Source organism: Amycolatopsis sp. CA-128772, from assembly GCF_002904295.1.
Classification (GTDB): Bacteria; Actinomycetota; Actinomycetes; order Mycobacteriales; family Pseudonocardiaceae; genus Amycolatopsis.
The window spans coordinates 111,330-167,461 of record NZ_PPHG01000097.1; the positions used below are offsets into that span (position 1 = coordinate 111,330).

Sequence of the window (56,132 nt, forward strand, 5' to 3'; positions counted from 1 at the left end):
CTGTACAAGGCGGTGACGAACACGGTCTCGGTCCCGAAGCCGACGGAGGGCCCGGCGGGCGGCCGCATCGGCGCGCCGACGCTGCGGGACGAGAAGCTGCTGGACTGGTGCACGAAACTGCTGCTGCAGCTGACGAAGAGGCCGGCCGCGGTGTAAGGGCGCCACCGCTGAGGGGCTTCCGTGGTGGCGCCCGGGTTGGCGGTGGGTCAGCCGACTTCGCTGAACATCGGGGGCAACGCCTCCGCCAGCCCCATCCGCACCGGCTCCACCGGCACCGGAACCGCTCCGGCGCCCGCCATCGGCAACGGCCGGGGTTTTCGCGGCATCCGCGATCCCGAGCCGCCGCCCCGTCCCGGGTACACCAGCAACCCCCGCGCCGGGTCCGGGACCGCGTCGAGCGCCGCTGTCACCACCGGCAGCCCGCGGAACGCGTCCCGGCGCTCCTCGGTCGCGAACTCGATCTCCAGCACCACACCCCAGCGGTGTTCGTGCCAGACCCACTGCTCGGCGCCGTTCGTCAGCGCCGCTTCGGTGAGGGCGTCCCCGTATGCCAGGCGCCACTGCGAAGCCGAATGCTCCCCGTCAAACACTTCGATGGTCAGCCAATGGTCCATATGTCGACATTACCGCCGCCGCGACCCCATGGGTGTTGCGTTTCGGGGGCGATGGTGTGAGAGGGTATGCGCTGTGATGCGGATCATCGGGCGCCCTCGCGCGCTGGTCGGGGTCGTTGCCGGTGCTCTTCTGCTCGCCGGGTGCGGGTCCGGTCCCAGCCAGGTCGGTGCCGCCGCCGTCATCGGCGACCACTCGATCTCCATCGACCGGGTGCAGGAGCTGATCGACAAGGCCGTCCGCGAGCAGCCGTACGCGCAGAAGCTCGCCGCCGAGCACAAGCTCGACCTCGTCGGGCGGGCCGTCGTCAGCCAGCTCGTGCTGCACGAACTGCTCACCAAGGCCGCCGAAAAGCAGGGCATCACGCCCAGCTACGCGCAGATCGACGCCCAGCTGGCGAAGGACCCCTTGAACGGTCCGGTGCCCGCGGACGCGAGCAACGAGACCCAGGCCGTCAGCCAGGTCGTCGCCCGTGCGCGTGACCACCGCGAGGAGCTGACCGACACCTTCCTGGCCCAGGCGCTGGCCGACAAGGCCGTGCCGAACGCCTCGGTCACGTTCGACTACACCTCCGTCGGCCTGGCGCCGGACCCCGCCACCGGCTCCGCGCTCGAAGGGAACGCCGCGAAGGCGGCCGCCTTCGACCTCGCCCGGCAGTTCGCCGCCGACCCCGCCGCCGCGACCAAGCGGATCGGCGCCGACGTCCAGTACCTGGCCGCGCTGCGGCAGCGGGCGACCCAGATGGGGCAGAGCGCCGAATCGGTCCCGCCGTTCGCCGGCGTCGGCGAAGCGCTGCCGGCCGCCCAGGCGGGCGCGCTGGCCGCCGGGCCGCTGTTCGGTTCGCCGGCCGGTTCGGCCGTGGTCTTCCCGTTCCCGGGCAACCAGGGCGGCTGGTTCGTCGGGATGGTCCGGCAGCGCACGGACAAGCCCGTCGCCACCGAACAGGCGCCCGACCTCGACGCCGCCACGAAGACCGCGGCCGGCATGCGGCAGGTGCAGCCGCTGTTCGACGAACTCGGCGTGCGCGTCAACAAGCGGTACGGCGTCTGGGACGTCGTCGCGATGAACGTCGTGCCGAACGAAGAGGCCGCCCAGGGCATCGTGCTGTCCCCGGGTGGTTCCGGTCGTACCCAGCAGTGAGCACGGGGGTCGTCGTAGTCGTCCGCGGGACGACGCTGCCCGGCGCGGCGCTCAAGGTCCTGCGTGATTCCCGGGCCGTCTACGCGGCCACGGACGTCGATCCGGCCGCGTTCGGCGTCCCGGCCGTCACCGAGGCGCCTTCGCTGGTCGACGTCGTGCTGCTCGCCGGGTCCCGGGACGAGCCCGCGGCCTCGCTGCTCATCGCGACCGGCGCGGAGGTCATCGAGACGCCGGCGCCGCCGCTGGTCGAGGCCGCCGAAGTGATGGACCGGCTGCGCTCGCCGGGCGGCTGCCCGTGGGACGCGGCGCAGACCCACGATTCGCTGCGGCAGTACCTGGTCGAGGAAACTTACGAGCTGCTCGACGCCATCGAGGAAGGCGACCGCGAGGCGCTGCGCGAAGAACTCGGCGACGTCCTGCTCCAGGTGCTCTTCCACGCGCGGGTCGCGGCCGAGGACACCGACGACCCGTTCGGCATCGACGACGTCGCCGCGGGGCTGGTCGCGAAGCTGGTCGGCCGGCACCCGAACGTCTTCGCCGGCGACGGCCAGGTGCACACGGTCGAGCACCAGAACGTCCGGTGGGAAGAGCTGAAGCAGCACGAGAAGCAGCGTCGGTCCATTGTGGACGGGGTGGCGCTCGGCCAGCCGGCCGTCGCGCTGGCGGGCAAGCTCGGGCAACGGTCCGGGCGGGCGGGCATCCCGCTCGACCTCTTCCCGGAGGGTTCCGCGGCCGCCGCGCAGCTGTTCCGCATCGCGGCCACGGCGCGCCGCGCGGGTGTCGACCTCGAAGTCGAGCTGCGGGCGCTGGCGAAGCAGTTCGCGAAGGACATCCGGGCCGCCGAACAGGCCGCCCGCGACGCCGGGCTCGAGCCGGCGACGCTGGAGGCCGACGGCTGGCGGAAGTTCTGGCCTCCGCGTCAGGTGTGATGCAGCACACAGACGGGTGAGAACCGTTCCCGGTCACCCGGCGTCTTGCCTGGTGTGAAGCAGCTGTCACCGGAGGACGCCGACGAGGAGCACCTCGTCCGGCGCACGGCCCAGGGCGACCGCGCGGCGTTCGAGGAGCTCTACCGCCGCACGTCACCCTGGCTGGCCGTGCGCCTGCGCCGCCGCTGCGCGGACGAGCAGATCGTCGCGGAAGTCATGCAGGAGACGTTCCTGGCCGTCTGGCGGGCCGCGGCGTCGTTCGCCGGGGCGGCCACGGGCGGCAGCGCGGTCGGCTGGCTGTGGACGATCGCGGCGCGCCGCCTGGTCGACGCGTTCCGCCGCCGGGCGCACCACGCCCAGCCGCCCCCGGAGGTGGTCCTCGACGTGGCGCCGGCGGCGGCGGCCGAGGACGAGCTGCTGTCGGCCACGATCGGCGACGAGGTCGGGACCGCGCTGCGCGACCTGGCCCCGGAGCTGCGGGCGGTGCTGCAGGCGATGGTGCTCGACGGGCTGACGGTCCGCGAGACCGCGCTGCTGCTGGGCCTGCCGGAAGGCACGGTGAAGACCCGCGCCCGCCGGGCGAGGATCGCGATGCGGGAGGCACTGTCATGAACCACGCGCCGGACCGGCTCATCGCCGCGTACGTGGCCGGCGGCGACCTCCCGGGCGACGAACTGTGGGGCCTCGAAGCCCACCTGGAGAACTGCGCCCGGTGCCGGGCGCGGCTCGCCGAGGTGGCGCCCGTCCAGCCGGTCGTCGACCTCGTCTGGTCGCGGCTGTCGGCCGAGCTGCCGCCGCGCCCGCTCGACGCGCCCCGGCCGCGCCGGCGGCGGTGGCTCGGCAGCTGGGTGACGTCGGCGATGGCGCCGTGGCTGGCGATGATCGTGGCCGTCACGGTCATCGCGGTCCTGCTCGACCGGGTCTGGCGCCAGTCGCTCGACGTCACGACGGTGCAGCTGTTCGCCCCGGCGCTGCCGGTGCTCGGGGTCGCGGCGTCGTGGGCGCGGGGGCTCGACCCGGCCTACGAGGTCGTCACCGCGACCCCGCGGGCCGGGCTCTACCTGGTCGTCCGGCGGACGGTGGCGGTGCTCGCCGTCGTGCTGCCGGTGCTGGCGGTCGCCGGGTGGCTGACCGGCACCGCGCCGGCGCTCTGGCTGCTGCCGAGCCTGGCCTGCACCACCGGCACGCTCGCGCTCGGCGGGCTCATCGGGGTCAGCCGGGCGGCGTACGTGCTGATCGCGGTGTGGCTGGCGATCGTCGTGCTGCCGTCGTTCGCCCGGCAGGCGGTTGCGCTCCACACCGGCGCCCTGCCGGTGTGGGCGGGGATCTTCGCGGTGACCACGGTGGTCGTCGCCCTGCGTGGGCCGGCCTACACCCGGCTCGGCGCACGTCACTAGGAGGCAAGCATGCGGGCAGTGGGGGCCGCCGAGGTCGCGCCGGCGACGTACGCCTGGGAAATCCAGGCGGCGGGGCTCAAGGTGCGGGTGGGGCGGCGGAAGATGGCCGTGGACGGGCTCGACCTGTCCCTCGGCAAGGGGGTCCACGGGCTGCTCGGCCCGAACGGCGCGGGCAAGACGACGCTGATCCGGGCCCTGGCCACGGTTCTGCGGCCGGTTTCGGGCCACCTGACGCTCCTCGGCACGCCGGCCACCGGCCAGGCCGGCCGGCGTGAGCTGCGCCGCCGGATCGGGTACCTGCCGCAGAACTTCGGGTACTACAAGAGGTTCACCGTCCGGGAGTTCGTCGAGTACCTGGCCTGGCTGAAGGAGATGTCCGGAGAGGACATCCCGGCGGCGGTCCAGCGGGCGATCGAGCGGGTGGGCCTGGCCGACCGCGCCGACGACCGCATGAAGACGCTGTCCGGCGGCATGGTCCGCCGGGTCGGCATCGCCCAGGCCATCGTGAACGACCCGGACATCCTCCTGCTCGACGAGCCGACGGCCGGGCTCGACCCGGCCCAGCGGGTGCGGTTCCGCGAGCTGGTCCAGGAACTGGGCCGCGACTCGTGCGTGCTGATCTCGACGCACCTGGTCGAGGACGTGGCCACGGCGTGCCTGGACGTGGTCCTGTTCGCCGAGGGCAAGCTGGTGTTCAAGGGCACCCCGGGCGAGCTGGCCGAGGCCGGCCGTCCGGACGACGTGGGCGACAGCCCGATCGAGCGGGGCTATTCGGCGCTGCTGAACCACGAGCCGGGCCGGGGGACGTGGTGATGGTCTTCCGCACCGAACTCCGGCGCTCGATCGCGCCCTGGGCCGGGCTGGCGCTGCTCGCCTTCGCGCTCGGCTTCCTCTTCCTCCTCTCCGGCCCCTGGTGGAAGGTCCCGGCCCCGTGGACCGTGCACACCACCACGACCGCCCTCTGGGTGCGCTTCCTGCTCCAGTTCCTCTGGCCCGTCGTGGTCGGGGCCGGGGCGATCCAGGGCATGCGCGACAGCCGCTCCGGGATGACCGAACTGCTCGCCACCACCCCGCGGCCCGCGTGGCACCGCGCCCTGCGCCTCGCCGGCGCCCTCGGGACCCTCACCGGCCTGGCTTACCTGCTCGTCTTCGTGGCCGGCGCCGGCGAAGTCCTCGCCCACGGCGGGTTCTTCTCGCCCGCCTTCGTGCCCGTGCTGCTGATCGGCGTGCTCGGCGTCGTCGCCGGGGCCTGGGCCGGGCTGGCCGTCGGCCGGCTGGTCCCGCACCCGCTGACCGCGCCCGCTCTCGCCGTGCTGGCCCTCGTCGGGACCACCCTCTGCTGGCTGGCGCTCGAACCCGGCCAGGAGAGCGTCCTGCCGCGGCGGCTCGGTCCGCTCGCGCCCGCGCTCGCCCAGCCGCGGGGGTCCATGGTGACCACGGCCGCGTCGCTCGACGCCGGGCAGGTCGTCTGGTTCGGCGGCCTCGCCCTCACCGGCTTCCTGCTGCTGTCGGCCGGCTCCACCAGGGCACGCCTGCTGAGCCTGCTGCCGCTCGTCGCCGGGGCCGCCGTCGCCCTGCCGCTGTTCCCCGAGACGCCACTGGCCGCCGACGGCTACGCCGCCCGGAAAGTGTGCGACGGGCCGGTTTGCGTCGCGGAACTGCACCGGGACCGGCTGGCCGCGTTGGCCGGCCCGGGCCGCGAAGCGCTCGCGATGCTGGCGAAGCTGCCCGGAGCGCCGACGCGGGTCGAGGAACAGGTCGCGCCCGACTCCGGCCCCGAGGCGCCCCGGCGTGACCCGGGCGTCGTCTACCTCGACTTCCAGCGCAACGACGAGCTCCTCGCGGCCGACGCCGCCGACCTGCGGCTCGCGGTGCTCTCCGGCGCCGGGGTGCCGTCCTGCGAGCGGCCGAGCGCCCCGAGCGTGTCCGACACGGGGGCCCGGATGATCGCGGCGGCGTACTTCACCGGTGAGCTGAAACTGCTGCCCGAAGACACCGGTCGATGGTTCAGAGCTCAGCTCGGCCCGGTCGAGCAGGCGTGGGAGAAGTTCCGCGCGTTGCCGGAAGACGTCCGGGCCGCCCGGGTCGCCGCCCTGCGGCAGGCGTTGCTGACCTGCCAGGGCGATCCGCTCGGCACGCTGGTGCCGGGAGCCATCCGATGAGATGGGTGACGCTGTACGCGCGGTCGCGGCAGGTGCCGGCCGCCTTCGCGGCCCTCCTCGCCGTGACGGCCGCGGTGTGGTTCCCGGGGCGGGACTCCTGGAACGCGGTCCTGGCCTCCCTGGCGCTGACCGCCGGGGTCGCGGTGACGGCGACCGGGCTCAGCGGCCAGGACATCGACCTCGACCGGGCCGCCGCCCTGCCGTGGCCGGTCCGGCGGTTCGCGCACCTGGCGCTGGCCGGCGTCGCGGCCGGTGCGCTGGTGCTGGGCCTGCAGCAGCTCGGCCCGGCGGCGGTCGCCTCGGCGGTGATCGTGCGTGACGCCGCCGGGCTGGCGGGCCTGGCCGGCCTCGCCGCCACGGCCGCCGGCGGGCACTTCGGCTGGACGCTCCCGCTGGCCTGGTGCGCGATCAGCCCGTTCGTCCCGGACGACACCTCGACGCCGAGCCGCGTCGCGGCCTGGCTGCTGCAGCCCCCGGGAACGGCGGCCGCCACCTGGACCGCGGTGGTCCTGGCGGTGACGGGCGCGGTGGCCTACGCCGGCTGGGGCGGCCGCCGCTGACCCGGGTGCGTCAGACGTTGCGGATGTTCAGCACCAGCTCGTACGGCTCCTGGTCCCAGCCCTCGACCCCGAAGGCGAGGATGCGCTCGGGGCGGATGCGGATCAGCGAGTCGTCGAAGTGGTCCTTCGGGACGTGCTCGTAGTGCTTCTCCGGGAAGTCGACGTCCACCAGGGCTTCGGCGTGCCCCCGGATCTCCAGGCACCGCACCCGCCACGGGTTCGTCGAGGGGACGTCGTCGACGACGAAGGCGACCTGGGCGTTCGCCTCGACGTTGCGGTACTTCCGGCTGTCGCGCAGCTTGCGCCCGGTCACGTCGATGCTGTTCTCGTCCGGGTTGTACCGGAAGCCGACCGGGTTCACCTGGAGGGTCCCGTTCGGCTGCTGGGTCGCGAGGCGGCCGATCTGCTGGGCGGCGAGGTAGGCGATCTCTGTTTCGGTGAACATGTCACGAAGCTTTCAACTTCAAGTTCCCTTGAAGTCAAGGGCGAGTTCGGCGAACCGCGCGCCGATCCGGCGGTGGGCCGCCGGGGACGGGTGGAGGTCGTCCGGGAGCGGGAGGTCGGCGAAGTCCCGTTCCCCGTACAGGGAGAGGCCGTCGAGGTAGCGCAAGTGCGGGTCCGACGCCCGCCGCTCGGCCACGATCCGCGCCAGCTCCGCCCGGATCACCTCCAGCGTCAGCTTGCCCGCGGCCCGCTCGGCCGGGTCGCCGGTCGCGCGGAACCGGACCTCGCCGCGGGCTAGTGCCTCGTGGTCGAAGTCGCCCGGCCCCGGCGTGCGCTCGTGGATCGGGCAGTACAGCGGCGAGACGACCACGAGCGGGGTGTCCGGGTGGCCGTCGCGGATCGTGTCGAGGAACCCGTGCACCGCGGGCCCGAACGCGCGCAGCCGCATCAGGTCCGCGTTGACCACGTTGATGCCGAGCTTGACGCTGACCAGGTCGGCGGGGGTGTCGCGCAACGCCCGCGCGGTGAACGGGTCCAGCAGCGCGTTGCCGCTGAACCCGAGGTTGACCAGGTCGACGCCGGCCGCGGTGGCGGCGAGCGCGGGCCACGTCGTCGCGGGGCTCGCCGCGTTCGAGCCGTGGCTGATCGAGCTGCCGTGGTGCAGCCACACCCGGCGGCCGGGCCGTGCCTGCACCGGCGCGTCGGCGCGCAGCGCGATCAGCTCGGTGATTTCGTTGTGCGGCAACCAGATCTCGACGTCCTTGTCGTGCCCGGGGAGGTCCGCGAACCGGACGCCGGCGGGTGCGGTCGCCTGGGCGGCCAGCTTGCCGTCGACCAGCAGGTCATAGACGCCGTCGGGCCGTGGCGGCGCGCCCGGGTACTCGACCTTCGTCGGCAGCGTGTCGAGTTCGATCACGCGAGCCCGGGTCCGGAACCGCAGCCGGACGCCCGCGGGCTGCGCTTCGACCATGGCGAGCCGGGGGTCGCTGTTCTGCGCCCGCGCGCGAGCCGGGAGCCGGTGCGGCACCAGGCCGCGCCCGGTGCGTTCGAGTTCGAGGGCACCGCGGACGAGGTCCGCGGTCAGGGGAATGTCGATCACGACCGTGGCCAATCACGCAGGAGGGAATCGAGGACGGCGAGGATGCGGACCCAGCTTTCGGGCGCGGCGGGCGAGCTGTGGTCGAACCCGCCCTGGGTTTCGAGGCTGATGAACCCTTGGAAGACGCTGCCCAGCAACCGCACGGCGTGCGTCTCGTCCGGTCCCGTCAGGTCGTAGCCGCGGAGGATTGCGCGCATCATCTCGGCGTGCCGGGGGCCGGCGCTCGCCGCGGCGGTCTCCGGACCGAGCCGCAGCTGGGCGGCCGCGTACCGGCCGGGGTGCTCGCGGGCGTAGTCGCGGTAGACGTCGGCGAAGGCGACGAGCGCGTCTCGCCCGGCCCGGCCCGCGAGGGCGGCCGCGGCCCCCTCGGCGAGCTCGTCCAGCGCCAGCAGCGCGACCTTCGTCCGCAGGTCGTGCGCGTTCTTGACGTGCGAATACAGGCTGGCGACCTGGACGCCGAGCCGCCGGGCCAGCTCCGACGGCGTCACGCGGTCGAAGCCCGCCTCGTCGGCCAGCTCCGCGCCGGCGCGCACCACGCGGTCCGTGGTCAACCCTGCTCGAACCATCAGCCTTCTCCCGTTTGCCTAAAGCCAGTGTACATAAACCTAAAGGCTTTAGGTGGCACTTTCACGGGAAAGTGCCGTGGCGGGGTCAGGAGAAGAGGGCGTCCGCCCAGCTCGACTCGCGGGTCACGCCCGGCGGGACCGCGAAGTGCGCCGAGCCGGTGTGCTGGACGTACTCCATCATCGCGTCCTTCGACGACAGCGCCTGCTGCATCGGCACGTACTGCTTGCGGGTGTCGCGGTTGAACGCCAGGAAGAACAGCCCGGCTTCGAGGTGTCCGACGCCGTCCGAACCGTCGACGAAGTTGTAGCCGCGGCGCAGGATCCGGACGCCGTTGAGCGCCTGGTGCGAAGCCAGCCGGACGTGCGCGTCCGCCGGGATCAGCTTCTCGCCGCCCGCGCCGCCGACCTCGAGGTCGAGCTCGTCGAACTCCGCGGTCTGGCCCAGCGGGGCGCCGGTGCCCTTCGTGCGGCCGATGATCTTTTCCTGGCCGTCGAGGGTTTCGCGGTCCCACGTCTCGATGTGCATCCGGATGCGGCGCGCCACCAGGTACGAGCCACCCGCCATCCACGCCGGGCCGTCGCCGGGCTCGACCCAGACCTGGTCGCGCAGCACGTCGGGTTCCTCGGACTTGATGTTGTTCGTGCCGTCCTTGAACCCGAACAGGTTCCGTGGCGTCGCCTGCGCCCGCGACGTCGACGAGCTGCGGCCGAAGCCGAGCTGCGACCAGCGGACCTCGGTCACGCCGAAGCCGAGCCGGACCAGGTTGCGGACCGCGTGCACCGCCACCTGCGGGTCGTCCGCGCAGGCCTGGATGCACAGGTCGCCGCCGCTGCGGGCCGGGTCGAGCTTGTCCTTCGGGAACAGCGGCAGGTCGATCAGCTGCGGCGGCCGCTTGCCCGCGAGGCCGAACCGGCCGTCGAACAGCGACGGCCCGAACCCGATGGTCAGCGTCAGGTTCGACGGCGGCAGGTCGAGCGCCTCGCCGGTGTCGCCCGGCGGGGCGTACGCGCCGCTGCCGACCGCGCCGTTCGCCACGACCTCCTGGCCCGCCGTCATCCGGCGGGCCGCGTCGGTCCACGTCTTGAGCAGGGCCCGCAGCTTTTCGCGGTCCTTCGTCGTGACGTCGAGGGCCGCGAAGTGCAGGTTCGCCTGCGCCGGGGTGACGATGCCGGCCTGGTGCTCGCCGTGGAAGTCGACGACGTTCGTCGACGCCTCGGCGTTGCCACTCGTGGCCTTGTCGATCCCGATGCCGGCGGCGGCGCCCGCCCCGGCGAGCGCGACGCCCGCGCCCGCCAGGCCGAAGAGCTTCCGCCGCGAGACGCGCGTGCTCTCTGTCTGCGTGCCCTCGGCCGGTGTCACTTGGAGACGACCTCCGCAACCTTGCTCAGCGGTTCGCTCAGCGCGTCGACGGCCGAGGCGAACTCCTTGACCTGGTCCTGGGACAGGTCGGTGTACAGCTTGAAGCCGTCACCGGACCGCTGCTTGTCGAGCAGGCCCTGCACGTTCGCGAACTCCTTGTCCAAAGTGGACACCAGGGCGGGGTCCTTCGCCTGCAGCACCGGGCGCAGCGAGGTGATCGCGCCCTTCGAACCGTCCAGGTTGGCCTGGAAGTCCCAGAGGTCGGTGTGCGAGAAGGCTTCTTCCTCGCCGGTGATCTTGCCGGTGGCGACCTCGTCGAGCAGGCCCTTGGCGCCGTTCGCGAGGTCCAGCGCGGACAGCTCCAGGGTCTTCGTCTTGGCGACCAGGTCCTTGACGTCGGTCACCAGCTTGTCGGCGATCTGGGCGCTGTCGGGCTGGAGGCCGGTCTTGAACAGGTCCTTCTCCAGCCGGTGGAAGCCGGTGAACTGCTGGTTCGGCTCGAGGTCGGCCTCGCGGACGTCGATGGCCGGGTCGAGGTCGCCGAACTTCTCGGCGACCGGCTCGATCCGCTCGTAGTAGACGCGGGTGCGCGCGTACGCGGCCTTCGCCTCGTCGACCTTGCCGGCCTTGACGAGGTCGGCGAACTTCACCGTCTCGTCCTGCAGCGCGGAGGTGTTGTTGGCGATGTAGTCGGCGTAGCTCTTGGTGGCCTGAGCCTTCTGCGCGTTGCTGTCGTTCTGCTTCGCGACGCCGCCGGTGACGGTGAAGTCGCCGCGGATGCCGGCGCCGGCCATCCCCGGCTTGCACGCGGTCTGGTACTTGCCGGCGTCGGCGACCTCGACGATCAGCCGCCGGTTCAGCCCGGGCGCGATGTTCTCGACCTCGCCCATGATCCGGTCGCCCTCGGCGTAGAGGTAGAACTCGGTGACCTTGGTGCCCTTGTTGGTGATCTCGAAGGTCACGTTGCCGGCGCCGGCCGTGGTCGCGGAGACCTCGCACGCGGTGTCGGACGCGGCGACCTTGATCGGGCCGCCGGCCGCCGCGGGCTGGCTCTTGCTGTCGCACGCGGCCAGCGTCACCAGTACGGCGGCGCCGGCCAGCACGGCCAGCGAGGGGGTCTTGCGCACGGTCACTCCTTCGAGGCGGCCGCGACGGCGGGTGCCGGCGCGGTCTTCTTGCTGGGCTTGAGGAACAGGGGCAGCACGACGGCGACGTAGGCGACCCAGGCGACGGCCTGCAGGACGGTCGTCTGCTGCGAGTAGTTGAAGATGCCCTTGAGCAGGGCGCCGTACCAGGAGGTCTCGGGCAGCGTGGCCGAAGCGTCGAAGGCGAGCGTGCCGATGCCGGGCAGGAAGGCTGCCTCCTGCAGGTCGTGGAGGCCGTAGCCGAGCACGCCCGCGGCGACGAACACCAGCAGCACGCCGGTGATCGTGAAGAACTTCGACAGGTTGAACCGCACCGCGCCCTTGTAGAGCAGCCACGCCAGCACGACCGCGGCCGCGATGCCGACGGCGAAGCCGATCAGCGGCTGCACGGTGTCCGACTGCGCGGCCTGGACGGTCGAGTAGAAGAACACCGCGGTCTCGAGCCCCTCGCGCCCGACCGCGAGGAACGACAGCAGCAGCACGGCCGCCGGGCCGACGTCCAGCGCGTCGTCCATCTTCCCGCGCAGCTCGGCGGCGATGCTCTTGGCCGCCTTGCGCATCCAGAAGATCATCGCGGTGACGAACACGACAGCGACGATCGACAGGCTCCCGCCGAGCAGCTCCTGGTGCTCGAAGGACAGCTGGGCGGTCGTGAAGGTGAGGACGGCGCCGACCGCGACCGACAGCAGCACCGCGGCGCCGACGCCCGGCCAGACCCAGCGCAGCGCGTGCCGCCGGTCGGTCTTCACCAGGAAGGCCACCAGGATGCTGACGACCAGCGCGGCTTCCAGGCCTTCGCGCAGCCCGATCAGCGCGCTCGAGAACAACACCGGTCCGCCTCCCTGAGTTCTGCTTCCGTGATGGTTTTAGGTAAGGCTCACCTGTAAGTCCAGTGCCCGCGCGCCCGCTGGAAACCAGTCAACCGGACAATTCAGGCATCGACTCGAAGTTAGGTTAGGGTAACCGCAGGTCAGAGGCTTGCGCGTCGACTCGATAACGAAATTTGTGATGTCGCTGGCAGTGGGCCTGGTTTTACCCTCCGCTTGCCTGGTCAGCCGTTCGGATGATGGCTTTAGGGGGTTCCGGGTGGCGGAGCCCCCGGCCCGGGGCGAAGCCCCGGAATAGCACAGCCACCCTCTTGAGTGGCCTCGTAACCTGATCGGGTGGCCGATACCGCTCAGCCGACCGTCACGCCTCCGTCGCCGCCTTCGGGCGGCCCGCCCAGGCGGTACGTCGGCCGGGTCGCTCTCGCGCTGGGGCTGGTGGTCACCGGCGTGGTCCTGCTCGTGACCATCGGTGTCCGGAATCCCGGCGCCCCGGTCGCGTCACCGCCGGTCCAGCCGGCGCTCGCGATTCCCGAGCAGCGGCCGCAGCCGGGCGCCGAAGCACCGCGGGCCGGGCTCGCCGCGCCGGTCGACCGGCCGCAGGTGTCCGACCGCGCCGAGCTGGACGCGTGGGCCGCCCGCGTGGCGGACAAGACGCACGTCCCGGTGCGCGTGCTGACGGCGTACGGCCGGGCGGAGATGTGGATGCAACGCCAGAAACCGACGTGCCACCTGTCGTGGGCGACCCTCGCGGGCATCGGCCGGGTCGAGACCCAGCGCGGCGAGTTCGACCTCGCGGCGGTCGGCGCGGACGGCCGGGTGGCGAAGCCGGTGGTCGGCCCGCCGCTGGACGGCTCCCCGGGCGTGCCGGCGGTGCACGACAGCGACGGCGGCAAGCTCGACGGCGACAAGTCGTGGGACCACGCGATCGGCCCGATGCAGTTCCTGCCGTCGACGTGGAAGAAGTACCAGGAACGCGCGAACGGCGACGGCGGCACCCCGGACCCGCAGAACATCGACGACGCGGCCTTCACGGCGGCGCGGTACTTGTGTTCCGGCGCCGACGACCTGGGGACACCGGCCGGCTGGTGGCGGGCGATCCTGTTCTACAACCCGGCCGTGTCTTACGGCCAGGACGTCTTCAGTGCGGCGGACGCCTACGCGGAGGCGAGCGTCGCGCCCTGAGTCAGAGCTCCCGGTCGGCGAACATCGGCGTGACGGCCATCAGCACCAGCAGCAGCAAGCCGGCGTACGCACCCAGCGTGGCGAAGATCGACATCGTGGTCCCTCTCGTTCGGTCTGCGACCAGCATCGCCGCGCGAGGGGGTACGGCACATCGGTCGAGGGGCCCGGCCCGGTCGGCCGAAAGGCCGAGGCGACCCGGGCCGTTCGGCCCTGCCGGTCAGGGTTCGCGCAGGGCGATGCGGGCTTTGACCTCGTTGATCGCCTCGAGGTACTCCGGCACCGGGTTCATCGCCGACGCCATCCGCATCTGCGCCAGGGCCTCCACGAACCGGCCGAGCCGCTGCAACGTCCGGCCCAGGATGAACCGTGCGTAGTGGTCCGTCGGGTCCAGCTCCAGCACCCGGGTGAACGCCTCCTCCGCGCGCCGCAACTGAGCGGAGTGGAAGTACGCGCGGCCGGCCAGCAGGTGCACCGACGGCTTGTCCGTTTCGGATTCCAGCAGGGGCTGCAACGCCTTCAGCGCCTCGAGCGGGCGACGACGGCCGACCAGGTCTTCGGCCTGGCGGAAGGCGTGGAACCGCGACTCCTCGGGAGGCTGCGAAGCAGCTGCGGCGTCCGTCATGGTCACTCCCACGTTACCCCGGGGGAGGGGGTTGCACACGCCGCCGAACGGGACGTGATGGACTGTCCCGCCATGAGCAGCCCGTACCGGGGCCTGGCGCCCTACCTGTACTACGCCGACGCCACCGCGGCGCTCGCCTGGCTGACCAGGGTCTTCGGCTTCACCGAAGAGGTCCGGTTCTGCGACGGCGCCGGCGAGGTCTTCCAGGCGACCCTGCGCGCGGGCGAAGCGCGGATCCAGCTCGCCGGGGTCGGGCCGGGCTACTGGCAGGCCAAGGGCGTCGACGGGCCGGTCGGCCAGCTGAACATCCTCTACGTCGACGACGTCGACGACGCCTACGCGCGGATCGAGGCCGCGCTGGGTGACGAGTGCGAGCTGGAGCCGCCGCAGGACCAGCCCTACGGCGCCCGGGTGTTCACCGTCGCCGACCTCGGCGGCAACAGCTGGACGTTCTGGCAGCAGACGTCGGAGACCGTCGAGCTGCCGCCGGGCTGGCAGGCGGTCCGCGCGGGCGGTGAGTCCTCCAACGAGTGAACTCCCGAGACGGCTAGGCTGGGCGCGTCACCGCAGGCAGGAACGATTCACCCGAGGAGCATGGCGTGGCTCTCATCGAGCAGGTAGGCGCGCGCGAGATTCTGGACTCGCGCGGCAACCCGACGGTCGAGGTGGAGGTGGCTCTCGACGACGGCACCCTGGCGCGGGCCGCGGTTCCGTCGGGGGCGTCGACCGGTGAGCACGAAGCGGTCGAGCTGCGTGACGGCGACACCGGCCGCTACAACGGCAAGGGCGTCGAGCGCGCGGTCGCCGCGGTGCTCGACGAGATCGGCCCGGAGATGGTCGGCATCGAGGCCGTCGACCAGCGGATCGTCGACCAGAAGCTGGTCGACCTCGACGGCACCCCGGCGAAGTCCCGCCTCGGCGCGAACGCCATCCTCGGCGTCTCGCTGGCCGTCGCGAAGGCCGCCGCCGAGTCGGCCGAGCTGGAGCTGTTCCGCTACCTGGGCGGCCCGAACGCGCACGTGCTGCCGGTGCCGATGCTGAACATCCTCAACGGCGGTTCGCACGCGGACAGCAACGTCGACATCCAGGAGTTCATGATCGCGCCGATCGGCGCGGAGACCTTCCGCGAGGCCCTGCGCTGGGGCACCGAGGTCTACCACTCGCTGAAGTCGGTGCTGAAGGGCCGCGGCCTCTCGACCGGCCTCGGCGACGAAGGCGGCTTCGCGCCGAACCTGGCGAACAACCGCGAGGCGCTCGACCTGATCCTGCAGGCCATCGAGAAGGCCGGCTACACCCCGGGCCGCGACGTCGCGCTCGCGCTGGACGTCGCCGCGACGGAGTTCTTCGCCGACGGCGCGTACACCTTCGAAGGCAGCAAGAAGAGCGCGGAGCAGATGTCGGCGTACTACGCCGAACTGCTGCGCGACTACCCGCTCGTGTCCATCGAGGACCCGCTGAGCGAGGACGACTGGGACGGCTGGGTCACCCTGACCGCCGAGGTCGGCGAGAAGGTCCAGATCGTCGGCGACGACCTGTTCGTCACCAACCCGGACCGCCTCGAGGAGGGCATCACCCGCCGCGCCGCCAACGCGCTGCTGGTGAAGGTCAACCAGATCGGCACCCTGTCCGAGACGCTCGACGCGATCTCCCTGGCCACGTCGTTCGGCTACAAGTCGATGATGAGCCACCGCTCGGGCGAGACCGAGGACACCTTCATCGCGGACCTGGCGGTCGCCACCGGCGTCGGCCAGATCAAGACCGGTGCCCCGGCCCGCGGCGAGCGGATCGCCAAGTACAACCAGCTGCTGCGCATCGAGGAGACCCTCGGTGACGCCGCCCGGTACGCCGGCGAGCTGGCCTTTCCGCGGTTCAGCGCCGAGGCCTGACGCCGATGGCGGACCGGGGGAGGACACGCGGCCGCCGCGGCGGTGGCGGCGGGTCGGCGCGGGTCGGTGGACCCACGCGGACCCGCCGCCCCGACGCGGGCCGCGCGGGGAGCCCGGGATCCCGGTCGCCCCGCACGGCGGACGGCACGGCGGCGGCGCGCCGCCGCACCGGCGACGCCGAGACCACCAGGGCCCGGCTGCGCCGGGGCTTGGCGGCGAAGCGCGCGTCGGGTGCGGCGAAGGTGCTCGGCATGTCCACCACCCGCCGCGCGGCGGTGGTGGCGATCGTGGTGTGCGCGCTGGCGTTCACCATCGCTGTGCCCCTGCGCACGTACCTCTCCCAGCGGACCGAGGTCCGCGAACAGCAGGCGCAGCAGGCCCAGCTGCAGCAGGAGGTCGCTCAGCTCCAAGGCCGCAAGGCGGAGCTGAGCGACCCGGCGCAGATCGAGGCCGAGGCCCGGCGGCGGCTGCGGTACGTCAAGCCGGGCGAGACGCCCTACATCGTGCAGCTGCCGGAGGACAAGGCCCCGGACGCGGCCCCGCAGCCGGGCCAGCAGCCGGTGGTGGGCAGCTCCTGGTACGAGAACCTCTGGAACCAGGTCTCGGGCGGCTGAGCCCGGGCGCGGGACCGGTGCGCCGCACGCTCTAACCTGGACCGCGTGAACAGCACGCAGCAGCACCGGTTCGAGCCCGTCACCGACGCCGACCGCGAGGTCATCGCGGAACAGCTCGGACGGCCGCCGCGCGCGCTGCGAGCCGTCGCCGCGCGGTGCCCGAGCGGGCACCCCTCCGTCGTGCAGACCAGCCCGCGGCTGGAGAACGGGACGCCGTTCCCGACCCTCTACTACCTGACCTGCCCGAAGCTGAACTCCATGATCGGCACCATCGAGGCGTCCGGGATCATGAAGGAGATGACCGAGCGGCTCACCACCGATCCCGAGCTCGCCGCGCAGTATCAGCGCACCCACGAGACCTACCTCGCCGAGCGGGACGCCATCGAGCCGCTCGGTCACCAGGTCACCGCGGGCGGCATGCCCGGCCGTGTCAAGTGCCTGCACGTGCACGTGGCCCACGCGCTCGCCGTCGGGCCCGGGGTGAATCCGTTCGGTGACGAGACGCTCGTCCTGCTTAAGGCCAACGGGTGGCCTACGGGAGACTGTGCCGCGTAACGCTCGCGCGTTGTGAACAGATAACTGGTCTGGGTGAGCGAAAGTCCTCTTTAGGGTCTTTCGACGGGTGAAACCTCGCCTCGGGTACGGCAGGCTGTGTCCCGACGGTGACGACCGATCCGGCCAGGAGGGCTCTGAGTCATGCGTGTGCGGCGGCTGCCAGACGCAGTCGGGAGCTACACCCGGAGGTTCGGGATCCGCCACCGCACCGCGTTCCCGCTGGTCACCGGCATCCTGGCGGTCGTCCCGGCGCTGGTCGCCGGCGGCGGCACGCTCGGCTGGCTCGGCGGGAGCGGTGCGCACACCCGCGACGCCGCGCTCGGCCAGGGCTACGACCCCGGCCACGCCGCCATCCAGCAGATCGCCGTCGACGGCACCCTGCCCGGCGCCCCGACCCCGCTGCCGCTCCCGGCGTACGAGCTGCCCGACGGCCCGCTCGGCATCCCGGCCACCGCGCTCGCCGCGTACAAGAACGCCGCCGACGTCCTCGGCCGCGAGCTGCCCGCGTGCCACATCGACTGGGCGCTCGTCGCCAGCATCGGCCGGATCGAGTCCAACCACGCGCGCGGCGGGTACGTCGACGCGGCCGGGACCACCCGCGAGCCGATCCTCGGCCCGCAGCTCAACGGCCAGGGCGGGTTCGCCGCCATCCCGGACACCGACCAGGGCCTGCTCGACACGGACCCGGTGTGGGACCGCGCGGTCGGCCCGACCCAGTTCATCCCGGCGACCTGGCGGGGCTACGCCTCCGACGGCAACGGCGACGGCAAGGCCGACCCGAACAACATCTTCGACGCGGCCCTGGCCACCGGCCGCTACCTCTGCTCGGGCGGGTTCGACCTGGCGAAGCCGGACCAGCTGCGCGGGGCGATCTACCGCTACAACAACTCCGACACGTACGTGAACACGGTGGTCCTGTGGGCGGACGCCTACCGCAGCGGGATCATGCAGGTGCCGGACAGCACGGTGCCGATCGGCGCGCCGAACGCGGCCGCGGCCCCGCCCCCGCCGTCCGTGCCGCCGCCCCCGGTGCCGGCCACCACGCCGTCCTCGCCGACGACCACGCCGGCCAGCCCGGTCCCGACGACGACACCGACGAAGCCGTGCGCGCCGCCCACGACGACGCCGACCACGACGACGGAGATCAGCGTGACGACCGTGCCGTCGCCGACCACCACGCCCACCGGGCCGACGACCAGCCCGAAGCCGCCGGCCACGACACCCACGCCGTCCTGCGGTGCGGTGATCACCTCGGTCAGCACGTCGGTCACCCTGACCACGACCACGGTGGTGGCACCGTCCAGTTAGGGTGATCGCATGCCTCGTGTTGCCGCGATCGACTGTGGGACCAACTCCATCCGCCTGCTCGTCGCCGAGCTGACCCCGCGCCACGACGGCACGGTCGACCTGCGCGACCTGCACCGCGAGATGCGGATCGTCCGGCTCGGACAGGGCGTCGACGCGACCGGCGAGCTGGCCCCCGAGGCGCTCGAACGCACCCGGGCCGCGCTGGCCGACTACACGATCGCCGCCCGGCGCAAGGGCGTCGAAAAGGTGCGCATGGTGGCCACCTCCGCCACCCGCGACGCCAGGAACCGCGACGACTTCTTCCGCATGACGCGCGAAACCCTGGGTGTCGAGGCCGAGGTGATCAGCGGCGACGAAGAGGCGCGGCTGTCGTTCACCGGCGCGGTGGGCGAGCAGGACCCGGACGACGGCCCGTTCGTGGTGGCCGACGTCGGCGGCGGCTCGACCGAGCTGGTCCTCGGCACCTGGGACGGCCGGCAGGCCGAGGTGCTCGCGGCGAAGTCGGTCGACATCGGCTGCGTCCGCATCACCGAGCGCGCGCTGAAGAGCGACCCGCCGGCCGCGGACGAGATCGCGGCGGCCCGCGACCTGGCGGGCAAGGTGCTGACCGAGGCGTTCGACGTCGTCGACGTGGCCCGCGCGCGCACGTGGGTCGGCGTGGCGGGCACGGTGACGACGCTCTCGGCGATCGCGCTCGGGCTGCCGGAGTACGACAGCGACCGGGTGCACCTGTCCACATTGACCCCGGCGGACATCGACCGCCTCGCGACCGAGCTCCTGCAGAGTGACCACGCGACCCGCGCGGCCAACCCGGTGATCCACCCGGGCCGCGTGGACGTGATCGGCGGCGGCGCGGTAGTGGTCCAGACCCTCGCCGAACAGCTCGCGGCCCGCGGCGGCCCGACCGAGCTGGTGGTCAGCGAGCACGACATCCTCGACGGCATCGCCCTCTCCCTCGCCTGACCACCGTGACTGAGCCCGTATCCCACGTGATCGAACCCGTGACCGGCGTGATCGGAGCCGGATCTCGCGAGTTCCGGCTCCAGTCACGCGAGTTCCGGCGCTGATCACGCGAGTTCCGGCTCCAGTCACGCGAGTTCCGGCTCCAGTCACGCGAGTTCCGGCTCTGATCTCGCGAGTTCCGGCTGACCGACCGTTCGGCCGTCCCAAAGGGCTTGTGCCGCAACGGAACCCTGGGTGAGCGGGCGATGACCTGCTGTCCGCGCTAGGCCGTCCGGAGCATCCGGTTTGCTACCTTGGTTGTGCTCCAACCAGGTGGTCCTGACGGTCGTCACTCATTTGCAACACCGCAGTCCTGTGATCGGCTTCACCGCCCCCGATAGCGTGCGTCTCACCTTTCGGGCAGACGGAGATGGAGGGGATCATGCGTCCTTCGCGCAGGCTCTGGGGACCCACGGTGGTGATGACCTCGCTGGCGCTCGCGCTCACCGCGTGCGGCGGTGGCTCGGGCAGCTCCACGGGCGCCGGCGGGACGGATCCGGACGGCACCGTCAGCGTCTACGGCACCGAACCGCAGAACGCGCTGGTCCCGACCAACATCAACGACCTGGGTGGCACCAAGGCGATCCAGCCGATGTTCGCCACGCTCGTCGGCTTCAAGGGCGCGGACGCGCAGCCCTTCAACCTGATGGCGGACTCGATCACCACGACCGACTCCAAGGTCTACGACATCAAGATCAAGCAGGGCTGGAAGTTCCACGACGGCACCGAGGTGAAGGCGCACAACTTCATCGACGCCTGGAACTACGGCGCCTACGGGCCGAACGGCCAGCTCAACACCGACTTCTTCTCGAACATCCAGGGGTACGCCGACGTCCACCCCGCGGACGAGAACGCCAAGCCGGCCACCGACAAGATGTCCGGCCTGGTCGCCAAGGGCGACTACGAATTCCAGGTGACGCTCAACGCGCCCTTCTCCGTCTTCGACATCAAGGTCGGCTACCAGGCCTTCGCGCCGCTGCCGGACGCGTTCTTCAAGGATCCCAAGGGCTTCGAGCAGCACCCGATCGGCAACGGCCCGCTGAAGTTCGTCTCGCGGACGCCCAACCAGGACATCAAGCTCACCCGGTTCGACGACTACAAGGGTGACGACAAGGTCAAGTTCAAGAACCTCGACATCAAGATCTACTCCAGCCAGGAGACCGCCTACCAGGACCTGCTGAGCGGGCGGCTCGACTTCATGGAGGCGCTGCCGCCGTCGGCCGTCGCGGGCGGGAAGTACAAGAACGACCTCGGCGACCGGCTGGTCACCGGCCACCTGCTCGGGATCAGCACCATCGCCGTCCCGTACTACGTGCCCGGCTACAACAACCTCGAGCTGCGCAAGGCCATCTCGATGGCGATCGACCGCGCGCAGATCACCAAGACCGTCATGAACGACACCTACGTGCCGGCCGACGGCTACATCTCGCAGGGCATCCCGGGTGCGCGGCCCGGTGTCTGCCAGTACTGCAAGTACGACCCGGCCGCCGCCAAGGCGGCGTTCCAGAAGTCGGGCTTCCAGGGCAAGCTGACCATCGCGTCCAACGCGGACGGTGGCCGCAAGGAACCGCTCGTCGCGGCGTGCAACAGCATCAAGAACACCCTCGGCGTCGAGTGCGACTTCGTGCCCGCGACCGACTTCGGCCAGTGGCGCAGCATCGTGACCGGCCACAAGCTCACCGGCATGGGCCGCTCGGACTGGTCGGCGGACTACCCGTCCATCGAGGACTTCCTCAACCCGATCTACAAGACCGGCGGCTCGTCGAACGACTCGACGTACTCGAACCCGCAGGTCGACGCGCTCCTCGAGAAGGCGGACGCCACCGCCGACAAGGACGCCGCGGTCAAGCTGTACCAGCAGGCCGAGGACCTGATCGCGCAGGACCTGCCGTCGATCCCGACGTGGGATGAGAAGGGCGTCGCGGCGAAGTCGAAGAACCTCAAGTCCGCGGCCCTGGACTTCCGGCGCATGCCGGACTACCCGTCCATCGAGGTCCTGAAGAAGTGACGCGCTGACCGACCGCACCCACCACACGCCGTCGTGAGTGAGAAACAGCGTTTCTCACTCACGACGGCCGGCGCGCACTAGGAACTCTCGATGACCCGCTACGTCCTGCGACGGCTGCTCCAGCTGATCCCGGTGTTCTTCGGCACCACGTTCCTCATCTACGTCCTGGTCTGGGCGGTGCCCGGCGACCCGTTTTCCGGCAAGTGCGGCCAGACCGCGTGCCCGGCGTCCTACATCGCCCAGATGACCGAAAAGTTCAACCTGAACGACAACCTCTTCGTCCAGTACTTCAAGTACCTCGGCAGCCTGTTCACCGGCGACTGGGGCGAAACCTTCAACGGCACGTCCGTCGGCGAGCTGATCGCCACGTCCTACCCGATCACGCTGCGCCTGGCCGTGATCGCCGTGATCATCGAAGCGGTCATCGGGCTCACCGCCGGCGTGCTGACCGGCCTGCGCGGCAAGGGTTTCCTCGACAACCTCGTGCTGGTCTCGACCACGTTCCTGATCTCGCTGCCGGTGTTCGTCACCGCGATCGTGCTGCAGCTGGCCCTGGGTGCCAACGGCCTCGGCTGGATCGAAGCGAGCGTGTCGGACAACCCCAGCGTCGGCGAGCTCATCGTGCCCGGCCTCGCGCTCGGCAGCCTGTCCATGGCCTACGTCGCCCGGCTGGCGCGCACGAGCATCGCCGAGAACCGCCGCGCCGACTACGTCCGGACGGCCATCGCGAAGGGCCAGCCGCAGAGCCGGGTCGTGCTCGTCCACCTGCTGCGCAACTCGGTGATCCCGGTGCTGACGTTCCTCGGCACCGACCTCGGCGCCCTGATGGGCGGCGCGATCGTCACCGAAGGCGTGTTCAACATCAACGGCCTTGGCGGGCTCATCTTCCGCGGCATCCAGAACCGGGAGAGCGCGACCGTCGTCGGCGTGGTCGTCCTGCTGGTGGTGGTGTACCTGCTGATGAGCCTGGTCGTCGACCTGCTCTACGCCGTTCTCGACCCGAGGATCCGCTATGACTGACCCGAACCTGGTGGGCGGCGGCGGGGCCGACGCGGCCGAACTGTCCCGTGTGGACGATTCCGCCACCGGCCCGCAGAAACCCCGCAGCCTGTGGAGCGACGCCTGGCGCCAGCTGCGGCGCAAGCCGGCCGTCATCGCCTCGGCGGTGATCATCCTGTTCATCCTGCTGGTCGCGATCGCGCCCGGCCTGTTCACCTCCCGCGACCCGGGCTTCAGCGACCTCCTGCACGCCAACGAAGGCCCGTCCGCGGACGCCTGGTTCGGCTACGACAACCAGGGCCAGGACGTCTACGTCCGCACGATCTACGGCGCCCGCGCGTCGGTGCTGGTCGGGTTGTTCTCCACGGCGCTGACCGTCCTCTTCGGCTCGGTGGTCGGCATCCTCGCCGGCTACTACGGCCGGATCGTCGACAGCCTGCTGTCGCGCTTCGGCGACATCTTCGCCGGCCTGCCGTTCGTGCTCGGCGCGATCGTCATCCTGACCACGTTCAACGCGCCCGGGACGAGTCCCGGCGCGGTCACGATCGTCGTGCAGGTGGTCTGCTCGATCGCCGTGCTGAGCTGGCCGGTCGCGATGCGGATCATGCGCTCGGCGACGCTGGTGGCCAAGCAGCTCGACTACGTCAAGGCCGCGCGCGGCCTCGGCGCGAGCACCCCGCGGATCATCTTCCGGCACCTGCTGCCGAACACCATCGCGCCGGTGCTGGTGTACGCCACCATCGCGCTCGGCGCGTTCATCGGCGCCGAGGCGACCCTGGCCTACCTCGGCATCGGCGTGCGCGCGCCGGTGCTCTCGTGGGGCGTGCTGATCGCCGACTCGCGGGACTACTTCCGGAACGACCCGCACATGCTGCTGTTCCCCGGCGCCTTCGTCACCCTGACCGTGCTGGCCTTCGTGATGCTGGGTGACGGCATCCGCGATGCGCTCGATCCGAAGTCGAGGTAGCTCCCTTGTCCGACAACGAACTGCTCCTCGAGGTCGAGGACGTGCACGTCGAGTTCCGGACGTCCGACGGCGTGGCGAACGTGCTCAACGGCGTCAGCTACTCGGTGCACGCGGGCGAAACCCTGGCCGTGCTCGGGGAATCCGGCTCCGGCAAGAGCGTCACCGCCCAGACCGTGATGGGGATCCTCGACATGCCGCCCGGCGTGATCACCGCCGGCGCCGTGCGCTGGCGCGGCGAGAACCTCCTGACGGCGACCGAGGAACGCCGCCGCGAGGTGCGCGGCAGCGAGATCGCGATGATCTTCCAGGACGCGCTGTCCGCGCTGAACCCGGTGTTCACCGTGGGGTTCCAGATCGAGGAACAGCTGCGCGTCCGGCTCGGGATGTCCAAGAAGGACGCCCGGAAGCGGGCGATCGAACTGCTCGACACCGTCCGCATCCCCGCCGCCGAGCGCCGGATCAAGGACTACCCGCACCAGTTCTCCGGCGGCATGCGCCAGCGCGCGATGATCGCGATGTCGCTGGCGCTCGACCCGGACCTGCTCATCGCGGACGAGCCGACCACCGCCCTCGACGTCACGGTGCAGGCCCAGATCATGGACCTGCTGCACGAGATCCAGGCCGAACGCCGGATGGGGCTCGTCCTGATCACCCACGACCTGGGGGTGGTCGCCGAGGTCGCCGACCGGATCGCGGTGATGTACGCGGGCCGGATCGTCGAGCAGGCCGACGCCGTCGAGCTGTTCCGCTCGCCGGGCCACCCGTACACCGCCGCGCTGATGGATTCCCTGCCCCGGCTCGACCTCAAAGGACAGACCCTGGAAACCATCAAGGGCCTGCCGCCCAGCCTCCTGCACATCCCGCCGGGCTGCCCGTTCCACCCGCGGTGCAAGCGGGCCGAGGCCCGGTGCAGCGTCGACGTCCCGCCGCAGCACGCGATCGGCTTCGGCCGCACCAGCGCGTGCCACTTCGCCGAAGAGGTGGTGAGCTCCCGTGCCTGACCCGATCCTTTCGGTCACCGACCTGAAGAAGTACTTCCCGGTCCGCACCGGCATCCTGTTCAAGAAGACGATCGGCCAGGTCAAGGCGGTCGACGGCGTCTCGTTCGACCTGATGCCGGGCGAGACGCTCGGCGTCGTCGGCGAGTCCGGTTGCGGCAAGTCGACGCTCGCCCAGGTCCTGATGCGCCTGGAGGAACCGACCGGCGGCACCGCGCGGTTCGAGGGCCGCGACATCTTCGCGATGCGCGGCGCCGAACTGCGGAAGCTGCGCCGCGAGATCCAGATCGTGCTGCAGGACCCGTACACCTCGCTCAACCCGCGGATGACCGTCGGCGACATCGTCGGCGAGCCGTTCGAGATCCACGCCGACGTCGCGCCCAAGGGGTCGCGGGCGGGCAAGGTGCGCGAGCTGCTGGAGGTGGTCGGGCTCAACCCCGAGCACCTCAACCGCTACCCGCACCAGTTCTCCGGCGGCCAGCGCCAGCGCATCGGCATCGCGCGGGCGCTCGCGCTGCGGCCCAAGGTGATCATCTGCGACGAGCCGGTGTCCGCATTGGACGTCTCGATCCAGGCGCAGGTGATGAACCTGCTCGGCGAGCTGCAGGGCGAGTTCGGCCTGTCGTACGTCTTCATCGCGCACGACCTTTCGGTGGTGCGGCACCTGTCCAACCGGGTCGCGGTGATGTACCTCGGCAAGATCGTCGAGCTCGGCACCGACGAGGAGATCTACGAACGCCCGTCGCACCCGTACACCCAGGCGCTGCTGTCGGCGGTCCCGGTGGCGGACCCGTCCGTGCGCGGGCGCCGCCAGGTGATCCGGCTGACCGGCGACGTGCCCAGCCCGCTGGATCCCCCGTCCGGGTGCCGGTTCCGCACGCGGTGCTGGAAGGCGGAGGACCGGTGCGCGACGGAGGTGCCGGAGCTGGTGCCCCGGACGGACGGGCACTTGTCAGCTTGTCACTTCGCCGAGCAGAAGTCGGTTGTTCCATAACGTACGTTTGGCCGTTGTACCCGCAATGTCCGGTCTATACGGTGCAGGAACCGCATTCCGCGAGGAGGAGAAACGTGAAGAGACCCAGGCTCATGGCCGCGGTGCTGGCCGTGCCGCTGTTCGGCGCGGTTTCCGCGGTCGCGGTCCCGGCCGCGTCGGCGCAGCCCGCGCTGTCCGGCCCGGCGACCGAATTCACCGTGCTCGCCAAGGACGTCCAGAGCATCGCGACCGCGCAGCAGGCGATCAAGGCCGCGGGCGGCACGGTCCTGGAGACCAACACCGCCGTCGGCCTCATCAAGGCCAGCGCGCCGGCCACCGGCTTCACCGAGCGCGTTTCCACGAACCGCGCCGTGTTCGGGGCGGCCAAGGCGCAGGTCATCGGCTCGGTGCCGAAGAACGGCAAGAAGACCAAGAACGACAACGTCGAAAAGGAAGGCCGCGGCGCCGCTTCCAAGAAGGCCGCCGCCAACAAGGCCGTCGGGATGGACCCGCTGGACGACCAGCTCTGGGGCCTCAAGTCCGTTCGCTCGGACCTCTCGCGCACCAAGCAGCCGGGCAGCAAGCAGGTCAAGGTCGGCGTCATCGACACCGGCATCGACGGCACGCACCCGGACATCGCGCCGAACTTCGACGCGGCCGACTCGCGCAACTTCACCCGCGACATCCCCACCGACGTCAACGGCGTCGAGGTCGACGGCCCCTGCGAGTTCCGCGGCTGCGTCGACCCGGTCAACCACGACGACGGCGGCCACGGCACGCACGTCGCCGGCACCATCGCCGCGGCCGCCAACGGCTTCGGCGTCTCCGGTGTCGCGCCGAACGTGACGCTGGTGAACATCCGCGCCGGCCAGGACTCGGGTTACTTCTTCCTGCAGCCGACCGTCGACGCGCTGACCTACGCCGGCGACGCGGGCATCGACGTCGTCAACATGAGCTTCTACACGGATCCCTGGCTGTACAACTGTTCCGCGAACCCGGCGGATTCGCCCGCCGAGCAGGCGGAGCAGCGCACGATCATCGAGGCGACGCAGCGGGCGCTGAACTACGCGCACCACAAGGGCGTCACGATGGTGGTCGCGCTGGGCAACCAGCACACCGACCTCGGTGCGCCGCAGCCGGACACCACGAGCCCCGACTACCCGGCGAACAGCACCCACCCGCGCACGGTGGACAACAGTTCGTGCCTGAACCTGCCGGTCGAGGGCAACCACACGATCGGCGTGAGCTCGTTCGGCCCGTCGCAGAAGAAGGCGGACTACTCGAACTACGGCCTCGAGCAGATCTCGGTGTCGGCGCCCGGCGGCTTCTTCCGCGACGGCTTCGGCACGCCGTGGTACCGCACGGTGGAGAACGAGATCCTTTCGACGTACCCGAAGAACGTCGGCATCGCCGAGGGCAACATCGACGCGGACGGCAACATCACCGAAGCGGGCCTGACGGCGGGCGTCAAGAAGGCGACCGCCCCCGACGGCCGCGTCGGCTACTACCAGTGGCTGCAGGGCACGTCGATGGCGACCCCGCACGCGACCGGCGTCGCGGCGCTGATCATCTCCCAGTACGGCAAGAAGTCGCACGGCGAGTTCGGCCTGGACCCGGACAAGGTCCAGCGCGTCCTCGAAGGCACGGCGGCGAAGATCGCCTGCCCGGTGCCCCGCACGGTGGACTACCTGAAGGAGGGCCGCGACGCGACGTTCACGGCCACCTGCGAAGGTGACCCGTCGTTCAACGGCTTCTACGGCCACGGCGCGGTCGACGCCTACGCGGCGGTGACGCGCGGTTCGCAGTACCTGAAGTAAGGTCGGCCGGAACGGCCCACCCCCGCCGGGGTGGGCCGTTTTCCGTGTGAGGGGGGCATGGGGATGGATCCGGGGGAACTGCGGACCACGGTGCTGGCCGCGCTGCACGGGTTCTACTCGCCGATGCTGCTCGACGACCTCGTCATGGTGCTGTTCCTGCAGTACGGCCTGGACGTCGGTGAGGAAACCCTGGCGGAGCCGGCGGCCGCGGACCGCGCGGACTTCGCCGCCGGGGTCGAGCGGCCGGTCTGGCTCTGCCCCGCACTGGAGTACCGGGACGGCGGACGACGAGGGGGACGACCCGCCCGACGAGCTCGACATCCGGTGGATGGTCGCCGAGAACCGGTACACGGAGCTGCGGCGGCACGAGGCTCTCGCGGAGGTCGGCGCCATCCGTGCGCTCGAAGCGCTGGCGCTGCCCGAACGCTATTACGGCACCTAGGCAACCTCCGGGTGCGGCCGTGCGTGTACCCGGTGACCGAGGGGGGCACTGGACGTGCGTGAGCCGGCGTTGCCGGTGGACCCGGGACTGCCCGGCGAGCCGACGTTGCCCGACGTCGGCCGCACGCAGGCCTGGCTGGCCCGCCGCGGGGTGGCGGTGTGGCTGCCGGCGCGGCTGCTCGCCCTGCGCATCGGCGCGCGCGGGTTCGCGACCCGTGGGGCGCCGCGGTACCTGATCGTCGTCGCGTGCTTGTGGTGGTTCGGCGGCGTCCTGTTCCACGCGGTGGAGCTGCCGGGCCGGGCCGCGGTCACCGCGCTGCTCGTCGCCCTGTACCTGGTGCTGCGCCTGCGCCGGGTGCAGGCCGCCGACGAGGTCGCCGAGCGCCTCGCGGGCACCGGGCGCCCGCCCGCCCCCGGCGTGGCGGCGAAGCAGATCGGCTGGTGGTACCTGGTTTCGGCGGCGGTCACGTTCGCCGGCGGGGCGTTCGCGCCGGCCGTGGGCGCCGGGGCGGCCGCGCTGGTGCTCGCCCGGGCCTTCCGCGCGCCGGTGATCGCTGAGGACGAGGCGTCGCGGCAGGCCGACGAGGTGCTGCGCGCGGAAGACGTCCACCGGTTCGCGCCCTGTGCGGTGTACGCGTTCCTCGCGATGCCGGTGTTCGTGGTCGACTGGGCGGTTCCGGGCGCGCTGGGGTGGTGGGCGCTGGCGTACCTGGTGGCCGTGGCCGGAATGCAGCTGACCGGCTGGCTGCTGCTCCGCCGCCGGTACCGCCGGCTGCCGCCCGGGTACTACGGCCGATGAGGGGCACGGACCAGCCGACGGTCGCCGAAGTCACCCTGACGAGGACTTGGCTCGCGCGGCGCGGCATCAAGGTGCAGTGGCCGACGCGGCTGCTGGCGCTGCGCGTCGGCTCCCGCGAGCAGGCCCAGCGGACGAACGCGGTGTACGGCATCTTCGTGGGCTTGGTCTGGGCGGTCATCGTCCTGCCACCGGTGCCGGTGCCGGCCAAGTTCGTGCTGGTCAGCGTGGTCTTCACGGGGCACCCGATGCTGCAGTGGCGCCGCGTCCGCGCCCGCGAACGCCTCGCCGCCCGCCTGGCACCCCCGGGCCCCCGCCTCCCGTGGCGGGTGGCGGCGGCCCAGGTGGGCTGGTGGAACGTGACATCGGTGCTGATCACGTACGGCGGCGGCGTGGTGCTGTGCGCCGCCCGGTTCGCGACGAGCCCACCGGCGGCCGCGGGCTGGGCGGTGGCGTTGGCGCTCGGAGCCGCCGGAACGGTCCTGGTGCTCGGCCCGGTCCTGCGCAACCCGGTGATCGCCGAGGACGAGGCATCCCTGGCCGTCGACGCGGCGTTGCGCGCGTACGACGCCCTGGTGTTCGCCCCGGCGGCGGTGCTCACCCTTCTGGCCTGGATCGACCTCGACGCCACCTGGCCGGCGATGCCCCCGTGGTTCCCGGTGCGGGTGGCGTACATCGTGCTGGCCGTCGGGACGTTGCTCGCGGGGCGGTTCAGCCGCCGGTACCGGACCCTGCCGCCGGGGACTTACGGCACGGCGGCCGGCTGAGGGCGGTGGTGACAGGCGAACCCGGCACCACCGCCGGCCTCAGCGGTTCGACGCCCGCTTGACGAACTTCGCCAGGTCCTTCGACTGCTGCACCCGGGTCGGCTCGTGGACGTACATCATGTGGCCCGCCGGGTAGTACGCCGTGTCGATGTTCTCCCGCAGTTCCTCCGGGATCTGCAAGTGAGCCAGCACGTGCTCCGCCGCGAAGTACGCCGTTGCGCCGTCGTAGTGGCCGAAAGCCACGTGGACGTGGAGGTGCGGGTTCGCGCGCATCGCCGCGCTCACCGAGTCGACCACCGATACCGAACGGCCCTCGAAGTCCTTGTACGACCACGCCTTGAACGTGTCCTCGCTGATGATCTCGTACGGCAGGTCGTTCTCGTAGCCAAGCTCGGCCCGCACGTAGTGGTTGAACGCCGCCGCGTAGGCGCCGACCACCCGGGAGATCGACGGGTCGTCGCTCATGTGCTCGCGGCCGCCGTCCGGCTCCCACGTCGTGAAGCGGCCGTCCATCCGGCCGACCGCCAGGCCGCGGTCGCGCAGCAGCTCGGTGAAGAACCGGACGTGCTCGATCCGCAGGTTCACGCGGTCCACATAGGACTCGCTCAGCCCGGTCAGCGAAGCCAGCGTGGCCACCGCCTCCGCGCGGTCCTGTGTGGACAACCGGGCGCCGCGGGCCAGGGCCCACGGCAGGTCCTTCGCCGCGAAGTCCTCGGCGTCGGCGAGGACGTCGTCGAGCGGGCGCTCGCCGTGCAGGCCGTGGTAGTGCGCGATCGCCGCGTACGTCGGCACGTACAGCGAGTAGGGGAGGTCGTTGCCCTCGGTGAACCGCAGCGTGCCCAGGTCGAGCACGGACGAGATGAGCAGCAGGCCGTTCAGGTACAGCCCGTGCCGGTCCTGCAGGTGCGCGGCCAGCCCGGCGGCGCGCAGCGTGCCGTAGGACTCGCCGGCCAGGAACTTCGGCGACAGCCAGCGCTGGTGCCGCGACACCCACAGCCGGATGACCTCGCCGACGGACTCGATGTCGCCCTTGAAGCCGTGGAAGTCCTTGGTCTCCTCGCCGCCCGCGACGCGCGAGTAGCCGGTCGACACCGGGTCGATGAACACCAGGTCGCTGTGCGCCAGCAACGTCTCGGGGTTGTCGGCCAGCCCGTACGGCGGCGGCACGAGGTCGCCGACGTCGCCCGACAGCACCCGGCGCGGCCCCAGCAGGCCCATGTGCAGCCAGATGCTCGACGACCCGGGCCCGCCGTTGAAGGCGAACGTGACCGGCCGCGAACCCGGGTCGGCGTCGTCGAGGGTGTAGGAGGTGACGAACACCTCCGCCTTCGCCTTGAAGCCCTCGGACTTGCCGTCCTTGACGATCTCCTTGCGGAGGACGAGCCGCCCCGCCTTCGCCGTGTACGCGAGCTTCTTCCGCTTCACGGTCAGGGTGTGCTGGGTGGTGACGATGTCGTCGGTCGGCTCGGCCGGGATCTCGGTCGTTTCCGACGGAGATCCAGCCTTCTCGGGAGCCTCTTCGGGGGTCGTGTCCGCCATGGACCCAACCTAGTCGGCGGGACCGGCCGGCTGTGGCAGGGTGACCTGGTGCACACCGACAACCGGCCGCCGAGGTCACTGGCCGAGCTGGACGTCGCGGTGGCCGGCTGCCGCGCCTGCCCGCGGCTCGTGGCCTGGCGGGAGAGCGTCGAGGGCACCAAGGCGGCGTTCCGAGGTGAGCGGTACTGGGCCCGCCCGGTGCCGGGCTTCGGGCCGCCGGACGCCTCGCTCGCCGTCGTCGGCCTGGCCCCCTCGGCCCACGGCGCGAACCGGACCGGCCGGATGTTCACCGGCGACCCGTCCGGCGACTTCCTCTTCCGGGTGCTCCACGAGGTCGGCCTCGCGTCGCAGCCGACGTCCGAGCGGATGGGCGACGGCCTCGAGCTCTACGGCACCCGGCTCGTCTCGCCCGTGCGCTGCGCGCCGCCGGAGAACAAGCCGGCCCCGGCCGAGCGCGACACCTGCCGTCCGTGGCTCGCCGAAGAACTCGCACTGTTACGTCCGACACTGCGCTCGGTCGTGGTGCTCGGCGCGTTCGGCTGGCAGGCGTTGCTGCCCGTGCTCGAAGCGGCGGGCTGGGCGGTGCCGCAGCCGCGGCCGGCGTTCGCGCACGGTGCCGTGCTGGAACTCGGCGACCTGCGGGTTTTCGGCTGTTATCACGTCTCGCCGCGCAATGTCCAGACATACCGCGTGACCCACGCCATGGTGGCGGACGTGTTCCGGGCCGCGACCTCGGTGACAGGTCAGAACTGAATCGTTACGGAAACCGCAGCGACGCTGGTCACAGCCGGATGGGGCCCCCGAGCGAGAGCACGGCGAAGGTGTCACCATGAAGACATGGCTGCTGCGAAGTCGAAGTCGGAACCGACTCGGATCCTCGTCCTCGGTGGTGGGTACGTCGGGCTCTACACGGCGTACGGCCTCCAGAAGATGCTCCGGGCCAACGAGGCCTCCGTGACCGTCGTTGACCCGCAGCCCCACATGACCTACGCGCCGTTCCTCCCGGAGGCCGCGGCCGGCGCGATCGAGCCCCGGCACGTGGTCGTGCCGCTGCGGCGGGTGCTCAAGCGCTGCCACGTGCTGACCGCGCGCGTCACCAAGATCGAGAACGAGAAGAAGTCCGTCACGGTCGAGGCGGCCGACGGCCACATCGAGCAGCTCGGCTACGACATCCTCGTCGTCGCCCTCGGCGCCGTCGCGCGCATCCTGCCGATCCCGGGCCTGGTCGAGGAGGGCATCGCCTTCAAGACCATCGGCGAGGCGATCTACCTGCGCAACCACATCATGACCAAGCTCGACGAGGCGGCCAGCACGCTCGACCCCGAGCTGCGCAAGCGCCTGCTGACGTTCACCGTGGTCGGCGGCGGGTTCGCCGGCATCGAGGCGCTGGCCGAGCTCGAGGACATGACCCGGTTCGCGGTGGAGAACTACTACCCGAACATCAAGGTCTCCGACATCCGCTGGGTGCTCGTCGAGGCCGCCGGCCGGATCCTGCCCGAGGTCCGCGAGACCCTGGGTGTCTACACGGTCGAGCAGCTGGAGAAGCGCGGCATCGAGGTGTACCTCTCGACGGCGGCGAAGTCGTTCGAGAACGGCCACGTGGTGCTCTCGGACGGCACCGAGTTCGACACCGACACGATCATCTGGACCGCCGGCGTGAAGGCCAACCCGGTGGTGGGCCAGTCGGATCTGCCGGTCGACAAGCGCGGCCGCCTCGAGGCGACCGCCGCGATGCAGGTCGTGGGTCACCCGGACGTGTGGACCGCGGGCGACAACGCGGCCATCCCGGACCTCTCGCGCACCGAAGAGGACCCGACGGCGACCTGCCCGCCGAACGCGCAGCACGCGGTCCGCCAGGCCCGTCTGCTGGCGAAGAACATCATCAAGGTCCTGCGCGGCGGCAAGCCGAAGGACTACTTCCACAAGAACCTCGGCGCGGTGGCGAGCCTCGGCCTGCACAAGGGCGTGGCCGACGCCTTGAACCTGAAGATCAAGGGCTTCCCGGCCTGGCTGTTCCACCGCGCCTACCACCTCAAGGCGATGCCGACCTGGAACCGCCGCATCCGGATCCTGTTCGACTGGATCCTGGGCGGGCTGTTCCGGCGTGAGGTCATCTCGCTCGGGCAGATCAACAACCCGAAGGACGAGTTCGCGCGCGTCTCGAAGTCCTGACGCTCTTTTCCCGAAGCCCCCGGCCCTCGTGGCCGGGGGTTTTCGGCGTTTTCGGGGCTATTGCACGGAAATGCCCGGCTGTGTGCCGGTGAGCGGCATGGTCTGGACAACTGGGCCGGTGGGCGGGTAAACCCTTTCTTCACAACGCGGAATAAGTCCGCTCCCGCTCCGCCCCTCGCCTCCCCTGGAGCTCCCATGTCCTTTTCCCGTACCAGAGCTGCCCTCACGGCGGCGGTGCTGAGCGCCGCGGTCGTCGCCGTTCCGCAGGCCGCCGCGGCCGGGGCGGCGTTCCCGGCCCACTACTCGGCGCCCTACCTGCAGATCAGCGACGCCGACGCCGGCGACATGGCCGCCGACCTCAGCGCCACCGGCACGAAGTTCTTCACGCTGGCGTTCCTGACCCCGCAGTCCGGCTGCACGCCGGTGTGGGAGGCGAACGGCACCGGCGTCGGCTCGTTCAAGTCCCAGATCAGCGCCCTGCAGGCGGCGGGCGGCAACGTCATCCCGTCGTTCGGCGGCGCGGCGGGCGGCGAACTCGCCCAGACCTGCACGAACACGGCCAGCCTGACCGCGGCCTACGCGAACGTGGTCACCACCTACGGCACGCCCCGCCTGGACTTCGACATCGAAGGCGACGTCCTCGGCGACACGGCGTCGAACCAGCGCCGCAATTCGGCGCTGGCGGCCCTGCAGCAGCAGAACCCCGCCGTCCAGGTCGACTACACCCTGGCCGTCGACCCGTCGGGCATCCCGTCGAACGAGCTCGACCTCCTGCGCGACGCCAAGAACAAGGGTGTCAAGGTCAGCGTGGTCAACCTGATGGTGATGGACTTCTACGACGGCCAGCCGGTCCTGGGCGACGCCCTGTCGGCGGCGCGCGCTTCGGCGTCGCAGCTGGCCGGCCTGTACGGGATTTCGACGTCGGCGGCGTACGCGATGATGGGCCTGACGCCGATCGCCGGCCGCAACGACGACGGCGCCCAGTTCAGCCAGTCCGACGCCCAGCAGCTGGAGACGTTCGCGGCGCAGAACGGCGTCGCGGAGCTGTCGTTCTGGGAGGTCCACGACTACGACCGGGCCACGGGCTACGCGTACTCGCGCATCTTCAACGCCATCTCGGGCACCACCCCGCCCCCGTCGGGCGGCGGCGGCACGATCACCGGCTACGGCGGCAAGTGCGTCGACGTGGCCGGAGCATCGGCGGCGAACGGCACGACAATCGACCTGTACACGTGCAACGCGACGAACGCCCAGCAGTGGACGTCGACGTCGGGCACGCTGCGCGCGCTGGGCAAGTGCCTGGACGTAGCCGCGGCGGGCACGGCGAACGGGACGAAGGTCCAGCTCTACGACTGCAACGGAACGGGTGCCCAGCAGTGGACGCACACGGCATCGAACCAGCTGGTCAACCCGGCCTCGGGCAAGTGCCTGGACGCCACCGGCCCGAGTTCGGCGGACGGCACGCCGCTGCAGATCTGGACGTGCACGGGTGCGGCGAACCAGTCCTGGACGCTGAACTGAGGTTTCGCGCAGCCTCCGGCTCCGGCCGGAGGCCACGCGCGGTTCACCCGCGGGGCCGGAGCATGGCCGGGTGCAGCGTGGTCGCGGGACCGCGGCGGTAGACGGTCGCGGGCCGCCCGGCCTGCTTCGACTCGCGCTTCCCGGCCGGCACCAGGAAGCCGGGGACACTGCTGATCTTGCGGTGGAAGTTCCGCGGGTCGAGCCGCTGCCCCCAGACGATTTCGTACACCTCGCGCAGGTCCGTCATGGTGAACTCCGGCGGGCAGAACGCCGCCGCAAGCGTGGTGTACTCGAGTTTGGCGCGGGCGCGCTCGACCGCGTCCCGGATGATCTTCTTGTGGTCGAAGGCGATCCGCGTGCGCGGCCTCAGCACCTTCTCGACCGGCATGAGCCGCGCCTCCCGGGCGTCGCCGCCGGCCACGGGTTCTGGCAGCCGGGGCGAAAAGGCGACGTAGCAGACCGTGATCACGCGCCGGCGGGGGTCCCGGTCCGGCGTCCCGTACGTGCGCAGCTGCTCCAGGTGTAACGCCGCCGCGTCCAGGCCCGTCTCTTCACGTAGTTCGCGTGCCGCCGCATGGTCGAGGCTTTCCGAGGCCGACGCCAGGAAGCCACCCGGCAAGGCGGGCATGCCCTCGTAAGGCGGTATTCCACGGTTCACCACCATGACCTGCAGCGAGTTGTCGTGCACGGTCAGGACGGCCAGGTCCACCGCGACCGCGACCTCGGGGATCCTCCACTCGCCGGGCTCAGGCATGTTCGACAGCACGGCCGTTCCGGCTCGGTGGAGTGTCCATAGTGCACAGTGTACTCGCGGGTCAATATATGTCTTATTGACGAGAATACTCCGATGGGGCTACCTTGCACGGTGCATTCGGCATCCTGCCCCCAGGGCTGTCGATCGAGAGGGCGCCGTGAGGCGGACAGAGGGAGAGATCGTCATGGCAGAACGACTCGCAGGGGTGGTGGTCGCGTGCTCGCGATCCTGACCGCGATGGAAGTGGAACGGGCCGCGGTGCGCGCCCGGATGAGCGGGGTGCGGCCGCACCGGCACCGCGCGGGCACGGTGTTCGAGGTCGGCGAACTGTCCGGCCACGAGGTGGCCCTGGGCATGGTCGGCAAGGGCAACGCCGGTGCAGCGGCGGTCGCGGAACGCGCCGTCGCCGAGTTTTCACCGTCCGCGATGCTCTTCGCCGGAGTGGCCGGCGGGCTACGTGACTGGCTCCGGCTCGGCGATGTCGTCGTCGCCCGGAAGGTGCACGCGTTCCACAGCGGCTACAGCGACGACCGCGGCTTCCGGAGCCGGCCGCAGGCGTGGGAACCGTCGCACCGGCTGCTGGAACTCGCGCGGGCGCTGGCCCGGGAGGGCACCTGGGCGGGTGACAAGAACCGGCCGGAGGTCCACTTCGAGCCGATCGCGGCGGGCGAAGTGGTGGTCGACGGGCTGTCGTCCGACGTCGCGCGTTACCTGTACGACAACTACAACGACGCGGTGGCGGTGGAAATGGAGAGCGCCGGTTTCGCCGTGACGAGCCACCTCAACGACGACGTTCCGGCGCTGACCGTCCGCGGGATCAGCGACCGCGCCGACGGCGCCAAGGACGCCGCCGACGGCGCGGACTGGCAGGCCGTCGCGGCCGGCAACGCGGCCGACTTCGTGCGCGCGCTCGCCGCCGGGCTCGACGTCCCGGACCGCGGCCGGCCGGCGGAGCCCGCCGGCGTCCCGGCGCTGCGCAACACCAACGTGGCCCAGGGCAACGCCCGCGTCGGCCAGCAGGTCGGCGCGGTGTACGGGGACCTGAACGTGGCGACCCGGGGGGAGCACGCGTGACCGAGTTCCACAACACGAACCACGCGGCCGACGAGGCGCACGTCGAGCAGCAGATCGGCGCGATCTACGGCGGCACCTTCCACCGCAACGAGACGACGTACAACATCAACCCGTCCGACCCGCCGGAGCGCCGGTTCGAGGTCGCGCTCGAGCGGCTCAAGGGCGGTATGCCCCGCCCGGCCGAGTCTCTGCTCCGGGAACTAGTGGAGCAGGGGCACGACTCGACCGAACTCGCCTATTACTACGCGTTGTCGATTCTCAGCGACCGTTCGCTCAACGAGGTCACCGACGACATCCACCAGCGGTTCCGGACCGCGGACCTGATGGCCAAGCGGTTCGCGAACGACGCCTGGCGCGGCGCGATGGACGTGGTGTGGCAGCTCATGTCCTGCGTCTGGCAACAGGAAATGGGCGTTCCCCCGGACGCGGCCGAGCTCGAAAAGGCGACGGCGAACCTCCACGGGCTGCACCCCGAGCGGCAGGCCGAAATCACGCGTCACCTCTCGCTGGTCCTCGGCGGAGCGTTGCAGGACATCTTGGACGCGCAGGACGCCGAACGGGTCCGGCAGGACCGGCTGGCGAACGACCGGGTCGGCCGGGCGTGGAAGTTCTTCGAGCCGGATCCCGCACCACCGCGGTTCTTCGTGCCCGCGCGCGCGGCGATCCCGTCGGACGAGTGGGTGAAGGCGGCCTTCGCGGGCGTCGGCGTGCTCATGGGGATCTTCGCGTTGCTGAACGGGTTCTCCACCGGCCGCCCGGAGTTCGGTGTTCCCGCCCTGCTCGTGATGGTGGCCGGGTTCGGCATCGCGATCTGGGCCGGCCGCGAGCAGGAGCTCGGCACGATGCGCCTGGCCGCCCGCGACCGCGAGCACGGCATCCCGCTGCAGTACCAGCAGGCGGTGTCGCCGGGCCACTGGGTCCGGACCGACTTCGTGCAGCAGATCCACAAACTGGTCGAGCTGCGGTTCTGGGCGGCGCGTCCGAACCCGCAGGGCAACTGGGTGAACGACACGCGCGGGATCTGCGAGTACTACAAGTGGCGGTTCGTGGCCCTGTTCGGCAACGCCCAGGTCCAGGCGGGCGCGGTGAACTGGCTGATCCGCTGGCACGCGAAGCGCGTGGCCGCGGAATGGCGCAACGGAACCCTGTACGCGTATCGCGACGAGGTCCGCCCGTCCCCGTCGGTGCTGCTCATCCACCGCACCGGATTGGCGATCGCGGCGACAGGCGCGCTGATCATGCTGGCCGGCTACGGCGGTTTCGCGGGCGCCGGCCTGTTCCTCGGCATCGGCGGCTACTTCGCGGTGAAGCAGGGACTGCGCATTCTGGTGGCCCAGCAGTTCCAGGCGGAGGAAACCGAGCGCGGCCAGCGTCTGCTGCGGGAGGAGGAGCAGGCGTACGCGAGCTGGTTGCGGGTGCTGGCGGACCGCCCGGACGACGCGGAGATGGCGCGCTGGCTGGACCTGGACAAGGCGTACCTGAAGACGGAGGCGTTGCGCCGCTGCGCGTTGACCAACCGCGACCTGGTAGCCCACGTGACACTGACGGAAGGAGCGGCCAACGCCCGCCGCGCCCGCGTCCTGGGCGGCCCGATGCGCTATTCCCGGTACGTGATCCTGGTGTTCCTCCTGACCCGCAGCGGCGTTCGCGAGATAGAGGTGGACCTGGACTTCCTCAAGGCGAACGTCCACGACGAGCGCCGGACATCGTTCCGCTACGACGCACTGGCAGCAGCCCGCGTGGCGGAGGTGGGCGTCCGCTACGCCGACGGCTGGCACTACGAAATCGTCAACGGCGAAAGCGCATCCCTGCGCAAGCGCGCCTTCCGCCTGACCCTGGTGAGCGGCGAAAAGATCTCGGTGGTGGCCGAGGGATTCGAAGGCTTGGCGGACGAGAACCTCGAGAACGAGGCCATGCTGCAGAGGATGGCCATGGAGTCATCGGGCATAGCCGGAGCCCTGCACGTACTGGAGGCAGTCTCAGCCGAGGGCCGCGACTGGATAGCGAGGGAGCAGGAGCGCCGCCGCCGCCGATCGGAGGACTGGAGCCGCCGCAACGACGGCCCGGGCCTCCTGGGCGGCTTCGAAAGCCCCGCTGACCGGACAGGAGCCACCCCGATCACCTAGAGTGTGCGGTGCCCCCGTAGCCCAACCGGCAGAGGCAGTCGACTTAAAATCGATTCAGTGCGGGTTCGAGTCCCGTCGGGGGCACCACACAGACCATCATCACCTTGATCGGCCTCGGCTGACCGGCACGCTGGTCATCGAGGGCACGTACGACCTCGCGTCGATGCACGGGAGGTCGTGATGAGCTCCTCGGACGGCGTGACCAGGTTCGTGACCACGGTGATGGGCATCGTCATCGGGCTGACCTTCCTCTTCGGCTTCGGGAATGTCTTGGCGCTGGCGCTGCGTATCGGCGTCCCCGTGTACGTCGCCCCGCTGGTGGCCCCGGCTGTCGACTTGACGGTGCTGGGGTTGCTGGTGGGGACCCGGCACCTCGCACTCAACGGCGCACCGGGTCAGGTGGTGCAGCCGGCCCGGCGTCTGCTGCTCGCGGCCAGCGCGGTGACACTTGCTCTGAACATCGCTGATCCCATCTGTGCGAACCAGTGGGGCAAGGCTGCATTTGACGCAGTCGGGCCCTTGCTACTCATTGGATGGGCTGAAGTCGGCCCGGACCTGCTGAGGGCCCTTGCCATCGCAACTCAGTGCGCCCCCGCAGCGCCCGACGACGTGAAGCCGGCGCCGGGAACGTGTCCCGATGACCTGCTCAGTAGCGGACGGGCGGTGTCGGAGACGTCTAGGGACGCGATGCCCGATAGCGCCGACAAACAGAGCGATCGGCCGGCGTTCGGCTTGGTTGACGACGATCTGCTTGAGCGGGCGAGGCAGGAGGACGTTCGTCATTGGGACGCGCATCGTCGACCGATCTCCGCGGAGACGCTTCGGCGGAAACTCCGTATCGGAGCTGCTCGCTCCAGGCTGCTCGTAGCGAGCATCCGGGCTGATTCACATGGACGATCAGGTCAAGCCGAGGTCGCGGCGCAAGCACGAGCGTGACCTCGGGTCATTGCCGTACCGAGCCGTCGGCTTCACGACGCACCCGCGGTGCAACTGGTCAGCGGACCAGGTCGGCGGCGCACCAGTTCGAGCCCACGGCGGGCTGTTCGACGGCAGGTGCGGCCGCGACGGCCGATATGGTCAGGTGCGCCGTCTGGCGGAAGTCGAGGGCTTGAACTGTGGTTCACGTGGCGATCGCCATTCATCGGTGGTGTGCTCGCCGGCCACGTGCCGAGGAGCTCGCTCGTGTTGATCGACGTGCTAAGGCACACGTCAGCACTGAGCCGATGCCGGCCAGCGGCCAGCCTGCGATGGCTACGAGTGTGATTGCGAAGGCTGCGAGGACAAGGAGCAACATGAGCATGCGGCGGAACCGATGAGGGTCGCGGAGGCAGCTGTCCACAATGCCCTTCCATGACGATGGTTCTCGGGTGCGACTCATCGGTGCGCCTCGTCGAGCCCAACACGATTGTCGCTGCCGAAGTATTCGGACACGGGAACGTCGTGCAGTTCCAGAATCAGCGAGGCTTTCCGGAGGTGGACCTCTCCGCGAGTTTCGCTTGACGTCACGGCGCGGGCACCGGGGATGCCAATGTCAGGGTGCGTCAGGGCCCGGACTACGTCGCTCGTGGGTGCCGCGCTGTAGCCGCCCCATTTCAGGGTCCAGTTGACGTTGTCGCCCCACAACTGGATGAAGTCGAACCCGCTCTGCTCTCGAAGGGGACGTGGTGTGGGGTTGCCGATCAGCCAGCCGACGGCCCAGCCCTCGTCGTCGCCTCGGCACGTTAACCGGGCGACCAAGCCGGCGAGCAGGTCCACGGCATCCTCGTGCATCGAGGGGATCGCGCCGAGGGCTTTACGTTCTTGGGCACCCAGTTGGGGGTCTCGTCGTAAGCGTCGCCAGTTGGTCGGGAAGAACCACGGTGGCGTTCGTTGGTCGGGCGTGTAGTAGCTGTGGTAGCGCATCCGCAAGAGGGCGTCGGTGGGGTGGTGCTTCAACAGCAGCGCGCCGCCAGCCCCCTCGACCTCCACGGGTCGAAGTCCGGGGATGCCGTGGCCTGAGTCGTTGGCAGTGTCGGCGAGACATTGCACTAGGTGATCGGGGTCCTCCGTGAGGATACTGAGGTCGTCATATTGCGGAGAGACGACGACGTTGCTCCAACCGACCCGCGAGGCTCCTGAGCTCGCGACAAGCTGGGCGCACCCGGCGATCCTGAGGTGACGCGGCACGGCGGGAGTGTTGAGCAAGAAGGGAGCAGCGAAAGCGCGGAATTGCTTCTGGGCAGGCGTGCAGGTGTCCAACCCGAGGGCTGGCGGTGTGGTCCCGGGAGTGATCCGCGGAATCGCTCGTGCTGCGAGCGCGTGGGGTTCGTGACTGAACCGGCTACGGAAGCCAGCGAAGCGCCGACGGGCAGCGTTTCCAGACATAGCGCGTCTCCTGTCGCCCAGACTCGACCGTAGACACGCGCCAGCCATGCTGACGACTCCGCATCGGTGAATTGCAAGGTGGGTGCCCCACACCCTCTCGCCGCTAGCGGGATCGTCTGGGTAGATCCGCCGCGGCCCCGGCTCCTTGCGCTCCGAGTGCTCGACGAAGAATACACGTCTTCGCAATCAGTGCTCAACGTCCTCGGCTCTCATGCAGCGCCGTACTTCAAAGTAAGGCAGCATCCGTCGAGTGTGATGACCCATTCGGATGGCGAAAGGTGCGTGGCGCTGAGTTGAGTGACGCCGACGACAGGTGCGGTCAGGCACGCGATGACATCCTCTGGATGTGGTTGGCCGTTCCAGCGGAGTTCCCATGTCCGGCCTTGGCCCCACAGCGCGATCTTGCCGTCGCGGCGGTACCCGCTCGGGCGAGGGCGAAGGAGCGGGTCATACCACCAGTTGCCCAGGGCCCAGCTGCCGGACGGATCGCGTGTGTCGAGCCGGGCTACAAGTGCCGCGAGGATGCCCTCGATGCCCGAGGGCATCGAGGGGAGGTGGGATAGCGCGTCCCGTTCGACGTCGGCCAGCGGGATTTCGGCGCCGACGTAGTGCTCGGCGCTCCATGTCTCGCCATACGGGCCCCTGCGCTCGATTTCGCTCAGGCGAGGAAAGTCTGGGCGTGACGCCACGACCATCTTTGCGTCAGTGGGTAGGTGGACGAGGTGGTACGTCCTGAAGTCGATGGCCGCTTTGACTCGCAACCCTGGCACGCCGTACTGAAGGTCGCCGCGTGCGGGCGATGCCAAGAGTCGACCAACGGCGTTGTCAACTGCCCCAGGCACGATGCAGACGAGGCTGTCAAACCACGGCGAGACGGTCATCGTGTAGGAGAGGAAGGCGTTCGCGCTGTGCTGGACGGCGAGAGGCGTGTCGGGCACGTTGGCGTTGAAGAGGTAGAGCGCGAGGAAGGCTCGAAATCGTCGCTGTCGCGGTGAGCAGCGGTCGAGTCCCAGGTCGCCCCGGCCGACGCCGGCTGCTGCGCTCGCCTTGTCCTCGCCGGTGAACGACCGCCGGACGTCTTTCAGCTTGCGACGAGGTGATGAGGGCATGCGTGATCCATTCCGCGTTCCGGCCCGCACATGGTCACGTTCGTACGATCATTTTCACCACTACGCGCAAAGCGGGTGCCCCACACCCTTGGCATTGCCAGCAGGGGCGCCGGAGCCAAGCCTGCTCATGCCATCGCAGCCCTTCACACACGGCCGCATCCCCACCAGGAGGATGAATGCAGGTTAGCAGGTGCTGCGAGCCTAGTCGGAACGTCGCTTCGATCTCCGGGAGATCGGACGCTGCGCTGCAGTATGTTGGGTTCGGTAGGCGTCCGTGCCCAGGTGAGATTCCGGCGGCAATCACACCAATTGCCCTGCCGGACGGGCTGCTGATCCAGGTTGACGTGCTGCTGGTGATGGAGCGTCGGCCGCGGAGGAGCGCCCGATGAGCGTGATGCGCAGGTTCGAGTCTTCGGCAGGACTGCCAAAGGACGGGAACGGGTCTGACCAGGGGTTTTACGTCGGCAAGTTGGCCGTCGAAGCGAGCTTTGAGCTTCCAGACCTCAGCGGGAGCCCGTCATAAGCGTCGGCTCGCAGGCAGTGGCTCGGTTTGTGTCCGTCACGATGGGGCTGGTCATCGGGCTGACGTTTCTCTTCGGGTTCGGCAACGTGTTGAATCTGGCCTCGAAGCTGCAGGTACCGGCGTTCGTGGCGCCCCTGGTGGCGCCGGCTGTGGATCTGACAGTGTTGGGGTTACTTGTCGGTACGCGGCATTTGGCTCTATCCGGCACTGAGGGATGATGTCCTACGGCCAGCGCGACACCTGCTGCTAGCGGCAAGTGCAGTGACTCTGCTGTTGAACGTCGCCGACCCAGTATTCGCCGGGCGGTGGGGTAAGGCGGCGTTCGACTCCGTCGACATGCTCCTGCTGATCGGGTGGGCCGAAGCAGGTCCCGGCCTCCTTCGAGCGCTGAGCATGGCGAGTTCTGATGCCGGGTTGGCCCGGTCACCTGGGTCTCCGCCTGCGGCGCCGGTGGGAAGTGGCCCGGGACAGGTTGCACCCGGACGATAGGCCCGCCGCCCAATGGGCAGGTCGGAGTAGCGACCCACGAGTCCGCTGAACTCGACGAGCGACTCGTTGAGCGAGCGCGTCAGGCGGACGCCGAACACTGGCGCTGCAGGCGTCCTATCTCCGCAGGGACGCGCGGAAACAGCTTCGTGTGGGCGCGACAAGCTCGCGGGTTCTCGTGGCGGTAGTGCGCTCGGAAAACGTTCCGGCGGTCGGTCCAGATCTCGAGGCGGTTCAGGTTCGGGCTGAGTTGCCGACCTGCTGTCGGCAGTCCTCGAACCCGTTGACCACAGGCCGTATCTCTGCCGTGTAGTGCCGCGGTGAGCCCGGCCGGGAGGCGGTCGTGAACTCGGAGTAACACCGTTAGCTGCTGCGGCGTCAGCCCGCAATCCATCTCCGCCGCTGGCAGAGGAGGATGCGTCTGTGACATCTACTGACTCGATGCTCTACGCCGCAAAGTCGGACATCACGATCGAGCGCGTGCGCGCGCTCGTGGGGCAAACTGGGCCGGAGTCGCCCATGATCGAGTACAAGGAGACGTGGGCCAAGTCGATCGCACGAGGCGTTGCGGCCCTCGCCAACACGTATGGAGGGCTGGTCTTGGTCGGCGTCACGGACGACCGGCGCGTTACGGGCGTCGAAGAAGACGTGATCAAGCGGGTGGCCGACCATTGCAGCACCAAGATCGAACCTCCTTGGGTCCCGGAAATCATCCCGGTGCCTCTCGATGAAAACTCGGACCGATTCGTGTTGGTGCTCCGGGTGCCGCCCGACCATCCTTACCGTCCGCTGCTGGTCGAGGGTGTCGCCTACGTCCGCCACCAGAACACCACCTATCCGGCTGACTGGCAGCGGTTGCGAGATCTCTTCGTCGAGACAGGTGCGCCGAACGGCTCGGACAACGCCTGGACCATCCGCAGCCCTGACCTGCCGGTAGGTGTGGACGGAATCCAGGATGAGACGGTTGACTTCATCATCAGATCAGGCCTCGAAATACCAGTTTCGCGAGATGCGAAGTGGCGACCACTCGACGAACGAACCGTGGGCAGGCTGATCGGCGCGTTGAACCAGTCGCCCCTCGACAGCGCGTTGTGGGGATTGGTTCTCGGTGATCTGTCGTCCGGCGATGGGCAACGATTCCAGCGCTCGGGGCCTAACAATGGGTCGCGGACTGTGTCGCTGGAAACATGGAGAGCCCCTGCGGGTTGGCCACACGCAACGATCAAGCCGGTGACAGGCAAAGTCGAGATCACTGTTCCGGGTGGGTACGGTGACTTCGCTCGAAGTCTACGTATTCAAGCTGACATTGTCGTGCGGTGGAGCGCGGCAGCCGAAAACCCACCGCCGTGGTGGCAGATATCCCCGGATCGGTTAGGCGGCCTCATCGATGCAACCGTGTCGACGCTATCCGACCAAGAAGTCACCGATTCCTTGGCGGAACTGGCTGGTATCGATGTCTTGGCGGTTCCGCAACCTCGAATCGTCCACTTCCGGACGGCGAGAGCGGTCTCAGACGTTCTTGCGACCACCGGGTTGCGGCAGATTCCCGGTGCAGGTGGAGCGCGCGGCGCACACCTGCTCGCTGACCCTTCGTGTGACCTCAGCAACGTCGTCGAACGTCAGCGGCAGGTGAAAAGTTGGCTTATCCAGATTGCAATGGACGCCGGGCTTGAGGGAATGACGCAGTTGCTCGAAGGATAGGTGATCCTCGCATAGCTTGCCTGGCGGCTCAGACACGGACGGGCCTGAGCAACTGCTTCACGGGGTACCTCGGCTGCCGGCTCGACGACTCTGCAGGCATGTAGCCCACCCACGCCGGCTCGCCTGCGTGGCTGATCGCCGGGTGATCCGCCTGCGTGCAGATCGTGGCTATCTCGAGCGTTCGCGTTTCGTCGCTAGTCCTCACCGCTTGATGGTTCGGTGGTGAGCTTGGTCGAGGGTCCGTGGAGGCCCGGCCCTGGAAGCTCGTCCTGATCTACGACAGCCAGTACATCCGAGAGCAGGCAGTAAGGGATCCTCTGACTGACGGTGAAGGCAGCCGGCTCGACATGCCGAGTGACCATCAGCCCGAGCACCGTCCACGCTCGCTCGGGGTCCGAAACCCTGAGCGCCGCAGTCACGGATGCGGCGGAGACCTCGACGTCGGCCACCTTGGCGAGGAGCCGGTCGACGTACTTGCCCGGCTTGTTGAACCGGTCGACGAGCTGCCGAACCTGGTGGGAGGAGTAGGGCGTGTACGAGTCCTTGACTTCGATCACCCAGATCCGGCTGCGGGCAGGGTCGACGCACAGCGTGTCGATCTCACCACTGAGCTGGGCGAGACCGTAGTGGTTCTTCTTCTCCGGCTTAACGCCGGACCGCACGATAAGGCCCGGCACACTGAGCGCCGCGGTACACTTCTTCTCGGCCTCACGGTTCTGTTCTTGCCGGTACTTGTTCAGGACCGTGTTGACGGTTTCGGGCAGGACGGCGTGAGGCCGGGGGAGCCGACCGTCTCGCAAGTAGTTGAGGAAGATCTTTCTCGCTGATTCCGTGGTCCACGGCAGAACCCAGAGCGTGCTGCCCGCCTTGACAAAAGGACTGGTCGAGATGCGATTCGCACGGCGCTCGGTCTCCCAGTGCGGAATCACATCACTGCTGAGGTCGTTGCCGCAGAGCGTGAGCCACTCGAGTGCCGCTGCGAACTCGTCTCGTCCTGCGAGCGGGATCAGCCGGACGCACTCGTCGACGACCGTGGCCGAGGTGGTTGCCGTTGCGGGCTGCGCCTCGCTCGCTTCCCAATGAGTTGCGACTTCAAAGACGCCGAGGACAGCATCCAGCCCGAACCCGAGCGCGGAGTGAAGCACCTCGTCGATAGGCTTCAGCCGGGGGACCCGCTCGGCGATCGGCGCCGGAGGTGTGCCGTCGCTCTGCGGCGGTTCCGCCAGCCCGGTGGTGATCGGGACTGCTTCCGGTAGGGAGTGCCTACTTCGGAGTCGTTGGTAGCGCGCGATGTCGATGTCCGTTGGCTCGTGCGAGGTGAGCGTCTCGACTTCGTAGCTTTCGGTGATCTTGGCCGCAGTGTGTGTCAGCTGGTTGTGGATCGCGGCGCTTCGGACGCACGAATCCAGACAAAGTTCCGCGATCGAAACTACGTGGATCCAGCGCACCATGTCGGTTGGCTCGGTGCCCGCGGGCGGGTGACCGAGCACCTCTTCGACGATGAGGGAGACCACGCGAATGTGTTCGGTCACCCGGTTGATCTCGCGGGAACGGTCGAGGTCGCCGCCGGTCGGGAAGCCCATTTGCCAGCCCAGCTGTTTGTCGATCATGAATCGCTTGTGGTGGACGCGTTCGAGCTGCCCGAGAGCGAACTCCAGCAGCCCGGTTGGGGACAATGAGGCGATCGCCTCGTGGAGCCGGGCAATCAGCCATGGGAAGACTGTCTTGCTCTCGAATCGGGTGGCGTCAACACCCTCCAGCAGTCCTGGTTCGGCTCCGTCCTCGATCAGGAACTCGCCGAGGCGGCGCAGGACGTCCGTCTTGATCGATGCGTGGCCCTGGATCGGATCGGGAAGTCGCTGGACCCGCTGACTGAGCCGGAATCCGTCGACCCGGATGCCTGGCGGCGCGGTCTGCCACGCCTGGATGAACCCGGCACGAGCATCTTCTGTCAAGGCTTCTGCCAGGACTTCGCCGGCGAGCCGTTCGACCGCGAAGGAGTCTTCGGCGAGAGCGGGCTGCAGTTGAGCGTCCCAAGCGATGGTGATGACGCCGTCTTCGATCCCCGCGACGGTCAGCGGTGGCCCGTCTTGACGTTCTTGGAAAGCGAAGACGATACGCAGTGAGGTCAGCCCGGATCTGCTCGCGGCAGCCTCGAACGCATCGGCACATCGGTTCAGCTTCCAAGCCATGCCGACAGCGAACCGAAAAAGTTCTGGACGTCGCTCACGCGGCGCTGACGGGTCGGTCTTGGCGACCGCTGCGGGCACCCGCAGTGGCAGTACTTGCCACACTTCGTCAACTGACACGTCCGCGATTTCGGTGCCGGTTGGGTGCTCGGGGTTGACGATCGGCCAATCGCGCAATGGCGGCAACCCGAGCGCGAGCAGGGCTCGCTCGATCGGTGCGTTAGTCGAAGCCTCTTGCCACTCTGCGGCTGCGTGGTGAGCGGCGAATGTCAGAAAGCTGATAGTTTTGCCCCCGTGGTAGAAGGTTTTCGTCTGTCGCCAGACCTCCCACCGGTCGATCATGTCCCACGCGAACGTGGTTTCCACGCCGGCCGGGCTTGACAAATCGCGGAGAAAGTACCAGAGATCTTCCGGTGATTGCTTGGCCGTGTAGAGAATCCATTCCAGGTCGTCCAAGGTCAGGACGGGGAACCTCGTGCCGCCCGGGAGCACGGGGTGAGGCCAGGCGATGATGTTGGCGCGGACGACTTGTGCGTCGGCGGATAAGGCGTGAGATCCGGCAGGGGTCGCGAAGGACACCCCGGCCACGACCTGTTGCAGGGCTTGGTCGCCTGCATGCAACTTCGCCGAGAAGTTCTCGGCCGTGAGTTCGGCGACGACGTTCAGCGCGATGACCTGGCGGTCGTTGTGGATTACCAGGGAATGCAGCGGGCTGCGGGACCCGACCCGGAGCGGGCCGGTGATCAACTGGCCCGAGCCCTTGAAGCGACGAGCGACGCGGGTCCGGACGGTGTTGGAGAACGCCGTCTCTGCGGCGGAACTCGCTGCTGCCGCTTGGCTGGCGAGGTCGAGACCGATCGCGGGGAGGGCCTCCACCAGATACGCCGCAGGCAGTGGTCGGACGTGACCGCGGTGGCGGGTCGCGATCGTGGCACCGAATGTGGCGGACGTGTACGCGGAGGGATGCGCGAGATCACGGTTGTTCACCGTGTAGCGGTTCGCGGCCGCCGTGGCTCGATCGGGGTGTGCGCACCTGTCCGGTAGTTCGCCGAACGCCGGCAGGGTGTTCGCCGCGTCCACTTCGGCCTGGGTAATCCAGGCCGCGTCGTCGGCGTCGGAGGCCAGCCCCGCAGGCCAGTGCGGTGCGAGCACGCGCACGACGTCGTCGATGCGGCGAAGAACCAGCTCGCCGATGTCCCCGAGCCCGAAGCCCAGCCGTGGTACTAGGACAGGGTCGATGGCGGAAGCGAGGAGGGCCTGCTGGTTCAGGCTCGCGGACGGACGCTCGAGCGAGCTCCCCAGCACGCGGAACAGTTCCCCGCCCCAGCGGATCAGCACTTCCTCGCGGGGATCATAGGGCGTGAAGTCCTCCTGCATCGAGAGGTCAGGTAGGTGCTGGAGCAACTCCGGTAGGTCTGCCGCGGTGGCCACCCGCTCGCCGTGGGGATGGTGCCGGGCGACCGCGTCGAACAGCATCGCGATGGACAGTCCACGATGGGCGGCGGTCGGGGACGCTGCCGCCGCTTCGAGGACCGGGAGCAGCGATGTAGAGCTGAACGGCGCGACGGCGGCCGCGACAGGGTCTTTGGTTCGATCGTCCCGGCGCCGCCGGGTCCGGTCTCGTTTGCTCAATTGCTGCCTTCCCGGTGCTGATAGTTGTTTATCGGCAGGTGATCATCGAGGCTCAAGCAGTGGCGTGCTGATCACGTCCGCGGGTGTATCGGCCAGCGCGGTGACGGTGTTCATTGCGGCGAGATCCAGGTTGAGGACCTCGTAGCCGACACCTCCGTGCAGTTCGCGGCAGGCTTCGGCGATGGCTGCGCATGCTGCGATCACCCCGACGAAGGCCGCGCCGACCGCAGTGCCGGCGAGTTCGACGACCCCGCACTTGTCGCCTTGGCTCAGTAGGCTCGTGAACGCCCTGCTGCGGGGGACTTCGGTTGGTCCGGAGGGCTGATCCCGCCAGCTCGGCACGTCTTGGCTCAGGTACCTACCGGGCAACCGCCGGATCAGGATCGATGTGAAGTCGGCGGCCCCGTTGCCGAGACCGACATCGACGGCGAACCGCCAGCCGACGCCCGACGTGAGCCGGCGCGCCGGAAGGTTGTCAACGCCCAGTAGGGCAATGTGGCACTCGTCCTCGAAGACCCGCAAGTCGCTGCGGACGTCGCGCTCGATGATCCGGCTGCGGAAGCCGGCGTGCTGGAGCGCGTCGGCGCTCAGCCGCGTCTTGGAGGCGCCGTTTGAACCGGACGGGGTCAATACGCCCGTGCTGTGGTTCGCCGGGACCGTCAGACCGGTGTCCTGCAGGACTATCTCAACGCCGCCGGGCTGCTCGTAGGGCAGCCAGCTGATCACCCACGCGTGCGCCTGACCGAGGTGCCCCAGCCCCACCAGCCACCACGCCAGCGGGGCGTGGGCCAGTTCCGCTCCGTCGGCGGTGGACCCAAACTCCCACAGGTTGAGCGTTGCCGTGCGAAAGCCGTGGTCGTCGCCCGGCCGTGCCCGAATCCAGCCGAAGATCTCGCTGATGCCCAGCGCCCCGGACGCGATGGCGGAGAGCGTGCATGAAGGTCCCGTCGACAACGCGGGGGATGGAACGTGAGTCACCGTTGCGGTCCAACCCGACCAGGATGCGCGCAAGACGCAATGACCGGATCCCTCCGCCGGGGCCGCCGTGGTCGGCCCGATCAGCAGGGTGGGCCGGCCGGAGGCCTTGGCGAGTTCCGCCTCGGGGACCTGCAGCGCTCCGGCCTCCTCCACCGCGGCGGCGACAACCAGGCCCCGATACACGCCGCGACAGATCATGGCGCCGGGCGCGCCCACGTGAACGTACACCCGGCCGAACGCGCGAACGCCCGTGGCGATCGCCGTCAGGAGCGCCGCTTGCCCCTCCTCGTCGGAACACGCCCATTCGTCGGCGCAGATCAGAACCTCGATGGACGCATGGGCGGCGAGCGCGGCGCCGAGGGTCGGCTGTGTGTCGTCGTGCGCGGACAGCAGTACGGTCCGGTGTACTTGGTCGGCGCTGAAGTAGTCGGCCATCAGGGGCTCCTCGAAGTGAACGCGCTGCGGATCAGGTGCGCGGCGTGCCGCAGCCGGCGAAGCATCCGGCGACACAGGGTGTGACCGGTGAGGCGGAGTACTGCGGCGACTTCGTCCCCGTAGTAGGACCTCCAGCGGCCGCCGCCTAAGTGAGTGTGGACACCCACCTGGTCGAGCCGGAGATCTCCCTTGGCAAACCAGGGCACGATGAGGGCCGTGTGCCCGGGTAGCGCGGACATCGGATGGCTGGAGTCGGTGAGGCTCTGCCCTACCCAGTCGTACGGGTGGGTGTGGACGTCACCGACGACTCGCACCCGGTCGCGGCGGCAGATCACGCCGAGGGCGCTGTAGCCCTCGGCGTGGAAGGTGATTCCACCGGTCAAGGAGCGCGGGTCAAGGTCGTCGTACAAGGCGAAGGCGGTCACCGTCGTCCAAGAGGTGGTCGCGTCCCCGTTGGGACGATCGGCGTTCGCGAGCAGGAAGGCGCCTGACTCGCGTACGCCGTCGCCTCGTCTGCCGAACTGCACCAGTAGTTCCGAGAACAGTTCGGCGCTGATGATCAGGCCGCCGCGGTCATCCGACACAGAGTTCACCTCGGTTCACGTCTGCGGAATTGTGGCGGCTGCCAGCTCGTGGTAGACCTGTTCGAGGTAGAACTCGATCGAGCGGCTTGAGTTCCATGCTCTTTCGGGGTGCTGGGTGGCCCAGGCGTGCGTTGCCAGAGCCACCCGATCGCACGCGAGGTAGGGGGCGTTTCCGTTCGCCGGCGACCAGTCGGTGCGGAACACCATGCTGGTCATCCCGCCGGTCGGCCACCGCGACGCCGGAAGAGGGGAGTCCGTGGCGAGGTCCCACGGCTGTCCGGCCGGTGCCTGCCCCGGGTAGCCGTCGACCAGCAGCCGCATGCTCAGTTCGTTGCCGTCGCCCGCGGTTATGGCGACCGTCAGGTGAGGCCAGTCGAACGCGACCACGCGCCAGGAGCCGGCGGCGACTCCGCTCTCGAACCGGTTCGAGGCCAGGTCGCGGGTGAGCCTCAGCTCGTTGGGGGAGGCGCCGGCTCCTGGCATCACGATCACCCCTGCGGCCGGACGAGGTGGACGAGGTCGAGGTGCACGGCGCAAGTGCCCCTGGCCACGAACGCGCCGATTGGGCTGTTCGGGGGCAGGTCGTCGGACGAGCCCGACGACCTGAGGACCAGGTCCGCGGCGGCGGTCGGGTCGATGTCGAAAGCCTTGATCGCTCGCTTCAGTACGGCCTTGACGTGCGCGGACGGGTGAACCTCGAAGCTCTGCTCGTTGCCGACGTAGGACACAGTGACGGCGATCTGGCGGCAGTGGTGCACGAGGACGTGGCCGGAACCCTCATCGAAGAGTTCCGCGACGGTCAGGCCGACGTCGATCTCCACCTCGCTCCCGACGCGGAATACGTGTTCGTCGACCCCAACTTCGACCAGGGTCGCGAGCTTGGTTTCGGGTGCGGTGTCCGGGTACGTCACCGCGGCCGGGCTTCCTGCTGAGTAGGCGTGGACTCGCACTGGTGCCTCCTGAGTAGACGCGGTCGGCGAGTTCCGATCCGCTGTCCTCCCACAAGGTAGTCCAAAAAATCGCGACGTGGGTAAAGTTTTTGTCGTGATCACCCAGTGGGGTGAGCTTGCCGGATCAACCTGACCGGGGCATACTGAGGCGTGCTGTTGACCGTGCCCAACGCTGCCCTGGAAGCGCTGCTCGCGTCGCCTGCTCTACTGGAGCGAGCCTTCCCGGGCATGCATCAGGAGGCGATGATGCTGATCCACCTGCTCAAGGTGTCGACGCCGTCCCTCGCCGACGCTCTCGCTTGGGGGCTTCTGAGCGTCCTGACCCCAGCGTCCCCGAAGCCGACGGCCGCGATCGCCGTTGCGCGTCGGCGTGCTGTCCTGAATGCGACCGCTTTCGGCGAGGATGGAGACCGTGTGATCGCGCCGCAACATCGGCCCGATGAGGTCACCCGCCTCGAAGTCATCGACCTGGCCGTGGCCGGCCGGTCTTGTCTCGGGATGACCGGGTGAGCGCGCCTGGTGATATGCCGGAGGAGTTCCAACCCGATTGGTCGATCCACCCCGGCGTGGTCCTTCGCGACGTGCTGGCGGAGCGCGGCATGCGCCAGGCGGAACTCGCCGAGCGCACTGGCCTTACTCCCAAGCACGTGAATCAGATCGTTAAGAGTTCGATCGGGATATCGTCAGATGTCGCAGTCTTGCTGGAACGCGCTCTCGACGTTCCAGCCCGGAACTGGATCAGGCTCGAGAGCGATTTCAACGCGTATGAAAGCAAGAGAAAAGCGCGGCAGAAATTAAACGATTATGTGGGATGGGCTGAGGAATTCGACGACGAAACCTTGTGGCGTCACCGGATTGTCGATGTTGGCGACAAGGGAGTTGCTCGCGTCGAAAAGATTCTCAAATTCTTCAAGGTTGCCAGCCCGGAAGCCTTTGAAAAGATCTGGTTGAAACCTGAAGTCTCCTTCCGGCGAAGCCAGGCATTCGGTGTCGTAGAAAAGAACACCGCCCTTTGGCTTCGACTTGTCCAGCGTGCGGCCGAGCAAGTCGATGTGCCACCAGTGCGGCCACGAGCCCTTCGCGGCGCCTTGCGGACCGTGCCCGGGCTGACAACGCTGACGGTTCTCGACGGATTCCCCGCTGCGAAACGAGCACTCGCCGAAGCGGGCGTTGTTCTGGTGTTCGTGCGTGAAGTGCCCGGAACACGCGTCTGCGGTGCCACGACGTGGCTCAGCAAGGACAGGCCGGTCATTGGAGTAACCGAGCGGCACCGTAAAGCAGACATCTTATGGTTCAGTATCGTACACGAGATAGGGCATGTGCTCTTGCATCCGCGACGCACTACATTCCTGGATCTCGACTTCGATAAAGATGAAAAAGACGATGCGGAAAAAGAGGCCAACGAATTCGCTGCAAATGCACTAGTTGACAAAGGAATCAACGCGGAAATCAAGATGGCGCGTTCGCGTCAAGATCTGGCGTTCATAGCGGCTCGTCTCGGTGTGGGAACGGCGATCGTTGCCGGCAGGCACGCGCATCTGACCAACGACTGGCGAACTGGCGCATCGCTGCGCGGAAAGATCACTGATGGTGATGTCGCTGGGCTTGAGAGAATGTGACGACATCTGGAGTAACCGCGCCGAGTGCCCCGGGTTTGGCGTGGACTGGCGACGGCGACGATGACCTCGCGGCTTTCGACAGGCGTTGGGCGGCGTGATGAAGCCGGACGTCCAATGGCTGGCCCGGGCTCGCCACCGCGCCCCGACGTGGGCGATCCCGCGGTCTGGTCGCAGTCGCGGCATGGCTGAAGACGGGTTCATTTACCGTGTGTGGATCCTGCCGAGCCGGGTAGCCGACCGCGGGCTACCGGCCCGCTCCGGAGTTTGTCATCGACCTGGTTCACCTGCGTGGGCTGCGGATCAGGATCGCGGCTTACCGTGCGGCTTCGAGCCGCTGACCGTGTCGCGACGAATGAAACGCCGGCTGCGGGGTATGCCCGCGGCATGACGACTTCGCCGCTCGAGCCAGATCCGGAAGTAGGACACCAGGAGATCGCGGCCGCCGACCCCGGCTAAGGGGCCCCCGACACCGCCGACGGCTTCGGGGTCGGCGAGACCGGTCCCGATGTGATTCTTCCGCACGAGGACGCTGAGGAAGAGCCCGAGGCGTGAACGCGGCGCTGTGCGGCTTTGGGCCGGGACCTACGCTGCGGCGCCTGCGGGCCGCCGCCAATACCGGCGGCTTTGCGGCACTTGCCGACGCTAAGTTGCCTCGCCTGACGTCAGGACCGCTTTACGGAGCGGGTCAAGGCCTTCGATGGTCAACCGGCCGATCAGTTTCATCTGGTGCAACGCGCCCGGAAGTTCCTGGTGGCCGTAGAAGGCGGCAGCGGCATCCAACGCGTGCTGTCGAACGTTCTTGGCGGGGCCGTGGTGAACTGCTCCGGCGATGTTGGCGAAATAGTTGACTGCGTCTCGGACGGTGATCCAGTTGGCGTTGCTGTACATGATCCGCCTGTTGGCGAACTGATCCAACGTGGCATCGTAAGGGCTGAAGGTAAAGGGGGAATCGGGATCAAAGGCGTCCTCGATGATGTAGAAAACTGGAGGGTTGTCGTAATTAAACTGCTCGATCGGTGACACGCCGTTGATCCTGAACCGGATCTTCAGCTTGTGGGTGCGATTGACCTGGTCGATCAACCTCAGTTCATCGAAGAGCAACTTCCGAAGCAATGCGGCCGACATAAGTATCGTGTACTCGTCTGTCGACTGTGTTCGCTCTTCGAGGTCCTGAAGCGTATGGATGAAGAGTTGCTTTGCGTCCACGTCGTTCACCTCGACAGCCTTCGTGAGCACTGTGAAGTGCTCGTCGACTCGGAAGCATAGCTCGCTGCTGAAGACTTTTCGTCGAGGCGATTGGTGACAGGTCGTGCGGAAGTGAGTGCCATACGTTGCTGGCGCGGCCACGGCGGGGTGAGCTTGACCGGCTCGACTTGACAGCGTTCGCCGCGTCTCGCAGTATTCGAACAAGTGTTCGATAGTTCGGGTTCGCTCGCGACTTCCCCGCGTGAGCGTCTCCGGCGCGTGTTCGTGGTGCTGGAGGTGCGAGATGGCGGTACCGGAGGCGGTCGCAGGGCTCGCGGCGATACCCGGTGTACGCACCGCCGCACAGCTCGGCGAGCCGAGCCCGGATACGTCGGCGTCCGCAGGCTCCCTACCGCTGGCGCCGGCACTCGCCAAACTGGTGCCAGGCGGGTTGCGGCGAGGCAGCACGGTGTCGGTCGCGGGTTCGACCGCGCTGGTTTTCGCATTGCTCGCCGAGGCGACCAGCAAAGGATCGTGGGCGGCAATCATCGGCGTGCCCGAGGCTGGTCTCGCGGCGGCGGCCGAGCTGGGCGTCGACCTTGACCAGCTCGCTCTCATCCCCAATCTCGGAGCGGAGGTCGCCGCCGTGCTATCAGCGTTGATCGATGGGTTCGACCTGGTCGTGCTCGGGCCCGCCGTCGCGCGTGGAATGCAATCGCAGCTGGCTCGCCGACTGGCCGGACGGGTCCGCAATCGAGGCGCTGTCCTGTTTGCTGTCGGCCCGTGGCCCAACGCCGACCTCGAGCTGCGCGTGTCGAACCGTCGATGGCGCGGTCTCACCGACGACGGCTTCGGTCACCTGAAGTTCCGCGAGGTCGTCGCGACCAGCCGTGGCCGCGGCGCTGCAGCTCGGCCGCGCACCGTCGCGCTGCAGCTACCAGGCCCGGACGGCGCTATCGCCGTTGTCGAGGCATCTGCCGGGCGTGGGCTAACCGAGGTCCCTGGATGATCCGCAGGTTGCAGCCGCGCTCGAACTGGCCGGGGCAGTCACGAGGTGACCGATGATCGACCACCACGTCGACGGAGCCGTTCGATCAGGCGCGCGTGGCGAGTTCGGTGGGCTGATTCCGATCCGGCCGGCGACCAGCAAGCTCATCGTCTGCCTACTCGGTCACCGGCTTGATCTGGACCTCTACGACAAGCTCAAGCCCTACAGCCATCGCTATCGGCTACACGGCACGCTCTGCGAGGTCTGTCGCGCACAGGAAGGCTGTGATCCGGCGGCCCGGCGCCTTGCCGAGTGGGCGTCCCTCGACGTCACGGTTCAGCACGCGCCCGACGCGGACCCGGGCGACGGGCTGATCCTCGTAGCCCATCCGCCGGCCGCAGGAACGCTGGCTGGCCGGATCGAACTCCGTCTTGACCACACCGAGGTTGGCGTGGTGACCGCCAGCCCGTGTGCGAGCTGCCGGACGGCCACTCTGGACTACGTCCACGTGGCGGCTGAGCACCGGCGTCTCGGCTTCGGCCGCACGTTGGTAGCGGCCGCTGTGGCCCGTGCCCCGTCCTATCGGTGGACGGCGCCGCTGCCCGATGGCCCGGTGGCGCAGTCCTTCCCTGCCCGGATCGCCATGCGTCGGAACGGCCCACCCTGTAGGCACCGCGGCGGATGAACTTCAGAGGTCTAGCCGGAAGCGAGCCCAGGATCGGGCGGCCGCGGTGAGGGCCGCGCGGTGGGCCAGCGGCTGGTGGCGTTCGAGGTACTCCCAGATGCCCCAGATCGCGACCGCGAGCGCGGTCTTGGTTTCGGCGGGGGTTTGCTGCCAGAACGGGACCTGTTCGGCCCAGGTCTCCGCGGCCGCGGGATCGTGGCCGGCCTCGATGAGACGGGTGACGAGGAAGGCCGGATCGACTGCCACGTTGGCGTTTCGCGACCAGGCCCAGTCGACGATCTGGATCTTGCCGTCGTTGCTCAGCAGGTTCAAGGCGTGCAGGTCGGTGTGGGCGAGTGTGCT

54 protein-coding genes and 1 tRNA gene (2 of these 55 cut by a window edge) are annotated in these 56,132 nt (G+C 69.4%); 36 read left to right on the plus strand and 19 right to left on the minus strand.

What is annotated here, in order from left to right; translation table 11 throughout:
* A protein-coding gene (gene mfd, locus C2L59_RS44275) for a transcription-repair coupling factor (protein ID WP_103355724.1) crosses the window boundary here: on the plus strand, nt 1-156 show its 3' end. The gene continues 3,399 nt to the left of window position 1, outside the view; the window shows 156 of its 3,555 coding nt (coding positions 3,400-3,555); its start codon lies beyond the left edge, outside the window; the stop codon is at nt 154-156.
* A gap of 50 nt (nt 157-206) precedes the next feature.
* On the opposite strand, the gene C2L59_RS44280 is transcribed toward mfd, so the two are convergent.
* Nucleotides 207-614: a hypothetical protein gene (locus tag C2L59_RS44280; protein WP_103355570.1), complete on the minus strand. Its 408-nt coding sequence runs from the start codon at nt 612-614 to the stop codon at nt 207-209.
* A gap of 76 nt (nt 615-690) precedes the next feature.
* Between C2L59_RS44280 and C2L59_RS44285 the strand changes: the two genes are divergently transcribed.
* From C2L59_RS44285 to C2L59_RS44315, 7 genes are read left to right on the plus strand one after another with little or no spacing between them, the layout of a single operon-like run.
* Nucleotides 691-1,752, plus strand: a complete 1,062-nt coding sequence (locus C2L59_RS44285) for a SurA N-terminal domain-containing protein (protein ID WP_103355571.1) — start codon at nt 691-693, stop codon at nt 1,750-1,752.
* Nucleotides 1,749-2,681, plus strand: coding sequence for a MazG family protein (locus C2L59_RS44290; RefSeq protein ID WP_103355572.1), 933 nt, complete (start codon nt 1,749-1,751; stop codon nt 2,679-2,681). The genes C2L59_RS44285 and C2L59_RS44290 overlap by 4 nt, the downstream gene beginning before the upstream one ends.
* Nucleotides 2,682-2,735: 54 nt before the next feature.
* Nucleotides 2,736-3,293 carry an RNA polymerase sigma factor gene (locus C2L59_RS44295; RefSeq protein WP_103355573.1) on the plus strand — a complete coding sequence of 186 codons (558 nt, stop codon included), beginning with the start codon at nt 2,736-2,738 and terminating at the stop codon, nt 3,291-3,293.
* Nucleotides 3,290-4,078, plus strand: coding sequence for a zf-HC2 domain-containing protein (locus C2L59_RS44300; protein ID WP_103355574.1), 789 nt, complete (start codon nt 3,290-3,292; stop codon nt 4,076-4,078). The genes C2L59_RS44295 and C2L59_RS44300 overlap by 4 nt, the downstream gene beginning before the upstream one ends.
* 9 nt (nt 4,079-4,087) lie before the next feature.
* Nucleotides 4,088-4,891 carry an ABC transporter ATP-binding protein gene (locus C2L59_RS44305; protein ID WP_103355575.1) on the plus strand — a complete coding sequence of 268 codons (804 nt, stop codon included), beginning with the start codon at nt 4,088-4,090 and terminating at the stop codon, nt 4,889-4,891.
* Nucleotides 4,891-6,240 (plus strand): hypothetical protein, encoded by a 1,350-nt coding sequence (locus C2L59_RS44310; RefSeq protein ID WP_233224025.1) that lies wholly within the window; start codon nt 4,891-4,893, stop codon nt 6,238-6,240. Before C2L59_RS44305 ends, C2L59_RS44310 begins: the two co-directional genes overlap by 1 nt.
* Entirely contained in the window at nt 6,237-6,800 is a 564-nt protein-coding gene (locus tag C2L59_RS44315) for a hypothetical protein (RefSeq protein ID WP_103355576.1), read from the plus strand. Before C2L59_RS44310 ends, C2L59_RS44315 begins: the two co-directional genes overlap by 4 nt.
* Nucleotides 6,801-6,810: 10 nt before the next feature.
* Here C2L59_RS44315 and C2L59_RS44320 read toward each other — a convergent pair whose 3' ends face one another.
* The 6 genes from C2L59_RS44320 to efeU form a co-directional block, all read right to left on the minus strand.
* Nucleotides 6,811-7,245, minus strand: a complete 435-nt coding sequence (locus tag C2L59_RS44320; RefSeq protein WP_103355577.1) for a PPOX class F420-dependent oxidoreductase — start codon at nt 7,243-7,245, stop codon at nt 6,811-6,813.
* 18 nt (nt 7,246-7,263) lie between these two features.
* Nucleotides 7,264-8,343: a GDSL-type esterase/lipase family protein gene (locus tag C2L59_RS44325; protein WP_103355726.1), complete on the minus strand. Its 1,080-nt coding sequence runs from the start codon at nt 8,341-8,343 to the stop codon at nt 7,264-7,266.
* Nucleotides 8,340-8,909 (minus strand): TetR/AcrR family transcriptional regulator, encoded by a 570-nt coding sequence (locus tag C2L59_RS44330; protein WP_199199727.1) that lies wholly within the window; start codon nt 8,907-8,909, stop codon nt 8,340-8,342. The genes C2L59_RS44325 and C2L59_RS44330 overlap by 4 nt, the downstream gene beginning before the upstream one ends.
* An 85-nt stretch (nt 8,910-8,994) precedes the next feature.
* Complete coding sequence (efeB, locus tag C2L59_RS44335) at nt 8,995-10,269, minus strand: iron uptake transporter deferrochelatase/peroxidase subunit (protein WP_103355578.1); 1,275 nt, start codon at nt 10,267-10,269, stop codon at nt 8,995-8,997.
* Entirely contained in the window at nt 10,266-11,402 is a 1,137-nt protein-coding gene (efeO, locus tag C2L59_RS44340) for an iron uptake system protein EfeO (protein ID WP_103355579.1), read from the minus strand. Before efeO ends, efeB begins: the two co-directional genes overlap by 4 nt.
* A complete protein-coding gene (gene efeU / locus C2L59_RS44345) occupies nt 11,399-12,244 on the minus strand; it encodes an iron uptake transporter permease EfeU (RefSeq protein ID WP_103355580.1) in 846 nt (281 codons plus the stop codon). The genes efeO and efeU overlap by 4 nt, the downstream gene beginning before the upstream one ends.
* Before the next feature lie 432 nt (nt 12,245-12,676).
* Here efeU and C2L59_RS44350 point away from each other — a divergent pair, with 432 nt between their 5' ends.
* The gene (locus tag C2L59_RS44350) at nt 12,677-13,423 is read left to right on the plus strand and encodes a murein transglycosylase (RefSeq protein ID WP_103355581.1); all 747 of its coding nucleotides are present in this window, start codon (nt 12,677-12,679) and stop codon (nt 13,421-13,423) included.
* Nucleotides 13,424-13,640: 217 nt separating this feature from the next.
* Here C2L59_RS44350 and C2L59_RS44355 read toward each other — a convergent pair whose 3' ends face one another.
* Nucleotides 13,641-14,045 carry a tetratricopeptide repeat protein gene (locus C2L59_RS44355; RefSeq protein WP_199199729.1) on the minus strand — a complete coding sequence of 135 codons (405 nt, stop codon included), beginning with the start codon at nt 14,043-14,045 and terminating at the stop codon, nt 13,641-13,643.
* 72 nt (nt 14,046-14,117) lie between these two features.
* Between C2L59_RS44355 and C2L59_RS44360 the strand changes: the two genes are divergently transcribed.
* The 15 genes from C2L59_RS44360 (at nt 14,118) to C2L59_RS44425 (ending at nt 29,176) form a co-directional block, all read left to right on the plus strand.
* Nucleotides 14,118-14,579, plus strand: a complete 462-nt coding sequence (locus tag C2L59_RS44360) for a glyoxalase/bleomycin resistance/extradiol dioxygenase family protein (protein WP_103355583.1) — start codon at nt 14,118-14,120, stop codon at nt 14,577-14,579.
* Between the two features lie 65 nt (nt 14,580-14,644).
* Nucleotides 14,645-15,931, plus strand: coding sequence for a phosphopyruvate hydratase (eno, locus tag C2L59_RS44365; protein WP_103355584.1), 1,287 nt, complete (start codon nt 14,645-14,647; stop codon nt 15,929-15,931).
* 251 nt (nt 15,932-16,182) lie between these two features.
* Nucleotides 16,183-16,545 carry a septum formation initiator family protein gene (locus tag C2L59_RS44370; protein WP_103355728.1) on the plus strand — a complete coding sequence of 121 codons (363 nt, stop codon included), beginning with the start codon at nt 16,183-16,185 and terminating at the stop codon, nt 16,543-16,545.
* Between the two features lie 45 nt (nt 16,546-16,590).
* Nucleotides 16,591-17,100 (plus strand): DUF501 domain-containing protein, encoded by a 510-nt coding sequence (locus tag C2L59_RS44375; protein WP_103355585.1) that lies wholly within the window; start codon nt 16,591-16,593, stop codon nt 17,098-17,100.
* 141 nt (nt 17,101-17,241) lie between these two features.
* Nucleotides 17,242-18,408, plus strand: a complete 1,167-nt coding sequence (locus C2L59_RS44380; RefSeq protein WP_103355586.1) for a lytic transglycosylase domain-containing protein — start codon at nt 17,242-17,244, stop codon at nt 18,406-18,408.
* A gap of 9 nt (nt 18,409-18,417) precedes the next feature.
* Nucleotides 18,418-19,371, plus strand: a complete 954-nt coding sequence (locus C2L59_RS44385) for a Ppx/GppA phosphatase family protein (protein WP_103355587.1) — start codon at nt 18,418-18,420, stop codon at nt 19,369-19,371.
* A gap of 421 nt (nt 19,372-19,792) precedes the next feature.
* Entirely contained in the window at nt 19,793-21,418 is a 1,626-nt protein-coding gene (locus C2L59_RS44390) for an ABC transporter substrate-binding protein (protein WP_233224026.1), read from the plus strand.
* 90 nt (nt 21,419-21,508) lie between these two features.
* Nucleotides 21,509-22,438 (plus strand): ABC transporter permease, encoded by a 930-nt coding sequence (locus C2L59_RS44395; RefSeq protein WP_103355589.1) that lies wholly within the window; start codon nt 21,509-21,511, stop codon nt 22,436-22,438.
* Entirely contained in the window at nt 22,431-23,384 is a 954-nt protein-coding gene (locus tag C2L59_RS44400) for an ABC transporter permease (RefSeq protein WP_103355590.1), read from the plus strand. The genes C2L59_RS44395 and C2L59_RS44400 overlap by 8 nt, the downstream gene beginning before the upstream one ends.
* A gap of 5 nt (nt 23,385-23,389) precedes the next feature.
* Nucleotides 23,390-24,385, plus strand: coding sequence for an ABC transporter ATP-binding protein (locus C2L59_RS44405; protein WP_103355591.1), 996 nt, complete (start codon nt 23,390-23,392; stop codon nt 24,383-24,385).
* A complete protein-coding gene (locus C2L59_RS44410; protein ID WP_103355592.1) occupies nt 24,378-25,376 on the plus strand; it encodes an ABC transporter ATP-binding protein in 999 nt (332 codons plus the stop codon). The genes C2L59_RS44405 and C2L59_RS44410 overlap by 8 nt, the downstream gene beginning before the upstream one ends.
* Nucleotides 25,377-25,468: 92 nt before the next feature.
* On the plus strand, nt 25,469-27,172 hold the full coding sequence (locus tag C2L59_RS44415) for a S8 family serine peptidase (RefSeq protein ID WP_199199769.1): 1,704 nt from the start codon (nt 25,469-25,471) through the stop codon (nt 27,170-27,172).
* A gap of 178 nt (nt 27,173-27,350) precedes the next feature.
* The gene (locus C2L59_RS47275; RefSeq protein WP_146060515.1) at nt 27,351-27,614 is read left to right on the plus strand and encodes a hypothetical protein; all 264 of its coding nucleotides are present in this window, start codon (nt 27,351-27,353) and stop codon (nt 27,612-27,614) included.
* Between the two features lie 54 nt (nt 27,615-27,668).
* Entirely contained in the window at nt 27,669-28,412 is a 744-nt protein-coding gene (locus tag C2L59_RS44420; protein WP_103355594.1) for a hypothetical protein, read from the plus strand.
* On the plus strand, nt 28,409-29,176 hold the full coding sequence (locus C2L59_RS44425) for a hypothetical protein (protein WP_103355595.1): 768 nt from the start codon (nt 28,409-28,411) through the stop codon (nt 29,174-29,176). The genes C2L59_RS44420 and C2L59_RS44425 overlap by 4 nt, the downstream gene beginning before the upstream one ends.
* A 39-nt stretch (nt 29,177-29,215) precedes the next feature.
* On the opposite strand, the gene C2L59_RS44430 is transcribed toward C2L59_RS44425, so the two are convergent.
* On the minus strand, nt 29,216-30,715 hold the full coding sequence (locus C2L59_RS44430) for a S10 family peptidase (RefSeq protein WP_103355596.1): 1,500 nt from the start codon (nt 30,713-30,715) through the stop codon (nt 29,216-29,218).
* Between the two features lie 48 nt (nt 30,716-30,763).
* Between C2L59_RS44430 and C2L59_RS44435 the strand changes: the two genes are divergently transcribed.
* From C2L59_RS44435 to C2L59_RS44445, 3 genes are all read left to right on the plus strand, one after another.
* Nucleotides 30,764-31,468: a uracil-DNA glycosylase gene (locus C2L59_RS44435; protein WP_103355597.1), complete on the plus strand. Its 705-nt coding sequence runs from the start codon at nt 30,764-30,766 to the stop codon at nt 31,466-31,468.
* A gap of 84 nt (nt 31,469-31,552) precedes the next feature.
* Complete coding sequence (locus C2L59_RS44440) at nt 31,553-32,887, plus strand: NAD(P)/FAD-dependent oxidoreductase (RefSeq protein ID WP_103355598.1); 1,335 nt, start codon at nt 31,553-31,555, stop codon at nt 32,885-32,887.
* Nucleotides 32,888-33,082: 195 nt separating this feature from the next.
* Complete coding sequence (locus C2L59_RS44445) at nt 33,083-34,408, plus strand: ricin-type beta-trefoil lectin domain protein (RefSeq protein WP_233224027.1); 1,326 nt, start codon at nt 33,083-33,085, stop codon at nt 34,406-34,408.
* A 43-nt stretch (nt 34,409-34,451) separates the two neighbouring features.
* On the opposite strand, the gene C2L59_RS44450 is transcribed toward C2L59_RS44445, so the two are convergent.
* Complete coding sequence (locus C2L59_RS44450) at nt 34,452-35,162, minus strand: NUDIX domain-containing protein (RefSeq protein ID WP_199199731.1); 711 nt, start codon at nt 35,160-35,162, stop codon at nt 34,452-34,454.
* A 216-nt stretch (nt 35,163-35,378) separates the two neighbouring features.
* On the opposite strand from C2L59_RS44450, the gene C2L59_RS44455 reads away from it, so the two are divergent.
* From C2L59_RS44455 to C2L59_RS44470, 4 genes are all read left to right on the plus strand, one after another.
* A complete protein-coding gene (locus C2L59_RS44455; RefSeq protein ID WP_103355601.1) occupies nt 35,379-36,236 on the plus strand; it encodes a 5'-methylthioadenosine/S-adenosylhomocysteine nucleosidase in 858 nt (285 codons plus the stop codon).
* The gene (locus tag C2L59_RS44460) at nt 36,233-38,362 is read left to right on the plus strand and encodes a hypothetical protein (protein WP_103355602.1); all 2,130 of its coding nucleotides are present in this window, start codon (nt 36,233-36,235) and stop codon (nt 38,360-38,362) included. The genes C2L59_RS44455 and C2L59_RS44460 overlap by 4 nt, the downstream gene beginning before the upstream one ends.
* Nucleotides 38,363-38,372: 10 nt before the next feature.
* Nucleotides 38,373-38,449 (plus strand) — tRNA-Leu (locus tag C2L59_RS44465).
* Nucleotides 38,450-38,542: 93 nt separating this feature from the next.
* Complete coding sequence (locus C2L59_RS44470) at nt 38,543-39,298, plus strand: hypothetical protein (protein WP_103355603.1); 756 nt, start codon at nt 38,543-38,545, stop codon at nt 39,296-39,298.
* A 438-nt stretch (nt 39,299-39,736) separates the two neighbouring features.
* Here C2L59_RS44470 and C2L59_RS44475 read toward each other — a convergent pair whose 3' ends face one another.
* Both C2L59_RS44475 and C2L59_RS44480 read right to left on the minus strand, forming a co-directional pair.
* The gene (locus C2L59_RS44475) at nt 39,737-40,528 is read right to left on the minus strand and encodes a hypothetical protein (protein WP_158263152.1); all 792 of its coding nucleotides are present in this window, start codon (nt 40,526-40,528) and stop codon (nt 39,737-39,739) included.
* A gap of 407 nt (nt 40,529-40,935) precedes the next feature.
* Entirely contained in the window at nt 40,936-41,835 is a 900-nt protein-coding gene (locus C2L59_RS44480) for a hypothetical protein (RefSeq protein WP_146060516.1), read from the minus strand.
* A 1,450-nt stretch (nt 41,836-43,285) separates the two neighbouring features.
* Here C2L59_RS44480 and C2L59_RS44490 point away from each other — a divergent pair.
* Nucleotides 43,286-44,545, plus strand: coding sequence for a helix-turn-helix domain-containing protein (locus C2L59_RS44490; RefSeq protein ID WP_103355607.1), 1,260 nt, complete (start codon nt 43,286-43,288; stop codon nt 44,543-44,545).
* A gap of 194 nt (nt 44,546-44,739) precedes the next feature.
* On the opposite strand, the gene C2L59_RS44495 is transcribed toward C2L59_RS44490, so the two are convergent.
* The 5 genes from C2L59_RS44495 to C2L59_RS44515 form a co-directional block, all read right to left on the minus strand.
* Nucleotides 44,740-48,210, minus strand: a complete 3,471-nt coding sequence (locus C2L59_RS44495; RefSeq protein ID WP_103355608.1) for a hypothetical protein — start codon at nt 48,208-48,210, stop codon at nt 44,740-44,742.
* A gap of 198 nt (nt 48,211-48,408) precedes the next feature.
* On the minus strand, nt 48,409-49,779 hold the full coding sequence (locus tag C2L59_RS44500; RefSeq protein ID WP_103355609.1) for a hypothetical protein: 1,371 nt from the start codon (nt 49,777-49,779) through the stop codon (nt 48,409-48,411).
* Entirely contained in the window at nt 49,779-50,363 is a 585-nt protein-coding gene (locus tag C2L59_RS44505) for a hypothetical protein (protein ID WP_103355610.1), read from the minus strand. The genes C2L59_RS44500 and C2L59_RS44505 overlap by 1 nt, the downstream gene beginning before the upstream one ends.
* Before the next feature lie 15 nt (nt 50,364-50,378).
* Nucleotides 50,379-50,846 carry a hypothetical protein gene (locus C2L59_RS44510; RefSeq protein ID WP_146060517.1) on the minus strand — a complete coding sequence of 156 codons (468 nt, stop codon included), beginning with the start codon at nt 50,844-50,846 and terminating at the stop codon, nt 50,379-50,381.
* A 5-nt stretch (nt 50,847-50,851) separates the two neighbouring features.
* On the minus strand, nt 50,852-51,274 hold the full coding sequence (locus tag C2L59_RS44515; RefSeq protein WP_103355612.1) for a hypothetical protein: 423 nt from the start codon (nt 51,272-51,274) through the stop codon (nt 50,852-50,854).
* Nucleotides 51,275-51,463: 189 nt separating this feature from the next.
* Here C2L59_RS44515 and C2L59_RS44520 point away from each other — a divergent pair, with 189 nt between their 5' ends.
* The gene (locus tag C2L59_RS44520; protein ID WP_103355613.1) at nt 51,464-51,823 is read left to right on the plus strand and encodes a hypothetical protein; all 360 of its coding nucleotides are present in this window, start codon (nt 51,464-51,466) and stop codon (nt 51,821-51,823) included.
* Entirely contained in the window at nt 51,820-52,932 is a 1,113-nt protein-coding gene (locus C2L59_RS44525) for an ImmA/IrrE family metallo-endopeptidase (protein ID WP_146060519.1), read from the plus strand. The genes C2L59_RS44520 and C2L59_RS44525 overlap by 4 nt, the downstream gene beginning before the upstream one ends.
* Before the next feature lie 642 nt (nt 52,933-53,574).
* Here the strand turns inward: C2L59_RS44525 and C2L59_RS44530 are convergent.
* Nucleotides 53,575-54,147, minus strand: a complete 573-nt coding sequence (locus C2L59_RS44530) for a hypothetical protein (RefSeq protein WP_146060520.1) — start codon at nt 54,145-54,147, stop codon at nt 53,575-53,577.
* 274 nt (nt 54,148-54,421) lie between these two features.
* On the opposite strand from C2L59_RS44530, the gene C2L59_RS44535 reads away from it, so the two are divergent.
* Nucleotides 54,422-55,126 carry a hypothetical protein gene (locus C2L59_RS44535; protein WP_233224028.1) on the plus strand — a complete coding sequence of 235 codons (705 nt, stop codon included), beginning with the start codon at nt 54,422-54,424 and terminating at the stop codon, nt 55,124-55,126.
* A 52-nt stretch (nt 55,127-55,178) separates the two neighbouring features.
* A complete protein-coding gene (locus C2L59_RS44540) occupies nt 55,179-55,790 on the plus strand; it encodes a GNAT family N-acetyltransferase (protein WP_103355616.1) in 612 nt (203 codons plus the stop codon).
* 3 nt (nt 55,791-55,793) lie between these two features.
* Here the strand turns inward: C2L59_RS44540 and C2L59_RS44545 are convergent, their stop codons facing one another.
* Nucleotides 55,794-56,132: the end of a phosphotransferase family protein gene (locus tag C2L59_RS44545; RefSeq protein ID WP_233224029.1), read on the minus strand. 642 nt of this gene lie beyond the right edge of the window; only the last 339 of its 981 coding nucleotides appear in the window; its start codon lies beyond the right edge, outside the window — the gene reads right to left on this strand; it ends in the stop codon at nt 55,794-55,796.

What these genes read in the sequence shown, in the direction of transcription:
- C2L59_RS44280 (WP_103355570.1), bottom strand. Translation starts at nt 614, where the DNA reads ATGGACCATTGGCTGACCATCGAAGTGTTTGACGGGGAGCATTCGGCT.
- C2L59_RS44285 (WP_103355571.1), top strand. Translation starts at nt 691, where the DNA reads ATGCGGATCATCGGGCGCCCTCGCGCGCTGGTCGGGGTCGTTGCCGGT.
- C2L59_RS44300 (WP_103355574.1), top strand. Translation starts at nt 3,290, where the DNA reads ATGAACCACGCGCCGGACCGGCTCATCGCCGCGTACGTGGCCGGCGGC.
- C2L59_RS44305 (WP_103355575.1), top strand. Translation starts at nt 4,088, where the DNA reads ATGCGGGCAGTGGGGGCCGCCGAGGTCGCGCCGGCGACGTACGCCTGG.
- C2L59_RS44310 (WP_233224025.1), top strand. Translation starts at nt 4,891, where the DNA reads ATGGTCTTCCGCACCGAACTCCGGCGCTCGATCGCGCCCTGGGCCGGG.
- C2L59_RS44315 (WP_103355576.1), top strand. Translation starts at nt 6,237, where the DNA reads ATGAGATGGGTGACGCTGTACGCGCGGTCGCGGCAGGTGCCGGCCGCC.
- C2L59_RS44320 (WP_103355577.1), bottom strand. Translation starts at nt 7,245, where the DNA reads ATGTTCACCGAAACAGAGATCGCCTACCTCGCCGCCCAGCAGATCGGC.
- C2L59_RS44330 (WP_199199727.1), bottom strand. Translation starts at nt 8,909, where the DNA reads ATGGTTCGAGCAGGGTTGACCACGGACCGCGTGGTGCGCGCCGGCGCG.
- C2L59_RS44355 (WP_199199729.1), bottom strand. Translation starts at nt 14,045, where the DNA reads ATGACGGACGCCGCAGCTGCTTCGCAGCCTCCCGAGGAGTCGCGGTTC.
- C2L59_RS44360 (WP_103355583.1), top strand. Translation starts at nt 14,118, where the DNA reads ATGAGCAGCCCGTACCGGGGCCTGGCGCCCTACCTGTACTACGCCGAC.
- C2L59_RS44370 (WP_103355728.1), top strand. Translation starts at nt 16,183, where the DNA reads ATGTCCACCACCCGCCGCGCGGCGGTGGTGGCGATCGTGGTGTGCGCG.
- C2L59_RS44380 (WP_103355586.1), top strand. Translation starts at nt 17,242, where the DNA reads ATGCGTGTGCGGCGGCTGCCAGACGCAGTCGGGAGCTACACCCGGAGG.
- C2L59_RS44385 (WP_103355587.1), top strand. Translation starts at nt 18,418, where the DNA reads ATGCCTCGTGTTGCCGCGATCGACTGTGGGACCAACTCCATCCGCCTG.
- C2L59_RS44390 (WP_233224026.1), top strand. Translation starts at nt 19,793, where the DNA reads ATGCGTCCTTCGCGCAGGCTCTGGGGACCCACGGTGGTGATGACCTCG.
- C2L59_RS44395 (WP_103355589.1), top strand. Translation starts at nt 21,509, where the DNA reads ATGACCCGCTACGTCCTGCGACGGCTGCTCCAGCTGATCCCGGTGTTC.
- C2L59_RS44400 (WP_103355590.1), top strand. Translation starts at nt 22,431, where the DNA reads ATGACTGACCCGAACCTGGTGGGCGGCGGCGGGGCCGACGCGGCCGAA.
- C2L59_RS44415 (WP_199199769.1), top strand. Translation starts at nt 25,469, where the DNA reads ATGGCCGCGGTGCTGGCCGTGCCGCTGTTCGGCGCGGTTTCCGCGGTC.
- C2L59_RS44425 (WP_103355595.1), top strand. Translation starts at nt 28,409, where the DNA reads ATGAGGGGCACGGACCAGCCGACGGTCGCCGAAGTCACCCTGACGAGG.
- C2L59_RS44430 (WP_103355596.1), bottom strand. Translation starts at nt 30,715, where the DNA reads ATGGCGGACACGACCCCCGAAGAGGCTCCCGAGAAGGCTGGATCTCCG.
- C2L59_RS44440 (WP_103355598.1), top strand. Translation starts at nt 31,553, where the DNA reads ATGGCTGCTGCGAAGTCGAAGTCGGAACCGACTCGGATCCTCGTCCTC.
- C2L59_RS44445 (WP_233224027.1), top strand. Translation starts at nt 33,083, where the DNA reads ATGTCCTTTTCCCGTACCAGAGCTGCCCTCACGGCGGCGGTGCTGAGC.
- C2L59_RS44450 (WP_199199731.1), bottom strand. Translation starts at nt 35,162, where the DNA reads ATGCCTGAGCCCGGCGAGTGGAGGATCCCCGAGGTCGCGGTCGCGGTG.
- C2L59_RS44470 (WP_103355603.1), top strand. Translation starts at nt 38,543, where the DNA reads ATGAGCTCCTCGGACGGCGTGACCAGGTTCGTGACCACGGTGATGGGC.
- C2L59_RS44480 (WP_146060516.1), bottom strand. Translation starts at nt 41,835, where the DNA reads ATGCCCTCATCACCTCGTCGCAAGCTGAAAGACGTCCGGCGGTCGTTC.
- C2L59_RS44490 (WP_103355607.1), top strand. Translation starts at nt 43,286, where the DNA reads ATGCTCTACGCCGCAAAGTCGGACATCACGATCGAGCGCGTGCGCGCG.
- C2L59_RS44495 (WP_103355608.1), bottom strand. Translation starts at nt 48,210, where the DNA reads ATGCTGTTCGACGCGGTCGCCCGGCACCATCCCCACGGCGAGCGGGTG.
- C2L59_RS44500 (WP_103355609.1), bottom strand. Translation starts at nt 49,779, where the DNA reads ATGGCCGACTACTTCAGCGCCGACCAAGTACACCGGACCGTACTGCTG.
- C2L59_RS44510 (WP_146060517.1), bottom strand. Translation starts at nt 50,846, where the DNA reads ATGCCAGGAGCCGGCGCCTCCCCCAACGAGCTGAGGCTCACCCGCGAC.
- C2L59_RS44535 (WP_233224028.1), top strand. Translation starts at nt 54,422, where the DNA reads ATGGCGGTACCGGAGGCGGTCGCAGGGCTCGCGGCGATACCCGGTGTA.
- C2L59_RS44540 (WP_103355616.1), top strand. Translation starts at nt 55,179, where the DNA reads ATGATCGACCACCACGTCGACGGAGCCGTTCGATCAGGCGCGCGTGGC.